A 54,417-nucleotide genomic window follows, 5' to 3' on the forward strand; every position below is an offset into this window, starting at 1 on the left:
GGTCGCGGCCCTCGCCGCGGGCACCTTCGGCACGGTCGCGGCCAACGCCGCCGACGCCCCGAAGTCCGCCGCGCCGGTCGCCGCCGCGCAGAGCAACACCACCGCCTCCACCCACCTGACGGTCGACGCCGCCACCGAGGCCGCGCAGGCCGCGCTGGACGCCGCAGAGAAGGAGGGCCAGCGCGTCTCGGTCGCCGTCGTCGACCGCAACGGCAACACGATCGTCACCCTGCGCGGCGACGGCGCCGGCCCGCAGTCCTACGAGTCCGCCGAGCGCAAGGCGTTCACCGCCGTCTCCTGGAACGCCCCCACCTCCGAGCTGGCCGAGCGCCTGGAGCAGGCGCCGAACCTGAAGGACATCCCCGGCACCCTGTTCCTCGGCGGCGGCGCGCCCGTCACCGCCAAGGGCGCCCCGGTCGCGGGCATCGGTGTCGCGGGCGCCCCGTCCGGCGACCTGGACGAGAAGTACGCCCAGGCCGGCGCCGCCTCGCTCGCCAGGTGACCCGTGGCCGGGCCCGCCTCCTCGGTGGGCCCGGCTCCGCGTGCGGAGGACGACGATGATCAGAGCCGTACTGCCGGGACGCGCCCGCAGGGCATCCAGGAGGAGCGCCGTGACCGCCTTCGACCATGAACTGCTCCAGGCCGCCGGGCTCGGCGACACCGCCGGAGTGCGGCTCGCCCTGGAGGCCGGGGCGGCCGTGGACGTCCGGGACGGGCACGGCCGCACCCCGCTGCTGCTCGCCGCCCTCGCCGACCATGTGGACACCGCCCGGCCGCTGCTCGACGCCGGCGCCGACCCGAACGCGCAGGACGACCGGCAGGACACCCCCTGGCTGGTCACCGGCGTCACCGGCAGCGTCGCCATGATGCGGCTGCTGCTGCCCCACGGCCCCGACCTGACCCTGCACAACCGCTACGGCGGCGTCTGCCTCATCCCCGCCGCCGAACGCGGCCATGTCGCCTACGTCCGGGCCGTGCTGGACGAGACCGGCATCGACGTCGACCACGTCAACCGGCTCGGCTGGACCGCCCTGCTGGAGGCGGTCGTCCTCGGCGACGGCGGCCGGGCCCATCAGCAGATCGTCGAGCTGCTGCTGGCCGCGGGAGCCACCCCGGGTCTGCCCGACGGCGACGGTGTCACGCCCCTGGAGCACGCCGAGCGGCGGGGCTTCACCGAGATCGCCGCCCTGCTGCGGCGCGCGTCGTGAAGCGCCGCGCGTTCCTCGCCGCCCTCGGCGTCGCCGCCGCCTCCGCCTGCACACCGGCGGGGAGCGAGCAGCGGGGCCGTACGCCGTCCCCGGCCCGGACGGAAAGCCGTACGCCCGCTCCGTCCACACCGTCCGCTCCGTCCACACCGTCCGCCGCGCCTTCCGGCGAACTGCTGCTCGTCACCGACTTCGGCGCGGACACCGTCACCTTCGTCGATCCGGCCCGGGGTCCCGTCGGCTCCGTCGAGGCCGGTACCGCGCCCTACGGGCTCGCGGTCGGCGCGGACGGCAGGGCCTGGGCCGCGGCCGCCGAGGGCGTGGCCGTGATCGACACCCGCACCCGCCGCCGGCTCGCCCTCGTCCCGTACCGCACCCCACCCTCCCGGCTGGGGCCGCCCGCGTACGGCGAGTACCGGGGCGGCGGCATGGGCCTCGCGCTGGCGCCCGACGGGCGGTACGCCTACGTCGGGGTGAACGTCCCCGGCGACAACGGCGTCCTGGAGGTCGTCGACACCGCCGCCCGCGAGGTCGTGCGGACCGTTCCGGTCGGACGGCGGCCCTTCGACGTGGACGTCTCCGCCGACGGCTCCGAGGTGTACGTCACCGGCCACGACTCCTTCGACGTCACCGTGGTCCCGGCCCGCGGCCGTCCGCGCCGTATCGAGGTCGCGCCGTACGGCACCGAGGGCGGGCTCGGCTCCTGGCTCAAGCCGCACTACGCCGCCGTACGGCCCTCGGACGGGCGGCTGCTGCTGCCGTTCGAGGGGGAGCGGCTGGCCGTGGTCGACCCGCGCACGGGACGCGTCCGGGTCGAGCCGATGACGGCGAACACCCATCAGCACGGAGTCGCCGTCACGTCCGGCGGGACGCTGCTCGTGGTGGGCACCGGGCCGATCGACCCGGCGGCCGACGGGGGGCCGTCCCTGACGGTGCGTACGCCCGACGGACGGGAGCGCGTGCACCCGCTCCAGGGCCCGCACGAGGAGGTCGCGGTGTCCCGGGACGGCCGGACCGCCTATGTCACCGGCGGGTTCACCCGGGACGGGTACTGGGACGGCATCACGGTCGTGGACCTGGCCTCGGGCCGGCCGCGGCGGCTTCCCGCGGGCAGCCGGCCGCTCGGGATCGCCGTCCTCTGACGGCACCTCGCGCCGCGCCTCCCCGTGCCGCCCCGCATCGCCCTACGGCACCAGCCGCTGCTCCTTCGCCACCGACACGGCCGCCGCGCGGGTGTCGACGCCGAGCTTGTCATAGATGCGGCGCAGGTGCGTCTTGACGGTGGCCTCGCTGATGAAGAGGGCCCGGGCGATCTCACGGTTGGGCAGGCCCTGGGCGAGGTGGGTCAGGATGTCGCGCTCGCGGGGCGTCAGGGTGGGGCGGGGGCTGCGCATCTGGGCCATGACCCGGCCGGCGACCGGTGCGGACAGCGCGGTGCGGCCCTCGGCGGCGGCGTGGATGGCGGCGAACAGTTCCTCGGGGCGTTCGGCCTTCAGCAGATAACCCGTCGCCCCCGCCTCGATGGCACGCGTGATGTCGGCGTCGGTGTCGTACGTGGTCAGGACGAGGACGTGCGGGCTGTCGCCGGTGCGGGCGGCGACGATCCGGCGGGTGGTCTCCACGCCGTCGATGCCGGGGCCCAGCTGAAGGTCCATCAGCACGACGTCCGGGGCGAGCTTGCGGGTCAGGGCGATCGCCTCCTCGCCGCTGCCCGCCTCGCCGACGACCTCGATGTCCGGGGCGCTGGCGAGCAGGGCGAGCAGCCCCGCGCGGACCACGACGTGGTCGTCACAGACGAGGATGCGGGTCATTTCGGCTCCAGGGGGATCGCGGCGGACAGGACGGTGCCCTCGCCGGGGGCGGACTCCACGGTGAGCGTGCCGCCGAGCTGGCGCAGCCGGGCGCGGATGGCGGGCAGGCCGTAGCCGCGGGCGGTGGACGGCTCGGCGGCGGCCGCGCCGGTGTCGAAGCCGCTGCCGTCGTCGGCGACGTCCAGCACGATCTGGTCGTCCAGGCAGGTCAGGGTGAGCGTGGCGGCGGTGGCGTGCGCGTGCTCGCGGACGTTGGCCAGGGCGCCCTGGGCGATCCGCAGCAGCGCCGACGCGACGGGCGCCGGGAGCGCGGGCTCCTGGCCCTCGGTGTGCACGCGTACGGTCAGCCCGGCCCCGCTCTCCCGCTCGGCGACCGCGCGCAGCGCCTCGGGCAGGCTGCCCGCGTCGGCGAGGTCGGCCGGGGTGAGGTCGTGCACGAAACGGCGGGCCTCGGCGAGGTTGCTCTCGGCGATCGAGGCGGCCGTGCGGACATGGCCACGCGCGGTGTCCGGGGCGCTGTCCCAGACCCGGTCGGCCGCCTGGAGCAGCATGCGCTGGCTGGACAGCCCCTGGGCGAGGGTGTCGTGGATCTCCCGGGCGAGCCGCTCGCGTTCGGCGAGGGTGCCCTCGCGGCGTTCGGTGGCGGCGAGTTCGCGGCGGGTGCGGACGAGGTCGTCGATGAGGTCGCGCTGCCGGGCGGTCTGCCGTTCCATCACGACGAAGACGGCGGTGGCGACGGCGGCCACGGCGGGCGGCGCGAGCAGGACGTTCGGGTCGGCCCAGCCCGCGAGTTTCAGCTGGGCGGCCACGGTCAGGGCCGTGAGCAGCGCGACCAGGGTCACCGCGGCGCGCGGCGGCAGGGTGCGCAGTCCGGTGTAGAACAGCGGGACCGCGCTCCAGGCGAAGCTGGGGGCGAGGACGACGAGGACCGCCCAGGCGGCCACGACCGCGCCGAGCCAGACCAGCCGGCGGGCGGTGAGCCGGGTGCCGAGCGCCGGGCCGAGCAGGTAGAGCGCCGCGAGCAGCACGGACAGGGCGATGACCCAGGGGGTGCGGGGTTCGTCGGCGTGCCGGGCGAGATAGCGGGCCAGGGACGCGGCCAGCAGCACGAAGAAGGCCGTGTGCATGACGACCGCGAGAACGCGGGTGTCGTCCCGTTCCTCCCCTGGAGTCATATCTGGCCTTCCCGGACTGCGCTGAACTGGGCAAACACCTCCATTGTTCCCCTGGTTCGGCCCGTCCGGGTCATCCGTTCGGCTGACCCCGTCAGGCTCCGATACGCACCTTCGTGCTCTCGGTCACCTGGTCCACCTCGGAGACCCGGACGGTGACCTTCATCGTCCAGGTGCCGGCGAGGGGCAGGGTGACGTCGTCGGTGGCCCAGTAGCCGCCGCGGTCGGTCAGCCGCGCGTCGATCGGGCCGAGGTCCTGGGCGGGCAGGGTGAAGGAGATCCGCAGTTCGGGAACGGTGGCGAATCCGCCGTCCGGCCCGAACACCACGGCCTGGACCGAGTTCGCGCCGGCCCGCGCCGGGTCCAGGGAGACCTGGACCCTGCCCCGCCCGCCGGGGGTGCCGACGTCGAAGGGGACGGTCGCGGTCGAGGTCACCTGCTCCTGCCGCGCGGGCGCCGCCGCCTCGGCGACGGCCCGGCCGGGCAGGGTGCTGGTGAGCACGGTGGTGACGACCAGGACCAGCACGGCGAGGGTGGCCTCGGCGAGGACGGAGCGGCGCAGGGCGGCGGGGTCGGGGGTGGGGGGTTCGGTGGTGCGGGGTTCGGTGGCCGGGGGCTTTGATGTCGACGATTCCGGGGCGGGTCCGTCCGGGGTGAGTCCGTCTCGGTCGGGTCCGTCCGGGACGGGCGTCGCGGGGCCGCCGACCGGCTGCGGGGTGCGGGCGCGGACGGCCGCCTCGCACTCCGCCGTCGCCGCCACCGTGGCCTTCGCCGCCTTCGTGGTCGCCGCGGTCGCTACGGGCGCCGCGGTCGCCGCGGCTGTCGTGGTCGTCGTGGTCGTCGTGGTCCGCTCCAGGCGGGTCGTCCAGCGCCGGGAGAACGCCGCCGCCGTGAGCAGTACGGCGACCACGCCCAGCTTGGTGAGCAGGACGCGGCCGTACGCGGTACCGGTGAAGGCGTCGAGGGAGCCGAGGCCGCGCCAGGACTGGTAGACCCCGGTGACCACCAGGACGCCGACACAGGTGAGGGCGAGCCGGGAGAAGCGGGTGGTCGTCTCGGCGGAGGGGGTGCCGCGGAGCAGGGCGGCGAGGCCGCCGAGCCAGACGGCCATGGCCAGCAGATGCAGCACCGAGGAGGTCATCGCCGCCGGGACCTGGATTCCGGCGGAGGCGTGCTCGGCCGCCGCCCAGGTCAGGGCGAGGCCCGTGGCCAGGACCACGCCGACGGCGTGCGTGGCCGGGGTGCGGCGGGCGGACAGCTTCCTCAGGTAGAGGGCCGCGGCCGCCAGCAGGACCAACCGGGCGAGCAGGGCCCGGCCCGGGCGGCCGGTGAGGGTGCGGTTCAGGGCGTCGGCGTCGAGGCCTGTCCAGGGGGCGGTGCCCGCCTCGTACGGGGCGCGCAGCATCAGCAGGGCGACCGTGGCCGCGAGGAGCGCCCACCAGCCGGTGCGGAGCAGGGGCCGCAGCCGGCCCGGGTCGGCCGGACGGCACACGGCGGTGAACACGGCGGTGCCGAGCAGCAGGGCGGCGGCGAGGTAGGCGAGGTAGCGGGCCGCGTTGTGCAGGGCCGCGGTGGCGGGGTGCTCGGGCTGGGCGAGGTCCGGCGCGGCCGTGGTGGGGGTGGGTTCGCCCACGGAGAAGGTGAACGCGCCGGACACGGGGTGGCTGTCGGCGGAGACCACGCGCCAGGCCACGGTGAAGGTGCCCCGGCCGAGACCCTCGGGCAGGGCGACCCGGACCGTCCTGTCGCCCTCCGGGCCGTGCGTCGGCTCCGGCAGCTCCACGCGGTGGTTGCCGGGGTCCAGCAGCCGGATCGAGCCGTCGAGCAGGGCGACCGGCTCGGTGAAGGTCAGGGTGAGGTCACGGGGGGCGGTGTCGAGGACCGTGCCGTCCGTGGGGGTGGTGCTGCGGAGCGCCGCGTGTGCCGCGGCCGGGGTGGCCGGGGCGAACAGCAGGGTCAGCAGGAGGGGGACCAGCAGGAGGACATGCCGTGTGCGCACGGGTACGTGTACGTACGGGGGCGGCGTTGTGTTCAACCGGGCCCGGGATCGTTGCCCCGGCAGGGGGACGCGGGGCTGCCCGTAGCGGCCGGGAGCCCGCGCACGCGGGAGCATCCGATGCCGACCGGTGCCGGAACGCTCGGACGGGCGGGTTCGTCGTGGCCGGTCGCGCAGTTCCCCGCGCCCCCGAAGCGGCCGGGAGCCTTCGGCGGAGGACCGCCTCACCAGCCCGGCCGGGCGGACACCCCGCCGTCCACCACCAGGTCCTGGCCGGTGATCCAGGAGGCCAGCGGGGAGGCGAGGAAGACGCAGGCGTCGGCGACGTCCTCGGGGCGGCCGAGGCGGCGCAGCGGGGCGGCGGCCTGCCAGCGGGCCGTTCCCTCGGGCCAGGCCTCGGCGAGGCCGTCGCGGTCGATCAGGCCCGGGGAGACGCTGTTGACCCGGATGCCCCACTCCCCGTACTCGACGGCGGCCGCGCGGGCGTGCGTCACCACCGCCGCCTTGGAGGCGCTGTAGTGGGCGTGGCCGATGGCCGGGCGGTGGGCCTCGACCGAGGCGATGTGGGTGACCGAACCGCTCCCGGACCGGGCCCGCATGACCTCCGCCGCGGCCTGGGTGCAGGCGAAGACGCCGGTGAGGTTGGTGTCCACGACGGCCCGCCACTCCTCCGCCGGCATACCGGGCAGGGCCCGTACCGGCTGCACCCCCGCGTTGTTGACCAGCGCGTCCAGACGGCCGTCGCCGAACCGCGCGGCCTCGTCCACCAGCCGTCGGCACGCGGACTCGTCGGTCAGCTCGGCGGTCAGCACGACGGCCCGCCCGCCCGAGGCGCGGATCAGCGCGGCGGTCTCGCCGGCCCGCTCCACGGACGTAAGGCAGTGCAGCGCCACCGCCGCGCCCTCCTCGGCGAACCGGAGCGCGATGCCGCGTCCGATGCCGCCGCCCGCGCCCGTGACCAGGGCCACCTGGTCCCGCAGGAGTCCTTCGCGCCGCTCGTTCATGGCCGGCACAGTGCCATGATCCGGTCCGCTTCGGCGGGGTAGCGCGCCGTCAGGTCCGCCGCCGTGCCGTGCTCGTAGTCCTCGTAGGTGAAGCCGGGTGTGGTCGTGCAGCCGAAGAACGTCCACGTGCCGCCCTCGGCGACCCGGCCGCCCATCCAGGTGCCCGCGGGGACGGTCAGCTGGGGCCGCTGGCCGCGGCGGAGGTCCGGCCCGAGCACCTGGGTGGCGGTGCCGCCGTCGGGCGCGAGGAGGAGCAGTTCGAGCGGGTCGCCGAGGTAGAAGTGCCAGACCTCGTCGGACTTCAGGCGGTGCAGGGCGGAGTAGTCCCCGTCGGCGAGGAGGGCGACGATGGCCGTGCCCTCCGGACGGCCGTCGGGGCGTTCGGGGCCGGTCCAGGTGCGGCGGAACAGTCCCCCCTCGAGCGGGATGGGCTCCAGACCGTACTGCGCGACCAGCTCCTGGGGCGTCATGCCGGGAAGGCTACCGCCCTTGTGAGGAAGGCGAGTCGGGCCTTCTTCTCGGGGAGGTACACGTCCGGGAGGTCGATCTCGGGCAGGACGACCTCGGGGCCCTTCTCGAAGCCGAGCCTGCCGAACAGGGCGACGGCCTTGGCGTTGCGGACGTCGGGGTCGACGACGACCCGCTGCCGGTCCAGGGTGAGCAGGACGTACGAGGTGATCACGGAGGTCAGCGCGCGGGTCCAGCCCGGCCGGGCGCCGCCGGATCCGGCGGGGGAGAGGAGCAGGTGGGCGCCGATGTCGCCGGGGAGGACGTCGTAGCACTCGCCGACCCGGTCGGCCTCGGGCTCGTAGGTCTGGAAGAGGGCGACGGCCTCGCCCTCCCGTTCCAGCAGGAAGGCGTGGTGGGTGTCGAGGGTGTCCATGTGGGCGTAGATCTCCTCGACCTGGGAGACCGTCAGGCCGACCATGCCCCAGAACTCGGCGCGTTCCTCGCTCACCCAGCCGTGCAGGACCGGGGCGTCGGCGGCGGGGTCGAGGCGCAGCACGCGGAAGAGGCCGAAGCCGTCGACGCGCTGTTCGTGGACGGCGGTGCGGGCGGCGTACTGGTCAGACATCGGTCTCCTTGGTGAGCTGGTCCCAGTCGGTGACGACCGGGGCGAGGTCGCCCGCGAGCCAGAGCGGCAGCTGGTCGCGGTGGTGGGGCGAGCCGGGGACGCCGCAGGCGCCGAAGGGCACGATCCAGCGGCTGTCCTCGCGCCGGGCGAGGTCCCACACGAAGCGGGCGGCGGGGGCGCGGGCGGCGAGGTCGGTGACCCCGGGGACGGCCGAGGTGCACAGCACGCAGTCGTGGTCGCCGGACAGGCCCGGTTCGTCGGGCGCGGGGTCGGGCAGGGCCCGCCAGGGGGCGAGGCGGTGGGTGTCGCCCCAGGCGGCGGCGGGCCGCGCGGCGGTCTCCTCCAGGGCCTCGCGGACGACCGCCTCGCGGTCGATGCCGTACAGGTCCTTCGCCCGGAGCATGTTCTCCAGCGCGAACCCGACGCGCGGGACGAGGGCGAGCCAGGGCAGCAGGACCTCGGAGTGCGCGGTCGGCCGGGCGAGCTCGGCGAAGGCGGGCTGTGCGGCGAGGGCCCGTACGACCCGGGTCCGCAGGGCGGCGTAGGCGGCGGCGTCCCGGCTGTCCGCGTCCATCCGGCGGTCCCAGCGCAGCAGACGCTCGCGCAGGGCGGCGGCCTCGGGACCGAGGGGTGCGCGGATGCCCTCGACCTGTTCGAGCAGGGCCGCGGCCGAGGCCAGGTGGGTGTCCATGTGGATCGCCGGCATGTCGGCGACCGCCCACTTCTCCTTCCCGGCGAGCAGTTCGGCGATCCGGTCGGCGCGGTGGCGCGGGGCGAACTCGACGCCGAGGGGGGCGGCGAGGCCGCGTTCGTTGGCCATCACGGCCGCGCCCCGGCGGGGTACGGCCGCGTGGGGCGTCTCGTGCCAGCCCCGCCAGGCGTGGCCGTCCTCCCAGGCGTCGACGACGCCGGTCCCGTGCGACGCGGGGCGCAGGGGCACCCGGCCGGCGACACGGTGGAGGGTGCCGCCGTCGGTGTCGGCGGCCTGGAGGACGTTGACGGGCTCGGCCCAGCGGTCGGCGGCCCGGTCGACGTCGGCGACGGTGCGCGAGCGCAGCAGCGGCAGCAGGGCGGAGAAGCCCAGGTCGGCGGTGACGCGGGCGGCGTAGCGCAGGCTGAGGGCGAGCGGGGTGCCGTCGTCGAGGCCCTCGGGGCCGCCCTCGACGACGGGACCCCGGTCGGTCTCGATGATCTCCACCCGCACCGGCTCCTCGCCCGCGACCTCGACGGTCTCGGTGTGCAGGGCGGCCCGCTGCCACAGTCCGTCGGGGCCGAGCGCCTCGACACCGGCGCCGGTGCGGCGCAGCCGCTCGCGGTAGAGGTCCTGGCTGTCGGCCATGGCGTGGGTGATGGACCAGGCGACGGCTCCGGCGTGGCCGAAGTGGGCGATGCCGGGGACGCCGGGCACGGCGAGGCCGACGACGTCGAACTCCTCGCAGGCGAGGCGTATCTGCTGGTAGACGCCGGGGTCCTCGATGAAGCGGTGGGGGTCGCCGGCGAGCAGGGGCCGCCCGGTGACGGTGCGGTCGCCGGTCAGCAGCCAGCCGTTGCTGCCCGCGGTGCCGGGGCCGTCGGTGGCGAACAGGGCGACGGCCCCGGGGCCGAGGTGGCGGCGGAGCCGGTCCCGCCAGATCTTGGAGGGGAACCCGGCGAACGGGATGTGCGCGCTGAGCCAGATCGCGTACGGCGTCCAGGGCTCCCAGCGGCCCGGCGCGAGCCCGGCCCGGGCGAACTCCGGTGCCCCGGCCGGGGGCTCACCGTCCGCCCTCTCCGCGAGGCCCTCGTTGACCCCCTCCACGTACGCCCGGACCCATGCCGCGCTCTCCGGGTCCGTCTCCTCCAGGTGCGCGGCGCACCGCCGGGCCGTGTCGGCGAGGCGCAGCCGGCGGGCGAAGACGTCCCAGGCGACGGCCTCGGGGCCGAGGAACGCCGCCGTGGTGCCCTGGGCCCGGTGCCGCTCGACCTCCAGCTGCCAGGCCCGGTCGCGTGCGGTGACCCGGCCCTGGGCGCGGGCGAGCGCGAGGACGCCGTCGGCGCGCAGATGGGGTATGCCCCAGGCGTCCCGGTAGATCTCGGTGGTCACCCTCGCCCCTTTGTGTTTTAGGTAAGCCTTGCCTAAGTGGAGTGTGCCGGAATCGTACGCGACCCGGCAGGGCACCAGGGGGCCGGGGTCGCCGCCCGGAGCCGGACCGGCGCCCGGGGCGTACATAGGGGCATCGCCCCTCGGATCTCACGGTCCGGAGTGTCCGCGTCACCGTCCGGGACCGGCGCCCGCCCCGGCCCGGCGTTCAGCAGCGCTCACGTGGAGAGCTGACGCGGGGAGAGAGATGATCGGGGTCATGGACGCCACGCTGCACCTCGCCCAGGACCCGACGGCCGACGCCCTGCTCGGCCGCAGCCCGTTCGCCGCGCTGGTGGGGATGCTGCTGGACCAGCAGGTGCCGATGGAGTGGGCGTTCAAGGGCCCGCGCACGATCGCCGACCGGCTCGGCGCGGACGACCTGGACGCCCACGACATCGCCGCCCAGGACCCGGAGGACTTCGCCGCGCTGCTGTCGGAGAAGCCCGCGGTCCACCGCTACCCGGGCTCCATGGCCCAGCGCGTCCAGAAGCTGAGCCGCTACCTCGTCGAGCACTACGACGGCAACGCCGAACTCGTCTGGAAGGGCGTCGGCGACGGGCCCGAACTGCTGCGCCGCCTGGAGGACCTGCCCGGCTTCGGCAAGCAGAAGGCGCAGATCTTCCTGGCCCTGCTCGGCAAACAGCTCGACATACGCCCCCGGGGCTGGCGCGAGGCCGCCGGGCCCTACGGCGAGGACGACGCGTTCCGCTCCGTGGCGGACATCACGGGGCCGGAGTCGCTCGCCAAGGTCCGTGCCCACAAGCAGGAGGTGAAGGCCGCGGCGAAGGCGGCCCGTGCCGTGAAGAAGGCCTGACCCCGGACGCCCCGGCGGCCCGGCGGCACGGCCACCCCCGTGGCCCCCTCCAGGTGGCACCCAACCACCCGACCACCGAAGCATGAACCATGACCGAGGCACCTACGGGCTCCCCCCGGGGCCCCGACCACGACGACCGCGGCGTCCACGGCGGCGGGCCCCCGCACCACGGCCGGCACGCCCCCGAACCGCCCCTCGAGGGCCCCCTGCACGTCCTGTCCCGGGCCGCCTGGCAGGTCGTCCTGCTCACGGGCGTCGCCTCGCTGGTCCTCGGCGTCCTCGTCCTGGTCTGGCCGGACGCGTCACTCTTCGTCGTCGGCCTCCTCTTCGGCGTCTATCTGGTGGTCAGCGGCGTCCTCCAGCTCGTCGCCGCGTTCGGCACCCACCGGACGACCTCGCTGCGCGTCCTGGCCTTCGTCAGCGGCGCCCTGTCGATCCTGCTGGGCCTGTTCTGCTTCCGCGGCCCGATGCAGTCGATCCTGCTGCTGGCCCTGTGGATCGGCATCGGCTGGCTGTTCCGCGGCATCACCCAGACGCTGGCCGCCGCCTCGGACAGCTCGATGCCGGCCCGCGGCTGGCAGATCGCCCTCGGCGTGCTCACGTTCGTCGCCGGCGTCGTGCTGATCGACTCCCCCTTCGAGTCGGTCGCCGTGCTCACGCTGGTCGGGGGCATCTGGCTGCTCGTGGTCGGCGTCACGGAGATCGTCACGGCGTTCTACATCCGCGGCCGCGCCGGACGGGCCCCGAGGACGGTGTGATCGGCGGACGGGGTGAGCCGGGGACGGTATGAGCCGCGGACGGTGTGAGCCGCGGGGGAGGGCTGCGGGGGAGAGGGCCGGGGTGGGCCTCGCGTGTGGTCCAAGCAGGCGGATCTTGGCTCCGGGTGCTGCACGTCGGGCCCTCGCCGGGCACAGCACTCGGCATGAGCACCACATCGCGCCCGACCCGCCGCCTCAGCTGGCCGCGGGTGCTCGTGCTGGTGCTCGCCCTGCTCCTGGGCACGCCACCGGGGGTGGGCGGTCTCACCGCGCCGGCCCTCACCGTCCCCGGCGAGAGCGTCGAGTACGACGTACTGGACTCCGCCCTGAGGCCACCGGCCCGCTCCGCACGCCGCACCGCCGCGTCCCCGCGCCCCGCCCCGGCCGGCCCGGCGGCGCCCCGCACCGGACCCGGCCCGCTCCACCCGGCGTCGCCGCGGCCGCCGTACGCCCTGCGCGGGCTGCGCACGGTGGTGCTGCGCTGCTGACAGGGCCGCTCCCCCAGGCAGCCCCGTCCCTCCCGACACAAGGAGCACCCGAGATGCCCTCGGACCCCTATGCGGTACTGCGCGCCCTGCTGCGCGCCGAGGCCGCACGCGGCGCGCCCAAGCCGGAGAGCAAGCGGCCCGAGCCGCGGCCTCCGGTGAAGCGGCGAGAGTCCCGCTGAAGCGGGCCGGGCGTCCCCACGGACGCCCGGCTCACCGCGGCACCGGACGGGACCGGCAAGTGCGGCTCGGAGACACGGGACAGGCCGGGGAAGCGCGGCTCGGCGACACGGGACGAGCCGGGAAACGCGGCTCGGCGCGCTGCGGACAGGCCGGGAGCGCGACTCGGCCCCCGGCGGCCCCGGTTCAGTGGCGTCCCCCGGCGACTACGGCTCAGCGGCGTCTACGGGCCGTGCCGAAGACCGAGCGGGTGATCTCCCGTCCGATCTGCGTACCGATCGACCGGGCCAGCGACCTGAACATGCTGCTGCCCATGACCTGCTCCACCATGGACCGCTCGCCCCCGGGAGCGGACCCGCCCTCCTCCCGCTCCCGCTTCCCGCGCGGCGCGTCCGCGGGCCTCTCCCCCGCCTGCTCCCCGGGATGCTCCGGCTTCCCCTCGGCCAGCTTCTCGTACGCCGACTCTCGGTCCACAGCCTGTGCATAACGTTCGTACAGCGGCGAGCCCGTCACCGCGCGGTCCAGCCCGGCCGCGTCGACCGGCCCCATCAACGACTCGGGGGCCCGCAGCCGGGTCGCGGCGACCGGTGTCGGCGCGCCCCTCTCGCCGAGGACGGTGACCACGGCCTCGCCGGTGCCGAGGCCGGTGAGCAGTTCCTCAAGGTCGTACGCCGAATCAGGGAAGGTCCGCACCGTGGCCCTCAGCGCCTTCTGGTCGTCCGGGGTGAAGGCGCGCAGCGCGTGCTGGATCCGGTTGCCCAACTGCCCGAGCACGTCGGAGGGGACGCCCTTCGGAGACTGCGTCACGAAGAACACCCCGACTCCCTTCGAGCGGATGAGCCGCACGGTCTGCGTGATCGCGTCGAGGAATGCCTTCGAGGCCCCGTCGAACAGCAGATGCGCCTCGTCGAAGAAGAACACCAGCTCCGGCCGGTCGGCGTCGCCGACCTCGGGCAGGTCGTGGAAGAGGTCCGCCAGCAGCCACATCAGGAACGTCGAGAACAGCTGCGGCCTGTCCCGCACGGCGGGCAGCTCCAGCACCGAGACGACGCCGCGCCCGTCCGCCGCCGTACGGAGGAACTCCGCCGTGTCGAACTCCGGCTCGCCGAAGAAGTCGCCCGTGCCCTGTGCCTCGAAGGCGGTCAGCGAGCGCAGGATCACCCCGGCCGTGGCGGTGGACAGCCCGCCGATGTCCCGCAGTTCCGGTCTGCCCTCGTCGGACACGAGGAAGGCGACCACCGCGCGCAGGTCCTTGAGGTCGACCAGCTCCAGGCCCTTGGTGTCGGCGTAGTGGAAGATCAGGCCGAGGGACTGTTCCTGGGTCCGGTTGAGCCCGAGCACCTTCGACAGCAGCAGAGGGCCGAAGCCGGTGACGGTGGCCCGTACGGGGATGCCGTGGCCGATGCCGCCGAGCGCGTAGAACTCGGCGGGGAAGCCGGTCGCCGTCCATCGCTGGTGGACCTCGGCGGCCCGCGAGCGGACCTTGTCGCCCTCGGCGCCGGGTGCGGACACGCCGGAGAGATCGCCCTTGACGTCGGCGAGGAACACCGGCACGCCCTGCGCCGAGAGCTGTTCGGCGATCAGCTGGAGCGTCTTGGTCTTCCCGGTGCCGGTGGCGCCCGCGACCAGGCCGTGCCGGTTGAGCACGGGCAACGGGATACGTACCCGCGCGTCGGGCATGCAGTGCCCGTCCCAGAGCAGGGCGCCCAGGTCCAGCACGGGGCCGGCGAAGGCGTACCCGGCGGCGATCCGCAACGCCTCCTCGGGCAGCGCCGGGGCACTGCCCGGAGCCTCGGGCGCGACGGCCCCGGGCATGGTCTCGCGGTCGCTCATGGCGGACCCCTGTTCCGATTCGACCCGGTTCACGGCATCTTTTCCAGGGTCGCACTGCGTCTCCATGGCTGCGCCCGGAAGGTCTTGACCGGTAGGCTTTCCGTGTGATCTTCAAGCGCATCGGAAACGGCCGGCCGTACCCCGACCACGGCCGGGAGAGCACCCGGCAGTGGGCGGACGTCGCGCCGCGCCCGGTCCGCCTCGATCAGCTCGTGACGACCAAGCAGCAGCTCGACCTGGAGACCCTCCTCGCCGAGGACTCCACCTTCTACGGCGATCTGTTCGCACACGTCGTGAAGTGGCAGGGCGACCTCTACCTGGAGGACGGCCTGCACCGCGCCGTCCGCGCCGCGCTCCAGCAGCGCCAGGTGCTGCACGCGCGCGTGCTGGAGCTGGACTAGGGCCCGCACCAGGGCTTTTCGAGGCATTCCAGGGCTTCACCAGGCCTCTCGGGGCCTCAACCCGCCGGCCGGCTGTTGGCCCTTTCGGGTTGGACCGCGCAGCGTCGAATGATCATCTAGTAGGCATCGTCGCCGCGTCGCACTACGCTGCGCCCATGAGCATGCTGACTCCCCCGGGCATGGGCGGCCAGTACCGGATCACGGGGGACAAATACCCGCGAATGCGCCGCCCCCGGCGGCGCGCCCGGCGCGTCCTCGCGGTCGTCGCCACCCTCACCGTCCTCGGGACGGCCGGGTGGGGCACCTTGCAGCTCATCGACGTCTTCTCCGGCGGCGACGGCGACAAGGCCAGCGCGGCCGGGCCCAAGGCGGACTGCGCCACCAAGGCCAGTCCCTCGCCCGGTGCGGCCAAGGTCCTGCCCGAGCCCCGCCGGATCACCGTCAACGTCTTCAACGCCACGACCCGCGCGGGCCTGGCCAAGCAGACCGCGGACGAGCTGAAGAAGCGCGGCTTCCGCATCGGCGACGTCGGCAACGCGGCCGCCGAGTTCGACAAGAAGGTCAAGGGCATCGGCCTCCTGCTCGGCCCCGCCTCCGCCCGCGACACCGCGCTCCCGGTCCTCGCGGCCCAGCTCACCGGCGCCGAACCCCGCACGGACGCGGCCCGCAAGGACACCACCCTGGACCTCGTCATCGGCGACAGATTCCGCACCCTCACCCCCACGACAACCGCCGCCCAAACCCTCACCAACCTGAAGACCCCACCCCCCACCGACAAGAGCACCTGCTGACCCCGACGGGGTCTTCAAGGGGCGCGGGCCTTCAGGGTCGCGGGTAACGGCGCAATCTTTGGGGGCCAAGGGGAACTGCGCAGTCTTTGGGGGCGCGGGGAACGGCGCGATCCTTAAGGGGCGCGGGAACGGCGCAAAGCCCTGAGCCGCGCCAGGCTCCCACAAGACTGTCAGGGCCACGAGGAACCACGCAGCCCCCAGGGGCGCGGGGAACGGCGCGATCCTTAAGGGGCGCGGGAACGGCGCAAGGCCCTGAGCCGCACGCAGCTCCCGCAGAACCCTCAGGGCCACGAGGAACCACGCAAAGCCAAGAGGGGCGCGGGGAACTGCGCGACCGGCCACAACGCACCGCCAGCCGCAGGCACCCCGCACCCCTCACCGCCCAGGAAAGCAGGGCACCGCCCTACTCGGCAGCCCCGTACATACGGTCCCCCGCATCCCCCAGCCCCGGCACGATGTACCCCTGCTCATTGAGCCGCTCGTCCACGGACGCCGTCACCACGGTCACCGGCGTCCCCGCCAGCTCCCGCTCCATCACCTCGACCCCCTCGGGCGCGGCGAGCAGCACGACGGCGGTCACGTCGTCGGCCCCCCGCTTGATCAGCTCGTGGATCGCCGCGACCAGCGTGCCGCCCGTCGCCAGCATCGGGTCCAGCACGTACACCTGCCGCCCGGAGAGGTCCTCCGGCATCCGCGTGGCGTACGTGGAGGCCTGGAGCGTCTCCTCGTCACGGATCATGCCCATGAAGCCCACCTCGGCGGTCGGCAGCAGCCGCACCATGCCCTCCAGCATGCCGAGACCGGCCCGCAGGATCGGCACCACCAGCGGGCGCGGGTGGGAGAGCTTGACACCGGTGGTCCGGGCGACCGGCGTGTCGAGGTCGACCTGCTCGGTGCGTACGTCCCGCGTGGCCTCGTAGGCGAGCAGGGTGACCAGTTCGTCGGCGAGACGCCGGAAGGTCGCGGAGTCGGTGCGCTGGTCGCGCAGGGTGGTGAGCTTGTGGGCGACCAGAGGGTGGTCGACGACGTGGAGACGCATGTCCATAACAGTAACCGCGCGGCCTGTCCCCGCGCGCTGGCGTCAAACCGCCCGGTCGGGGGAAGGTGGGAGGGACTGACTGGGCTGGGGTGGTGTGCCGATGCGGGATCTGCCTGACCACGAGGGCCGCGAGGGCGCCGGCGGTACGGCCGGGCCCGGCGCCGAGGAGGGCGCGCCGGAGAACGACGCCGAGCGCCGGAGGCGACGCGCCCGGTTCCTGCGCGAACTCGCCGAGGCCCGCGAGCTGCGTGACCGGGTCCAGCCGCGCAGGGCGAAGGCCGCCCGGCTGCGCCACGCGATGCGCATGCGCACGTTCCGCTGGTAGAGAATCCCAGGTCGGAAAGTCGGCGGCGGAAACGGGAAGATCCGCGCCTGTCACGGGTGTTGACCAGGTCGGGCGTGCGTGGACCCGGACTGGACCCGCGTACGATCCGCACGTGGCGGCAACGAGTGCGCTGGTGAGTCGATGGCACGGCCGCGATCGAAACTGCCGGACACAGGGAGCCGAAGACGTCCCCTGGACGCCTCGTTTCTGCCACGATTCCGAGTGGGTGGGGCTCGGAGCCCGAGCTTCCCCGCCCGCAACCTCCGCCGGGGGGACCCCCAACCGGCACGCCTCTGACCAGTGGGAGAGTCACGGTGTACTTCGCCGCACTGCTCGCGCGCACCGAAGACGGGTGGGAAGCGAGCGACACAGAGCTCGACGATGTGGAAAGCCTGTCCGATCTGGCCGAACTGGCCCGGGAGTCCTCCGGCGACGAGGACGACACGGTCCTCGTGTTCATCGAGCAGGAGGACTCGTGGTTCGGCATCGTCCGTGTGGACGGTGAGGACGACCCGCGCGTCTACGTCTCCGACGCCGCTGCCGCCGCCCGCAGCTCGTACGGCGAGATCCTGCTCACCGACGAACTGCTCGGCCGGGACCCGGGTGACGACGACCTGGACGCCCTGGACCTCGACGGCACCGAGGACGGCGAGGACGAGGACTCCGACGACGCCGCCGACTCCGACGGCGCCTCCGCCGAGGCCGTGCCGCACGGCCCGGTGGGCGAGTCGGGCATTCTCGACGACCTCGGTATCAGCGAGAAGGAGCTGAAGACGTTGTCCGACGACGCGCTCGGTGTGATCGCCGAGGCCCTCGGCGCGGCGGAGGTCCTGGAGACCGTCCGCTGACCGCACCGAGGGAGGAGGGCCGGACCCCCGAGGCCCCTGGGAACCCCGGAACCCCCGGGCGTCCCGAGGGCCCCGAGGGCTTCGACCCGGTACGCGACCGCTGGCGGGACCCGATGCGCCTCGCCCTGGAGGAGGCCGAACTGGCCGTCCGGGGCGGGGACGTCCCCGTCGGCGCCGTCGTGCTGGCCGCGGACGGCCGTACGGTGCTCGCCGTCGCCCACAACGAGCGCGAGGCCGGCGGCGACCCGACGGCCCACGCCGAGGTGCTCGCCATCCGGCGGGCGGCCGCACGGCTGCGGGAGACCGGGGCGCCGGACGCCACCGGTGAGGCCGTCGGCGGGCGGCGCGCGGGCGACTGGCGGCTGACCGGGTGCACGCTCGTGGTCACGCTGGAGCCGTGCACGATGTGCGCGGGCGCGATCGTCCTGTCCCGCGTCGACCGGGTCGTCTACGGCGCCCGCGACGAGAAGGCGGGCGCGGCCGGCTCGCTCTGGGACGTGGTCCGCGACCGGCGCCTCAACCACCGACCCGAGGTCGTCCAGGGCGTCCTGGCCGAGGAGTGCGCGCGGCAGCTCACGGAGTTCTTCCGGACCCGCTGACCGCGCGGGGAGTCCCACCGAATACCGATTTCTGCCCAGGCCGCCCCGTGCTGTAGGGTCTCCCTCGGTAGCGTGTCCGAGCGGCCGAAGGAGCTCGCCTCGAAAGCGAGTGTGGCGCAAGTCACCGAGGGTTCAAATCCCTCCGCTACCGCTTCGCAGAAGGGCCCCGTCGGAAGACGGGGCCCTTCTCGTGTGTACGGGGCCCTTCTCGTGTGTACGGGGTCGTGCCTCGCGTGTACGAGGTCGCGCAAAGGGTGCCGCGGTGCCGTCAGTGCGGCAGCGGCGGGTCCGGGTCCAGGTGGGCGCGGGCCACCGAGGCGGGGACGCACATGCGCCACGCGTCGGTGACCAGTTCAGCCAGCTCGCCCTCGCCGAGCGCGGCGACACGGACCTCGACCCAGTTGTAGCGCAGGTCCGAGGCCCGGGGCAGGAGGAACTTCTCCGGGTCCGAGGCGACCAGGGCCGCGTGCTCCTCCTTGGGGAAGGCGAAGCCGAGGACGGTCTCGTCGCGGGAGAAGGCCAGGTAGACGATCCGCCCGACGCGGAACTTCACCCGGTCGTGGATCAGATGCTCCTCGGTGCGCGGCAGAGCGAGCGCGAGGCGCCGTACGTCGTCGACGGTGACCATGGCGGCCACCGTACGCCGCGGGGCGGGCGGGCGACGGTGCGCGCGAGGCCCGGGAGACCCGCCACGAGGACGGGGGAGGCGGTCCCGGGGGAGACCGCCCCCTCCGGCGGAGGCCGGCCCTCGAGCGCACGCCGGTCGACGGGGGAATGTCCCGGCGCGCACCCCGCAGTGAGGGCCTTCCCGCACCCCGCCGGGCCGTTGCCGGTCCTCCGGGGCACAGCCCCATACTGTGCCCCGCGCCGGGCTCCGGGCGGGTGACGAAAGGCCCTGGGCCATGGGCCGTTGGTCCTTAAATAGGGCGTGAAGTTACACTCACCGCCGGCGAACAGGGGTTCGTGGGCCAGTGGCAGGCGACAGGGGAGGCCGCGGTGGCGGTGAATGCGAAGAAGATCGCCGTCTATGTACTCGTGGTCTTCGTCCTGTATCTGATCATCACGGACCCGGCCAAGGCGGCCGACTACGTGCAGATAGGGTTCGAGGGCATATCGGAGGCCGCCAAGGCCATCGGCGACTTCATGACCTGGGTCGCCAACGGAGGTGACTCATGATCCGCCACCTGGTGCTGTTCAAGCTGAACGAGGGCGTCGACCGCGACGACCCCCGCGTGGCCGAGGGCGAGAAGGCCTTCCGCGCGCTGGAGGGCGAGATCGCCGAGATCCGCCACTGGGAGCTCGGCTGGAACCTCAGCGACCGCCCGATCGCCCACGACTTCGCGATCAACTCCGCCTTCGAGGACGCCGAGGCGCTCGGCCGGTACGTCGAGCACCCCGCGCACCAGGCGGGCGTGGCCCTGTGGCGGGAGTTCGCCACGTGGGTGATCGCCGACTACGAGTTCTGACCTCAGCCACTCCGGCCCCGCACCGTGACGGTGTGGGGCCGTTGTGCTTCTTATGCCCAAACTCACCCCCAACACGGAGTTTTGCGGTGCTTGCACACAGTGGGCATGTCTTGTGATGCTATGACCGCTTTTGACGGATGGGTTGACCGAAGAAGAGGTGGCGTTGACCGTGTCGGCCAGTACTGCGCCACCCCAGGAAGAGGCTCCCGCTCCGGCCACTCCGCAGCGCAGCCGGGGCGCGGACACCAGGGCGCTGACGCAGGTGCTCTTCGCCCAGCTCAAGGACCTCCAGCCGGGCACGCCGGAGCACGACCGGGTGCGCGGGGCGCTCATCGAGGCCAACCTCCCGCTCGTGCGCTACGCCGCCGCCCGCTTCCGCTCCCGCAACGAGCCGATGGAGGACGTGGTCCAGGTCGGCACCATCGGCCTCATCAACGCCATCGACCGCTTCGACCCCGAGCGGGGCGTGCAGTTCCCGACCTTCGCGATGCCGACCGTCGTCGGCGAGATCAAGCGCTACTTCCGCGACAACGTCCGCACCGTCCACGTGCCGCGCCGGCTGCACGAGCTGTGGGTGCAGGTCAACAGCGCGACGGAGGACCTGACGACGGCCTTCGGGCGCACCCCGACCACCGCCGAGATCGCCGGGCGGCTGCGCATCACCGAGGACGAGGTGCTGTCCTGCATCGAGGCCGGCCGCTCCTACCACGCGACCTCCCTCGAAGCCGCCCAGGAGGGCGACGGCCTGCCGGGACTGCTGGACCGGCTCGGCTACGAGGACCCCGCCCTGGACGGTGTCGAGCACCGCGACATGGTGCGCCATCTGCTGGTGCAGCTCCCCGAGCGGGAGCAGCGCATCCTGCTGCTGCGCTACTACAGCAACCTCACGCAGTCCCAGATCAGCGCCGAGCTCGGCGTCTCCCAGATGCACGTCTCCCGGCTGCTGGCGCGCAGCTTCCAGCGTCTGCGGATGGCCAACCGCATCGAGGCGTAGGCCTTCCGGCCCTCGCACGGACCGCCCCATGCCGCGCCGGGCTGCCCGTGTCGTACGGGGCCGCCCGTCCCGCTCCGGTTCTCGCGGTCCTCTGGAGCGTACGGCTCGCGCGCCTAGAACGTCCGGACGATCTTTCACCTGAGCGAGCGAATCGCCCACCAGCGCGGTTGTTTCAAAAATCACGCTGAAGAACCGTCACACCGCCTGCACGCAGGGCTGATTCGCGTCTTGGATGTCGACATGTCTCTACAGCGTGTTGCCGACATGTGACATTCTTCCTGAAGCGCGTTTGCCGTGGCTCCGGCTCCGGTATTCAGGTGAAGGCTGAGCTCCTCGACGCGAGGAGCACGGCCGCGACCGTCCGCGACCCAAAGGGGGTGGCATGTCCGCAGATCAGGGCAGCTCGAAGGTGCTCACGCTCACGAAGAGCGAGTCCGCGCCCGACGCCGCGTTCGACGATGCCGCGGCCCTGGTGGCCGCGCCGGCCCAGGACCTCCAGGCCGCCGCGGTCCCCGCACCGCCGGCCTCGGGGGACATCGACACCCGCACCCTCTCCCGCTCCCTCTTCCTGCGGCTCGCCGCCCTCGACGAGGACAGCCCCGAACGCGCCTACGTCCGGGACACCTTGATCGAGCTGAACCTCCCGCTCGTGCGCTACGCCGCCGCGCGCTTCCGCTCGCGCAACGAGCCGATGGAGGACATCGTCCAGGTCGGCACCATCGGGCTGATCAAGGCGATCGACCGGTTCGACTGCGAACGGGGCGTGGAGTTCCCGACGTTCGCGATGCCGACGGTCGTGGGTGAGATCAAGCGCTTCTTCCGCGACACCTCCTGGTCGGTCCGCGTCCCGCGCCGCCTCCAGGAGCTGCGCCTGGCCCTCACCAAGGCCAGCGACGAGCTGTCCCAGAAGCTGGACCGCTCGCCCACGGTCGCCGAACTCGCCGCCGTACTGGGCGTGTCGGAGGAGGACGTCGTCGACGGCCTCGCGGTCGGCAACGCGTACACCGCCTCCTCCCTGGACTCCCCGGCCCCCGAGGACGACGGCGGCGAGGGCTCGCTGGCCGACCGTCTCGGCTACGAGGACACGGCCCTGGAGGGTGTGGAGTACCGCGAGTCGCTCAAGCCGCTGCTGGCCAAGCTGCCGCCCCGCGAGCGGCGGATCATCATGCTGCGCTTCTTCGCCAACATGACCCAGTCCCAGATCGGCGAGGAGGTCGGCATCTCCCAGATGCACGTCTCCCGGCTGCTGACGCGCACGCTGGCCCAGCTGCGCGAGGGGCTCATCTCGGACTGAGCCCGGCGGGAGTACCGCACGAGGCTTCCTGCCCGACGGAGCGTCAGCAATCATGGCGCGATGCTTCGAGCGACCTGCGCCCCTGCGACAACCGGCCGTCGACGCGCCCTGCCGGGCGCCTCGGCGGCCGTCGTCTGCGCGGGCGCGCCGGCGCTGGCCGGGTGCGGCGGGAGCGGCGGCGATGGCGGTGGCTTATACGGCCGTGGGGACGCCGGTCCCTCGGACGGCTACGGCGCCTGCCGGGGTCGGGGACGGTGATCGGCCGGCCGGCGCGGGGCCGGGTGCCGCCGTTCCTGGCGCCGGAGGTCGGGAGAACTCGGCCGTTCGTGAGGGGAGTTCAGGGGCGGCCGCCTCCGGGGCCGCCGCGTCCGTCGGTCCGGCTGTGCCGTCGCGTGGGGGTTCGCCGGGTGGTGAGGCGGGGTCCGGGACTTCCCGGTCGTCCGGGGCGCCGGACCCTACCGGGCCGTCCAGCGCATCCGGGCCGGTCACGCCCGAGCCCTCCGCGCCCGGCACTCCGGCCGGGCCCGCCGTTCTGAGCGTGGGCGAGCCCGAGCGGGAGGCGGCGGCCGAACGCTGGTGCGAGAAGGTGACGCTGGAGTTGCGCAACGCCGTGGGCAGCACGGTGTGTTCGGGCGCGGTGACCTTCGGTGCGCACATCATCGGCGCGCTCGGCGTCGACTGGGGCACGGTCGAGTCGGCCGAGGCTCTGCCGGTGCCGATCGCGCCCGGGGCGCGCGAGGCGCGCCCCTGGATGGTGTGCGTCGACGCGTGGCGGGTGCCGCTGGGCATGCATGTCGAGACGCGGGACGTCTCGGTGGAGTGGAGCTGACCGCTGCCGTAGGCGGTGGCGGTGGGTGGAGGGCGCCGGGCGGTTACTTCAGCGCGAGCCAGGCGACCGCGGCGACGACCGCGATGGCGACCACGACGCCGAGGATGAGGCCGACGCGCGGGCCGGAGGATGCCTGCTGCCGGGCTCCGCCCTGGGGGGCCTCGTCGACGAACGCGCGGAACATCTGGGTGCTGCCTGCGGGGTCGTGGTTGCCCTGCGGGTTCTGGGTGTTGGCCATGGGGCGGGAGCCTAGCGGAGCGCTGCGCTGGGCCCAAGCGGGGGGTTGGGGGGCTTGGGTTTGGTTTTGGGTGCGGGGTTGTGGGGGGCTGGTCGCGCAGTTCCCCGCGCCCCTACAGGGCGGTTCGCCGACGGGCGGTATGAGGGCGGGCGGGGTGGGCTCCGGTTCGGTTCCGGGTGCGGGCTTGTGGGGCTGGGCGCGCCCGCGCGGCGGAGCCTCATGTCGACACAGCCCCGCGCCCCTTGAGGGCGGCTTGCCGACGGGCGGGGGAAGAAGTGGGGTTTTGCGGGTGGGTTACCTCGCTTTGCTTTGATTTTGCGGTCTCGTGGGGGATTCGCTTGCCTGTGGCAACCATCTTTCCTTTATGGTTGCTCTAAGCAACAAAACGGAGGGGTCGTGGCCGAGCAGGGGCTGTACGAGGAACTGGCCCGCCAGCTCAGTGCCATCGGGGCCGTGAAGCGGGGGCTCGCGCGGATCATGCCCGCGGAGTGTCCGTCCGGCTCGGCCGCGGTGCTGACGCTGCTGGACCGGCACGGGGACATGCGGATGAGCCGGCTCGCGGAGCTGCTGTCCGTGGACATGTCCGTGACCAGCAGGCATGTGGCCCATGTGGCCGCGCGCGGCTGGATCGAGCGCTCCCCCGACCCGGCGGACAAGCGCTCACGCATCCTGCGGCTGAGCGCGGCGGGCCGCGAGCAGCTCGACGAGCTGTCCCGGCGGGCCTCGCGACTGCTGGCCACCCGGCTCGACGACTGGACCGACGACGAGGTCGGCCAGCTCATCCGGCTGATGACCCGGCTGCGCGACAGCTTCGGCGACTGCCGGGTCCGTGTGTCCGAGGGCGCCGAGTCCGTCCGCCCCGGCCCTTTCCAGACCACCCGTACACCCGCGGAAGCAAGCTAAGAGAAGGAAGCCCATGGCAACGACCACACCAGCCGGTGTGCGGGCCCACGCCAAGCACGGGGGAGGCACCTCCGACGGCGCCGCGATGTCCCACCGCCAGATCATGGAGGCGCTCTCCGGGCTGCTGCTCGGCATGTTCGCCGCCATCCTGTCCTCGACCATCGTCTCCAACGCCCTGCCGGAGATCATCAAGGACCTCGGCGGCGGCCAGAGCGCCTACACCTGGGTCGTCACCGCGGCCCTGCTGTCGATGACCGCCTCGACCCCGCTGTGGGGCAAGCTGGCCGATCTGGTCAGCAAGAAGGCGCTGGTCCAGATAGCGCTGGTCATCTACATCCTCGGCTCGGTCGTCGCGGGCCTCGCGCAGAACCCCGGCATGCTGATCGGCGCCCGGGTGATCCAGGGCCTGGGCGCGGGCGGTCTGACCGCGCTGGCGCAGATCATCATGGCCGCGATGATCTCGCCGCGGGAGCGCGGACGTTACTCCGGCTACCTCGGCGCGACCTTCGCCGTCGCCACGGTCGGCGGCCCGCTCGTCGGCGGTGTCATCACCGACACCGAGTGGCTCGGCTGGCGCTGGTGCCTCTACGTGGGGGTGCCGTTCGCGCTGATCGCGCTGGTCGTGCTCCAGAAGACCCTGCACCTGCCGGAGACCCGGCGGAAGGTCAAGGTCGACTGGGCCGGCGCCTTCTTCATCACCGCCGCCGTCAGCCTGCTGCTCATCTGGGTCACCTTCGCGGACGACAAGTACGCCTGGCTGTCCTGGCAGACGTACGCGATGGTCGGCGGCGCGGTCGCGCTCGCCCTGGTGTTCCTGCTGATCGAGACCCGGGCCGCCGAGCCGATCATCCCGCTGCACCTGTTCCGCAACCGCACCATCACGCTGGCCTCGATCGCCTCGCTGTTCGTCGGCATCGCGATGTTCGCGGGCACGGTGTTCTTCAGCCAGTACTTCCAGCTGGCCCGGGACAAGTCCCCGACCATGTCGGGCGTCATGACGATCCCGATGATCGCGGGCCTGTTCGTCTCCTCCACGGTCTCCGGGCAGATCATCACCAGGACCGGCCGCTGGAAGGCGTGGCTGGTCAGCGGCGGAGTGCTGCTGACGGCGGGCCTCGGCCTGCTCGGCACCATGCGCTACGACACCGACTACTGGAAGATCGCCGCGTTCATGGCGGTCCTGGGCCTCGGCGTCGGCATGATGATGCAGAACCTGGTCCTCTCCACGCAGAACCAGGTCGCCCCGCACGAACTCGGCGCCGCCAGCTCGGTCGTCACCTTCTTCCGCTCCCTGGGCGGCGCGGTCGGCGTCTCCGCGCTCGGCTCGGTGATGACCACCCGGATCACGCACTACGCCCAGGACAGCATCGGGCAGCTGAGCCCCGAGCAGCAGGCGGCCGCCGCCGAGGCGGCGGGCTCCGGGCAGATCCCCGACATGGACCTGCTTCCCACGCCCGTCCGCGACTGGCTGGAGAGCGCCTACGGCCACGGCATCGCCGACGTCTTCCTCTACGTCACCCCGGTCGCCCTCCTCGCCTTCCTGGTGACCCTGTTCATCAGGGAGGTGCCGCTGCGCACCAGCGGGGCCCTGGCCCAGGCGGCCGCGGAGTCCGCCCCGGCGCCGGGTCGTACGTCCTGACGCCGCCGCCGACGGCTTCCGGCCCCGGGCCGGTCCCGCTTCCGCGGTTCCGGTCCGGGGCCGTACGTACGACTTCCTGGCGGGTCCCCGGCTCACGGCCGTGCGGGCCGTCGTGCCGCCCCTAGAGCCCTAGGCTGACGGCATGGCACCGAACATCGCGACCAACACCCGTGTCTCCCTGGACGAGTTGCTGGACTTCGTCCGGCCCCGGCACCGCGCGATCCTGCTCACCCGGCGCGCCGACGGCAGCCCCCAGGGCTCTCCCCTGACCTGCGGTGTCGACGACTCGGGCCGGATCGTGGTCTCCACGTACCCGGAGCGCGCCAAGACCCGCAACGCCCAGCGCGACGAGCGGGTCAGCGTCATCGTGCTGAGCGACGAGTGGAACGGGCCCTGGGTCCAGGTGGACGGCACCGCCGAGGTGATCGACACCCCGGACTCCGTCGAGCCGCTCGTGGAGTACTACCGCAACATCGCCGGGGAGCACCCGGACTGGGACGAGTACCGCGCGGCCATGGTGAAGCAGGGCAAGTCGATCATCCGGATCACGCCCGAGCGCTGGGGCCCGGTGGCCACCGGCGGCTTCCCGGCACGCCTGGTGGCGGAGTAGGCGTACGGCGGCGGCCGACGCGCGGGGGAACCGGGGCGTACGGCGGTCCGGGGCGGGGCGGTCGCGAGGACGGGCGGCCCTTCTCGGCCGCGGTCGCCGGACATGGCGGCACCCCGTGAAGACCCGCTCCACGGGGTGCGACCCGGCCGCGCGTCAGCTGTCACCCGCCTCCTGCGTGAGGTCGTAGAAGGTGGCCGAACCGGCCGTGACCTCCTTGAAGTTGGCCCGCACCCATGCGCTGATCCGGGAGGACGCGCTGGACTCGCCGTCACCGCCGGGGCCGGCGACGCCACCCGCTCCGCCGCCCGAGACGAAGTAGTGGATCTTCCCTTCCGCCACGTACTCCTTGAACTCGGCCAGGGTCGGGGACGGGTCGGTGCCGTTGAAGCCGCCGATCGCCATCACGGGTTCGCCGGTGGCGAGCTGGTAGCCGGCGGCGTTCTGGGCGCCGATGGCCGCGGCGGGCCAGGTGTACCGGTCGGCGTCGGTCTCCAGCAGCTTCCTGGCCTCGTCGTCGACCTCGGCGCCGTTGAGGAGGCCGCCCATGGGGCCGCCCTCGCCGCCCGTGCCGCCGGGGGTGGTGGGCAGGGCCTGACCGTTCTGACCGTTCCCGTTCTGGCCCTGGCCGTTCTGGCCGCCCGGGAAGCCGCCGCCGAAGCCGCCTGTCGGGGGCATACCCATCGGGCCGCCCTGCGGGCCTCCCTGACCACCCTGCTGGTTCCGGCCTCCCTGGCCGGGGAAGGCTCCGCCGCCGGGCGTCCCGCCGCCGAAACCGCCCCGGCCGCCCGAGACGGCCGGACCGGCCGTGACGATCGAGCCCGAGTGGCCCTCGCCCAGCGTGGTCAGCGTGTACGCCGTCGGCCCGGCGAGCGCGGCGACCAGCCCGAGGCCCAGCACGGCCCGGGTGAGCCCTGCACCGAGGCGGGTGACGAAGAGCAGGCCCAGCGCGGCCGTCAGACCGCCGACCAGGACCACCCACTTCACCCACGGGTGGTAGTCGGCGGACCGGTTGAGCAGGACGTACCCCCAGGCCGCGGTCGCCGTCATCGCGCCCGCCAGGGTCAGCGAGGCCCAGGCCCGGCCGCGTTCCTCCCAGAGCACGACCGCGCCCATGCCGATCAGCGGCGCGACGTAGGGGGCGAGGGCGACCGTGTAGTACTCGTGGAAGATGCCCTGCATATAGCTGAAGACCACCATGGTGATCAGCAGGGAGCCGCCCCACAGGACGAACGCGGCGCGGGCGGTGTCGGTGCGCGGGGCCTTCCTGGTCAGCCAGAGCGCGGCGACGAGCAGGATCAGCGCGGCCGGGATCAGCCAGGAGATCTGGCCGCCGATGCTCGCGCCGAACATCCGGTCCCAGCCGGTCTCGCCCCAGCCGCCTCCGCCCCGGCCGCCGACGCTGCCGGTCTCCTCGCCGTTGATCCGGCCGAGGCCGTTGTAGCCGAAGGTCAGCTCCAGGAAGCTGTTGTTCTGCGAGCCGCCGATGTACGGCCGGGACGAGGCCGGCCACAGTTCGACGATCGCCACCCACCAGCCGCCCGCCACGACCGTCGCGAGGCCGGCCAGCAGCACCTGGCCGATCCGCCTCCTCAGCGGCGCCGGGGCGAGCACCGCGTACGCGGCGGCCAGCACCGGCAGGATCAGGAACGCCTGGAGCGTCTTCACCAGGAAGGCCAGGCCGATCGCCACGCCCGCCCACAGCAGCCACCCGGTCCGCGCCTTCTCCAGCGCGCGCAGCGTGCAGTACACGGCGACGGCCATCAGCAGAGCCAGGGCCGCGTCGGGGTTGTTGAAGCGGAACATCAGCGCGGCGACCGGCGTCAGCGCGAACACCGCGACGGTGATCAGTCCGGCCGCGGCGGTGAAGCGGCGGCGGACGGCGGCGTAGAGCACGCCGGCGGTCGCCACGGCCATCAGGACCTGCGGGAACAGGATCGCGAAGGAGTTCAGGCCGAAGATCCGCACCGACAGCGCCATCGGCCACAGCGAGGCCGGGGGCTTGTCGACGGTGATGGCGTCGGCGGCGTCCAGCGACCCGAAGAAGAACGCCTTCCAGGACTGGCTGCCGGCCTGTACGGCGGCGGAGTAGAAGGAGTTGGCGTAGCCGGAGGCCGTCAGGTTCCAGGTGTAGAGCGCCCCGACGACGAGGAGCGCGCCGAGGAAGGCCGGGCGGACCCAGTTCGGGTCCTCGGGGCGGCCGCGCCACAGTCGTCGCGGAAGAGGCGGCTTCGCCGCCGACGCGTCGGGCGGGGCCCACGCGGGGACATGGTCCGGCTGGGCAGTCATCGGGTTTCCCCCTGGTGGTCGTCGGTGGAGTACGGGCGGTCGGGGAACACCCACGCCCGGAAGAGCAGGAAGCGCAGCACGGTGGCCGCGAGGTTGGCGGCGATGAGGACCGCGAGTTCGGTGGAGTGCGCGGGGTCGCCGCCGGCCGCGTTCAGGGCCGCGAGGGACCCGCTGGTCAGGGCGAGCCCGATGCCGAACACCACCAGGCCCTGCGCCTGGTGCCGGACGGCCCCGCCGCGGCCGCGCACGCCGAAGGTGAGGCGCCGGTTGGCGGCCGTGTTGGCGACGGCGGACAGCAGCAGCGCGAGGGCGTTGGCGAGCTGGGAGCCGGTGAAGGCACGGAAGCCGGTGTAGAGGAGGAGATACAGGAGCGTGGACAGGCCGCCGACCACGCAGAAGCCGAGCAGTTGCCGGGCCAGGCCGCGCGGGACGCCGGGCAGTTCGCGGTCGCGGGGGTCGTCGCCGAAGGGACGGGTGAGCCGGTCCAGGGGCAGGGACCCGGTGGCGAGGGCCTTGCCGACGCGCAGGACGCCCTTGAGGTCGTCGGTGGCGGTCCTCACGATGTGGACCGTGGAGTCGGGGTCGTCGACCCAGTCGACCGGGACCTCGTGGATGCGCAGGCCCGCCCGCTCGGCGAGCACCAGCAGCTCGGTGTCGAAGAACCAGCCGGTGTCCTCCACCAGCGGCAGCAGCACCCGGGCGACGTCCCGGCGGATCGCCTTGAACCCGCACTGGGCGTCGGAGAAGCGGGCCTGGAGCGAGCCGCGCAGGATGAGGTTGTAGGAGCGGCTGATGAACTCCCGCTTGGCCCCGCGCACCACACGCGAGCTGCGGCTGAGCCGGGAGCCGATGGCCAGGTCGGAGTGGCCGGAGATGAGCGGCGCGACCAGCGGCAGCAGCGCGTTGAGGTCGGTGGACAGGTCCACGTCCATATAGGCGAGGACCGGTGCCTCGGACGCAGACCAGACGGCCCGCAGCGCCCGGCCGCGGCCCTTCTGCTCCAGACGCACCGAGCGCACCTCGGGAATCCGGTCCGCCAGCAGGCCCGCGACCTGCGGGGTGCTGTCGGTGGAGGCGTTGTCCGCGACGGTGATCCGGAAGGGGTAGGGGAAGGTGCGCCCGAGATGCTCGTACAGCCGCAGCACGCAGGGCCGGAGGTCCTTCTCCTCGTTGTGGACGGGTATCACTACGTCCAGGACCGGCGTGCCGGCGGTCACGGCCGGGAGGTGCTCCCGCGCCGGCAGGGTGCCGGGAGAAGAGTCGGTTCGCATGACGACGACATTCGTCGGACGCCCTGTTCCACCCATGTGCTGACGCTGTGCCCGGCCTGTGAGTCTCCTTGAGAATCCATTTCGGCGCGCATTCCGGCCTGTGGTGTCGCGGGCAGACGGACCGTGAACACGGTCCGTCCGGGCACGCTGTCCACGGTCACCTCGCCGCCGTGCGCACTCACCACCGCCCGCACGATGGCGAGGCCGAGGCCGGTCGACCCGGAGGCGCGCGAGCGGGAGGAGTCGCCGCGCGCGAACCGTTCGAAGACGTGCGGCAGCAGCGCGGGCGGGATGCCCGGCCCGTCGTCCCGCACGTCCACGCACAGCCACGCACCGGCGCGCCGGACGGCCGCGGTGACGGTCGTGCCGGACGGGGTGTGGGTGCGGGCGTTGGCCAGCAGGTTGACCAGCACCTGCTGCAGGCGGGCGGCGTCGGCGGACACCAGGGCGGGCTCGTCGGGCAGTTCGAGGCGCCAGCGGTGGTCGGGGCCGGCGGCCCGGGCGTCGCTGACGGTGTCCACCACGAGCGGGACGAGGTCGGTCCGCTCGAAGGACAGCGGCCGGCCCGCGTCCAGCCGGGCGAGCAGCAGCAGGTCCTCGACCAGCAGGGTCATCCGGCCCGCCTCGGACTCGATGCGGCCGAGGGCGTGCCGGGTGTCGGGGCCGACCTGCTCACGGCCGCGCCGGGTGAGTTCGGCGTAGCCGCGGATGGAGGCGAGGGGGGTTCTCAGCTCATGGCTGGCGTCGGCGACGAACCGGCGTACCCGGGTCTCGCTCTCCTGGCGGGAGTGCAGGGCGCCGTGGACGTGGTCGAGCATGCGGTTGAGGGCGGCGCCCACCCGGCCGACCTCGGTGTGCGGGTCGCACTCCGACTCGGGCACGCGCTCGTCGAGGTTCACCTCGCCCGTGTGCAGGGGGAGTTCGGAGACGCGGGTGGCGGTGGCGGCGACCCTGCGCAGGGGGCGGGTGGCCACGCCCACGATGACCGTGCCGGCGATGCCCGCGGCGACGAGCGCGGCCGCCGTGACACTGGCCTCGATGAGGATCAGTGTGCCGAGGGTGCCGCTGACCTCCTCGGTCGGCAGGGCGACGTAGTAGCCGAGGCTGCCGTCCGCGCTGTCCGCGCTGGCGCGGTACTCGACCCGGTACTGGCCGAGGCCGGGCAGGTCGACGGTGTGCTGGTCGCCGTCCTGGGCGACGGAGTCGAGCGCGGACTGCTGGGCCTCGTCGAGGTCGCCGGCCTCCATGCCGCTGATGTCGGTGCTGTCGTCCGACTTCTCGCCGATCCGGGCGTCGGTGACGAGGCCGCCCCGGACCATGGCTATGACGGTGCCGGTGGGCTGCTGGGGGCCGCGCGTGACGAAGGCGTCGAGGTCGAGGGTGGTGTCCTTGAGGTCGGAGATGCCCTGGCCGGGCTCGTGGCCCGGATCGACGCCGGGCGGTTTGCCGAAGCCGCCGGCGCGTGCCGCGGCCTCGCGGAGCTGTCCGTCGAGCTGTTCGTACAGATGGGAGCGCAGGGCGAGCGTGGTGACCGTGCCGATCACCGCGCAGACGACAGCGATCAGGGTCACGGAGGCGACGACGAGCCGCGTCCGCAGGGTGCGCGGCTGTCCTGCCCGGCGCCGCCGCGGACGCGTCCGCCGTCGTCCGGTCATGACGCGGCGGGCTTGATCAGATAGCCGGCCCCGCGCCGGGTGTGGATCATAGGCTCCCGCCCGGCGTCGATCTTGCGGCGCAGGTAGGAGATGTACAGCTCGACGACGTTGGCCTGCCCGCCGAAGTCGTACGACCAGACGCGGTCGAGTATCTGCGCCTTGCTGAGCACCCGGCGCGGGTTGCGCATCAGGAAGCGGAGCAGTTCGAACTCGGTGGCGGTGAGGTGGATGCCGTGTCCGCCCCGGGTCACCTCGTGGCTGTCCTCGTCGAGGGTGAGGTCGCCGACGACGAGCACGGAGTCGGAGCGGCGGTCGGCCGCGCCGGAGCGCCGGATGAGCCCGCGCAGCCGGGCGACGACCTCCTCCAGGGAGAACGGCTTGGTGACGTAGTCGTCCCCGCCCGCGGTGAGCCCGGCGATCCGGTCCTCGACGGCGTCCTTGGCGGTCAGGAAGAGCACCGGGACGTCCGGCAGCTCTCGCCGCAGCCGGCCGAGGACGGCCAGACCGTCCATGTCGGGCAGCATCATGTCGAGCACGACCGCGTCGGGCCGGAACGCCCGCGCCGTGCGGACGGCTCCCTGGCCGTCCCCCGCGCTTCTGATCTGCCACCCCTCGTAGCGCAGGGCCATGGACAGCAGCTCGGTGATCGACTGCTCGTCGTCCACCACCAGCACGCGGACGGGGCTCCCGTCCGGCCTCAGCAGTTCGGTGCGCCCCTGGGGCGAGGTCGTGGTCATGCTGGACACCATGTCGGTGTCCTCTGAGAGCACCCTTTCCGCCGGCTGTGAATTCCCTTAGAAACCCACAGGCGGTTCTCAGGAGTTGGACGGGAGACGCACAGGCGCCGGGGCGTCGGGGGCGTGGGGGACGGGCGCTTGGGTGGCGGACCCTTGGGTGGCGGGCGCGCTGCCCGGTGTCCGCTCGAAGGCGCGGCTGTGCTCCACCCGGGCGATGTGCAGGGTGTACCGCTCGTACCAGTTCGCCCTCCCCCGCTCCTTGGCGGCCCGGTGCTCGGCGTCCGCCCGCCAGCGCTCGATGCCGGCCAGGTCCCTGAAGTACGCGACGGTGATCCCGAGCCCGCCCTCGGTACGCGCCGCGTCCTCCCCGAGGAACCCGGGTATCTCCCGCACGAGTTGCCCCATCCGCTCGGCGGTCTCGGTGTATCCGTCGTCCCCGGGGGTCCGTACGGACGTGAAGATGACGGCGTAGTAAGGGGGTTCGTACGCGGCGACAGGGACGACGGCAGGGGTGACGACAGGAGTGACGGTGTCTTCGCTCATGAACCTCACGATGCCTGGAGGCGGCCCGGTGATCCAGGGATCTTGCCGAAAGGGATCCGTGCGGGATCCAACTCTTTACCTCGGCCGCCCGGTTGGCCGCCCACCGCTCAGAACAGCTCGTCCTGCTGATGCGGGGAGGACTTGAAATCCTTGACCGGGAGGGACAGTTCGACAGGACCCGTGACGACGCCGAGGTCCCAGCCCGTCATCAGTCTCGTGTCCAGGACTACGACGCCCCGGCCGGTCGACAGATGCAGATCGGGGCCGGCGGCGGCGGTCAGGGTGCCGCTGAGCGCGCCGCCGGGGACCAGCCGGGCGATCTCGCCGAGGGCGGGCGGGGCGTCCCGCAGGCCGAAGACCTCCAGGTGGTCGACGGGGTCGAAGGGCGCGCGGGCCAGCGACTCCGGCCACTCGGGCAGTGCCAGCGCGCGGGCGTGCAGCCGGCCGATCTCGGCGGACCGCTCGGCCCGGGTCGCCGGGAGCAGGGCGCGAACGGCACGCTTCTCGGCGTAGGGGACACGGTCCGGCACGCGCAGGGCCGCCCTCAGCAGCTCCTCCGTGCGCCGGGCGGCCATCAGCGGGCCCGAGCCGAGCCAGCTGAAGGAGACGGCCCCCTGTTCCAGCAGCCGCGCGGAGCCGCGCTCCAGGGCCGTGATCCCGACCTTCGTCATGCCGGGCCCGAACCACGCCAGATACACGTGGTACGGCCGGGGATCGTCCGCGAGCGTGTCCGCGGCGACGGAGTGCGCCCGGTCCAGCCGCGCGCACTCCTCGCACCGCGCGCCGGTACTGCGCCCCGAGACCACCGCCCCCACCGGACACACGTGCCCCCTGGCCCCGACGCACCCCCGCTCACCCCCCTCGACGACGAACGCGACCCGCTTCCCCCACTCCAGCGCACTGCGCCGCCCGCCGCCCCACACGAGCACCGGTCCGTCCGCCGACCACCGCAGCCCCGAGCACTTCCACGCCTGTCCCATCACTCGTGAGGGTAGACACCACCACTGACAACACCCCGCGCACGTACTCGGCCGCATCTGAGTACCCGCACCCTGTTCCGCCCCTCCCCCCGGGCGGCACGCTGGAGGCATGGAGAGACGACGAGCGGAACGTGCGCGGGAACTGACGGTGGGTCTCGTGCTGGCGGGGGTGGCCGTGGGGGCCTGGGCGGGGTGGCTGGGGTGGGACCAGCAGCGCGATGTGCACCCCGACGGCTCGACGACCGGCCCCTACGAGGCATGGCAGGTGATCGGCCTGGTGCTGACGCTGGTGGGCCCGCTGTGCCGGGCGGCCTGGCGGCGGCACACCGACGCGGCGGTCGCGGGCGTCCCGCTGGGCCTGGCCTTCGCCGCCTACGTCGACTGGTCGGACGACGCAAGCGGCCTCTACCTGGTCGGCGTGGTGACACTCCTGCTGGGCGGCCTGGCCGTTACGGCGGCGGTCACCGCGGTGACCGCCGGGATCGGACGGGCGACAGCACTTCGCGGGAACAGGGCCTAGGCCCTTGGGGCGTGTTTCGAGGCACGCCCTGGAACTAGTTCGTCCCGATGCGGGCCAGCAGGTCGACGATCCGCTCCTGGACCTCGTCGCTCGTGGAGCGCTCGGCGAGGAAGAGAACCGCCTCGCCGGACGCCAGCCGCGGCAGGTCCGCCGGGTCGACCGCGGCCGTGTAGACGACCAGCGGAGTCCGGTTGAGCTGTCCGTTCGCGCGCAGCCAGTCCACGATCCCGGCCTGGTGCCGGAGCACCTGCGTCAGGTCCATCACCACGAGGTTCGGGCGGAGCTGCCCGGCCAGCGCGACCGCGTCCGCGTCGCTCGCTGCCCGCGCCACCTGCATCCCGCGCCGCTCCAGCGTCGCCGTCAGCGCCAGCGCGATCTCCGCGTGCTCCTCGATCAGCAGCACCCGGGGCGGGTGCTGCTCGCTGTCGCGCGGTGCCAGCGCCTTGAACAGGACGGCGGGGTCGGCGCCGTACGCTTCCTCGCGCGTGGCCTGTCCCAGCCCGGCCGTCACCATGACCGGAACCTCCGCGGCGACGGCGGCCTGCCGCAGCGACTGGAGTGCCGTACGGGTGATCGGCCCGGTCAGCGGGTCGACGAACAGCGCGGCCGGGAACGCTGCGATCTGCGCGTCCACCTCCTCGCGCGAGTGCACGACGACCGGCCGGTAGCCACGGTCGCTCAGCGCCTGCTGGGTCGCCACGTCCGGTGCCGGCCACACCAGCAGCCGACGCGGGTTGTCCAGCGGCTCGGGCGGCAGCTCGTCGTCCATCGGCTGCGGGCGCGGGGTGTCGGCGACCTCGACGGCACCGCCCGGACCGTCCAGCGGCTCGGGTCCCTCGGCGGCGTTCTCGTCGGGCGCGCCTATGGCGTACGACCGTCCGGCGCCCTCGGACGCCTGCGGGGCCGGCAGCGGCTGGCCCGCGGCCGGAACGGGCTGGGCGGCCACGGCCGGCTGCTCGGCGGACGGGTGGGGGCGCGCCGCCTGCTCGGGGCGTGCGGCGGTCTGCTCGGGGCGCCCGGCCGGGTCCGGGGGCGTGCCGAGCTTGCGGCGGCGTCCGGAACCGTTCGGGCTGCCCGGAAGGGGCGTGGCGGTCGGGAGCGGCTGCTGCACCTGCTCCGCCTGGCGGGTGAACGGCACGCCCTGTCCCAGGGTGCGCACGCTTATGGCACGGCCCTGGGTGGAGTTCGGGTCCAGCGGCGCGGCGGCCTCGGCGGGCAGCGGCAGCGCGCCCGTCTGGTGCGGGACGGGCGTCCTGGCCGCGGGCGCGGCCTGGGCCGGGGTGCCCGCCGCCGGAGTGCCCGTCGCAGGGGTGGCCTGCGTGGCCGGGGCCTCGGCGGGGAGCGGGGCGGCGGCCGGGAGCGGCTGGGCCGGGGTCTGCCCGAGGGCGGGGTTCTGCGCGGGCACCTGCTGGGCGACGGCGGTCTGCGCCGGGACGGGCTGGGCCTGCGCGAGCTGGACGCCCTGGCTCTGGGTGCCCGGGGCGGGCAGCGGCTGGGCGGGGGGCAGCGGGGTGCCCTGACCGGGAGTGCCGTGCGCGGCGGACGCGGGGACGCCCTGCGCCGGGGCCGTCCGGGCGGCGGCCGCCGGGACGGGCTCGCCGTGCGTGCCCTGGGCCGGGACCGTGACCTGGCCCGTGGTGGTGTCGGTCCGGCCGCGGACGGCCTGCGCGGGCGCGCCCTCGGCGGACGGCTGCTGGGCCACGGCCCGGCGGCGGCGTCCGGTGGGCGCGGTGGTGGGGTGAGGCTGCGGCGGGGTGTGGTCGTCGGCCTGGCCGTGCGCGGGCGTCTCCTGCCGGCCGGAGTGGTCGCCGGTCTGCCCGGCGACGGGCAGACCCTGGGCCGGGACGGGCATCGCCGCGGGTACCTGGGCGGGGACCGGCGCGGCGGCCGGGAGCGCCATGGCGGCGGGTGCCGCCGCGCCCTGGGCGGCGGCCTCCTCCACGTCGGCGGGCCGGTCGGCCTCGGCCGGCGGCAGCGCGAACACGGTCCGGGGCGCGGCCTCCTGCGCGTCGGCCCGTTCCTGCGCGGCGGCGAGGGCACGGCGACGGCGGCCGGTGGGCTGCTGGGCCCCGGCGGGCTCCAGCGCGGCAGCCCCCGACGGCTGCGACGGCTGTGCCGGCTCGGAGGCGACCGCGGGCAGGGCGGGCGGCAGCGCGTGCGGCTCGGCGGCACGGCGGGCCCGCCGCCCGGCGGGCTGCGCCTCCCCTGCGGGCACACCCTGCGGCGGCACGGTCCCGCCCAGGCCGTTCCCGGCCGCCGCGGTGCCCGCGGCGTGCTCGGCGGCGGTCACGACGGCGCCCTCGGAGACTCCACCGGGCAGGGCGGGAGGCAGCCCGCCCTCGCCCGCGCCGTCAGCGGGACGCCCGCGACGGCGGCCGGTGCCACCGGAGGCCTCGGCGGTCTCGACGGGGGCCGGCTGCTGCGGTTCGTCCTCCCCGGCGGCCGCGCGGCGGCGGCGCCGCCCGGTCGGCGTGCCGGACTCGGCCTCGGCGCCCGCCGCGTCGGCGGCGCCCGGGACCTCGCTCTCCAGGAAGGCGTCGACGGAGGACCGCCGGGCCCGCCGCCGCCCGCCGCCGGACGTCTGCTGCGCCTCGGCGGGAGCGGCCTGCGGCGCCTGCGCGGCGACCGCGCCGGCGCCGCTGCCGATCGGCACCTCCAGGACGTACGCGCTGCCGCTCATGCCAGGCACCTCGTGCGTCTGGAGGACACCGCCGTGGGCCCGCACGATGCCGCGCACGACCGGCTCGTGCACCGGGTCTCCCCCGGCGTACGGCCCGCGCACCTCGATGCGGACGACCTCGCCGCGCTGGGCGGCGGCCACGACCACGGTGTTGTCCATGTAGCCGCCCGCGGACACGGGCGCGTTGCCGGTGGCGTCGACGCCCGCGACGTCGGCGACCAGGTGCGCCAGCGCGGTGGCCAGCAGGGCCGCGTCGACCTCGGCCTCGATCGGCGGCGCGTGCACGGCGAACTGCACCCGCCCGGGACCGATCAGCTCGACGGCCCCGTCGACCCCGGCGGCCACGACGGAGTCGAGCATCGCCTTCGTACGGGACACCTCCGCGGCGCCCGCGTCCAGGCGCTGGTAGCCGAGGACGTTGTCGATGAGGGTGGTGATGCGGGAGTAGCCCGCGGAGAGGTGGTGCAGGACCTGGTTGGCCTCGGGCCACAGCTGTCCCGCGTCGTCGGCGGCGAGCGCGGCCAGCTCGCGGCGCAGCTGGTCCAGCGGGCCGCGCAGGGACTGCCCGAGCAGCGTCTGCAACTGCTCGTGCCGGGCGGCGAGGGCCTCGTAGCGGTCCTTCTCGCGCTCGGCGAGGGCGGCGTACCGGTCCTCGCCAGCCGCCAGCTCCTCCTGGTGGGCCTCGGTCAGCTCCTCCAGCTCGGCCACGTGCTTCTGGCGCAGTGCGGTGAGGTCGGAGGCGTGCTCCTCGGACAGCCGCTCCAGCTCGTCGGCGTGCGCCTGGTCGGCGGCGGCCTTCTCCTCGGCGAGGACGTCGTACGGGCGGCGGTCGGCGAAGGTCATCACGGCGCCGACGAGCTGGTCGCCGTCGCGCACGGGGGCGGTGGTGAGGTCGACCGAGACCTTGTCCCCCGGCTTGGACCACAGCACCTGCCCGCGCACCCGGTGCTTGCGCCCCGAGCGCAGGGTGTCGGCGAGCGGCGACTCGTCGTACGGGAAGGGCGAGCCGTCGGCGCGCGAGTGCAGGACGAGGGTGTGCAGCTCCTTGCCGCCCAGGTCGCTGGCGCGGTAGCCGAGGATCTGCGCGGCGGCCGGGTTGACCAGGACGATCCGGCCGTCGGTGTCGGTGCCGACGACGCCCTCGGACGCGGCCCGCAGGATCATCTCGGTCTGCCGCTGCGAGCGGGCGAGCTCGGCCTCGGTGTCGATGGTGCCGGTCAGGTCGCGGACGACCAGCATCAGCAGTTCGTCGGCGGCGTAGCCGTGGCTGTCGTAGGCCTGCTGGCCGTTCTCCAGGTTGGCGCTGGTGACCTCGACCGGGAACTCGGAGCCGTCGGTGCGGCGGGCCGCCATCCGGGTGGGCCGGGTGCGGGCGCGCGGGTCGACGTGGTCCGGGCGGCGCATGGAGCCCGGGATCAGCTTGGAATCGAACTCCGGGAGGAGATCCAGCAGCCCGCGCCCGACGAGTGCCGTACCCGGCGCCTCGAACGCCTCCAGCGCGATGGTGTTCGCGTTGACGACGGTCCCGTTGGCGTTGACCAGGAGCAACGCGTCGGGAAGGGCGTCGAGTATGGCTGCGAGGCGAGCAGCGCCTCGGGATGGCCTGCTGCTCACGAGACGCTTCCTCCCTGTTACCGCACCTTGCCAACCGCTCGGGCCATCTTGCCAACGGGCCCGCGGGGTGTCACGCGAGGGAGTCTAAGGGCTGCGGTTGCGCTCGCGACGCCCGATGCGAGACACATCGCACTCCCCGGGGAGGCCGGGCGCGGGGCCGCTACGGCACCGGCACCGCGCCTCCACCCGGCCTCTACAGGGCCGCCGCACGGCCACGGCGTCCGCGGCCGTGCGGCCGGAGCCCGGCCGCGGACGGTCAGTCGCCAGCCGCGGGCAGCAGGGGGACGAACCGGTCCCAGCGTTCGATCTCACAGCCGTTGCTGCGGTCGAACCGCGCGTCGACGGGCCGCCCCGCCCAGGTGCCCGTGACATGGGCGGTGGCGGGACCGCCGTACAGCATCGTGCAGAAGCTGTCGCCGGGCACGGGCGCGAAGGGGTCCTCGCCCCAGTGCGTGTTGCGGTCCAGCGCCGCGCAGGCGGCGGCCGGGTCGGGGTGGCTGCCGCGGCCGGGGTGGCAGTCGAGCTCGTACGTCCGGGCCGCCCGCTCCGGCCCCTCCTGGACGGTGACGGTGAGGTGGTCGGGCCGGTCCTCGTGACGCACCGGGGGCGGCACCCTCGGTGACGGTGCGGCGGGGGCTGCCGAGGACGTGGGGGACAGCGTGCCGAAGGCGGCCAGCGAGAGGCCGGCGGCGACGGCGAACCGCCGCAGGGCGCGGGAGGAGACGTAGGACATGCCCTGCCCAACGCGCCGGGGCGGCGTACGTTGCGCGGCGGGCGGTGAGGGCGGGGCGGTGAGGGCGCGCGACCTGCGGACACCCGGGGTGTTCCGCCGGGAAGCCCTTTGCCCTGCGGGCCGCCCGCCTAGTACCGTGGGAGCCGATTGGTGACACGACGCTCGACTGTGTCATCATCTGCACGCAGCGTTCGCGCTCGCGCGAGTGGTTGTGCTGGAGGCGTCGCCTAGTCCGGTCTATGGCGCCGCACTGCTAATGCGGTTTGGGTCTTAAAGCCCATCGAGGGTTCAAATCCCTCCGCCTCCGCTCTGTGCTCAGGGAGTTCAGCCCATGTCGGCTGAACTCCCTGAGTCGTTTCCGGGCCGGTCGGCCCCTTGCCGGGGCCCGGATCACATGTGGGGGCGGGCCGGGCCGATCGCGTTCTTGAAGGTGGCGGAGGCGTTGCCGACGCAGTCGGCCGGGAGATAGCCGACGATGCCCGTGCAGCCGGCGCCGGTGTGCACGGTCCACTCGCGTGAGCAGTGATCACCCAAGAGCCCGGGCCGGGATCTGCCCATGGCGCGAGGGGACAGCCGGCCGGCCGCGGACCGGGAGTCGGATTGCCCGATCCGGCGCGTTCACCCACCCTCGCGAAACTCCGTGACCCCAGTCACGGCCGCACCGAACCACTCCGCCGAAGCCCTCCGCCACGCCCCCGGCCCACACTCGCCCGAGTCGGCGTTTTCGCAGGTCAGAAGGGGTTTACTTAACGGATTTCACATGTCGGCGGCAGTCATGTAATGTTCTTCCTGTCGCCGCGAACGGGCCGAAAGGGCCGGAAGCGAAGACAGGAAAACAGAACAAGCACTCGTAGCTTAACGGATAGAGCATCTGACTACGGATCAGAAGGTTGCAGGTTCGAATCCTGCCGAGTGCACAGCAGACCAGAGGCCCTGTGGAGTAATCCACAGGGCCTCTGGCTTTTGGTGTTGACGGCAGTGTTTGACGGTTTGTCGGCAGCCGCCCTCGGGAGCCGGGCAGACGGGCCACTTTCCTGGCAGCGAGCTGCTGCACCCGCTGGGCCCGGAGGGCCGTCGCGCACTCGGGAGGGAGCACCACGCGCCGCGCCGACCGCTGAGCCTTCGGCGCGGCGATCAACAGGTCTCCGCCCACGCGCTGAAGCGCCTGCCGGACGGTGACGACCCCTCGTACAGATCCACGTCCGACCAGCGCAGGCCCAGCAGCTCGCCGCGCCGCAGGCAGGCTCGTACCGCCGGCTCGTACGCCGCCCAGAGCCGGGTGTCCCGAGCCGCAGCCAGGAGCTGACGCCCCGATCTGTTTGCCTCAGCCGAGTGTGCGAGCGCCTCCTCGGGCGACGAGGCGAAGGACGAGGTCCACGGGGGGCACGACGGGAGTTCGGCATGGCCGCGGTGTCGCACGGAGCCGTCATCCGCTTCGCGTCCGCTCCCCGCCGGCGCACCGATCCGGCTCGTGACGGCCGTGACGGGAACGGAGGCCTCGGCTCTGGCCCGTGGCCGGCCGCGATGGGGAGCTCGCGTCCGGCCGTCCGTGGGTCAGGAGCGCTCGCGGGCGGCTTGGGGGTTCAGGCAGAGCGCGATGTTCCGGACCGCGGCGGTGAGTTCCTCGATCACCCGGGCTGCCTGCTCCGCGTTGTGGAAACCCGGGTGTCCGGCCAGAGACAGGCCCAGTTCCTCCGCCGTCTGGAGGGCCAGCCCGGCGCCCTCGGCGGCGGGGGGTGCGGCGGCGGGCGCGGACGCCTCGGCGACGGGAGGGGACATGGGTACGGCGGACCGGACCGGCACGACGGGGTCCGCCGTGGGTGCGCCGGAAGCCGAGGGGGTCATCTGGCGCGCCGGCTCGGAGAGGACCGATGCCGGCAGGCCGACCGGTCCCTTGCCGGTCTCAGGTTCCCGTCGGTACTCGTTGAACGGAGGGCGGAAGGCGCCGGAGTCGTCGGCCGAGTGGGCGTGTTCCTCCTCGGCCGGTCGCATCGGCGCGAGCTGGGGGGCGTGCGGGGTCAGGTCCGGCGCGTGACGCGTCCGGGGCACGAAGTGCTCGAAGTCCGGGAAGGCCAGGGGCGTGAAGTGCGTGGAGTGCGGGGAGGAGCGCGGGTTGTACTCGGTCTGCCACTGCATGCGGTAGCAGTCGACCTGGTCGGCGCAGGCGGCGCGAGCGTGGAAGACCGCGGTGTCCTCCCCCAGGTCCGGGTACCAGAGGTTCGGGCCAGGGAAGCGCACGGTCCGCATCCGGGGCCTGATCGGCTCCGCGCAGCCCATGCAGCAGTCCTCCGGCACGATGAGCGAGATGCCGCCGCTCTGCTCGGGCCAGCGGGGACCGCCCTCCCAGCGGTACTGCCCGTGGTGGCAGGGCGGCAGCTCGCCGCAGGCGCGGCAGACGGCGTAGTGTTCCGGGAGGACCTGCCAGTCATGGCTGGCGGGGGCGCACCAGTGCTTGGGCGTGGAGCGGGGCAGGTTCTCGTTGCGCAGTACCAGGACCACCGGGCGCTTGTAGAACTCGGAGCGCTCCGGTGCCGGCTTGACCACCTGGTTGTTGGCTCGCCGCAGTTCGTTGGCGTGCCACCACAACTCCACGTGGTCGCGCCAAGCCTTCTCGTAGGACTTCGGCCACCGGTCGCCCGTATAGCCTTTGATCTCCAGGATCCGCCAGGCCTGCCGGTCGAGTACCACGATGGAGTCGGCCCGCAGTCGCAGATGCGTTCCGTTGTCACCCTCGTCTGGCCAGTCGTGCCGGCCGATACGGGTGGGCTGGTCTGGGAGCCACCTGCGAACCTGCATGTCACGCTCCTCGACAACGAAACTTCATAGTTTCAAACGGGGCAGTGGGCAACATTCTGAACATCCAGTCGTTCGCTTCGGTGTAGACACGCTCACGCTGTTGACCTATGACGACCGGAACGCTATTCGTGCTTCCTTTCGGAAACGCCGTTGGCACCAGGCGTTTTCGTCACCATGGCCGTCACCGGATTCCGCCCTTCGGCGGACCTCGGTGCAGCGGACCCATACCCGAGCGTCCGGCCTCGACGCTCACCCGCACGGGTGATGACGCTTCGGTCGCCGTCATCTGTACGTGTGCATTGCCCCCACGCCCGTCACCGACCACCGAACACCGTTCACCCGCACGTCCGGGACCCGGTGGTCTGTACCCGCTCCACCCCTGGGGGCGGGGACGAGGAGGGCCTCGACGCCCTCTGCCGGCACGCCGCCGCTGGCCGTCCCACCCCGCTGCCGGGCAGGGAAATACGGCAGTGCGGGCCGGACCCGGACTGTTCACCTTCATCTCCGTGGAGTGCGGAACAGAGGGCGCTGACAGCGGATGCGGGATCGGCCGAAGGGTTGCAGCAGTACAGCAGCGAAGTACCGCAACCGCAGCAACCGGCCCGGCCCCTGTCCGACAGAGCCTCGCAGGGGCGCAAAGCAGCCGGTACGGCCGTCACGGACCGATTCACGAAGAGCTACGGATCAGAAGGTTGCGGGTTCGAATCCCGCCGAGTGCGCGGGCGGAAGCCCGGCTCGACCCCGGCGCACTCGCCGAGCGCCGCGCACAAAGCCGGTACGAAGGCGGCGAGTTCGGCGTCGGAGGCCTGGCCGGCGTCCAGTACGGCGCCGACGACCGCCAGCAGCGCCGCCGCGGAGTGCTGGGCCTGGGCGTCGGCGAGGGCGTCGAGGCAGCCGCCGGGGCGGGTGACCGCGTAGGCCTCCTTGCCGGTGGCCGGACGGATGCGCGGATTGCCATGGTCACCCACGCTGGACTGATGGACCTCGACCGCACACGCCCCCTGTGGCGACAGATCGCCGCGGAGATCATCCGGCGCATCGAGAGCGGAACCTACCCGCCGGGCAGCCGTGTGCCGTCCACCTTGGAGATCGCGCAGGAGTTCGGCGTGGTGAACGCGACCGCGGCCAAGGCCATGCGGCACGTACGGGAAGCGGGATGGACGCGGGGCGAAGTAGGGCTGGGAACGTTCGTCAGCGCCCCCTCCCGTCCTCCCCCTCATGACGAAGCAGCCCCTGACGCAAGGCACCAGGGGCTGCTTCGTCGTACGGCCGGTCAGGCGAGGTTCGTGACGTCCAGGGCGCCGTCGGCGTACTGGCGGCGCAGGACCTTCTTGTCGAACTTGCCCACGGAGGTCTTGGGCACGGACTCGATCAGGGTCCAGCGCTCGGGGAGCTGCCACTTGGCGATGCCGCGCTGGTCGGCGAGGAAGGTGCGCAGGGACTCGAAGTCCGCGGTGGAGCCCTCCTTCAGCACGACCGTGGCCAGCGGGCGCTCGCCCCACTTGTCGTCCGGGACGGCGACGACCGCGGCCTCGGCGACCTCCGGGTGGGCCATCAGGGCATTCTCCAGCTCCACCGAGGAGATCCACTCGCCGCCGGACTTGATGACGTCCTTGGCGCGGTCGGTGAGGATGAGGAAGCCCTCGGGGGAGATGGTGCCGACGTCACCCGTCTTCAGCCAGCCGTCCTCGCTGAACTTGTCGGCGGGGCGCAGGGGTTCGGAGTCGGAGCCGTTGTAGTAGGCGCCGGCGATCCACGGGCCGCGGACCTCCAGCTCGCCCGCGGACTCGCCGTCCCAGGGCAGGCGCTCGCCGCCGGGGCCGGTCAGGCGGGCCTCGACGCTGGTGGGGAAGCGGCCCTGGGTGAGGCGGTAGCCGAACTCGTCCTCGGTGCCGACCGCGTGGGCCGGAGGACGGGCGACCGTGCCGAGCGGGGAGGTCTCCGTCATGCCCCAGGCGTGGCAGACGCGCATGCCGAGCCGGTCGAAGGCCTCCATGAGCGCGGGCGGACAGGCCGAACCGCCGATGGTGACCTGGCCGAGATGGCTGACCTCGCGCGGGCGGGCGGTGAGCTCCGCCAGCAGGCCCTGCCAGATCGTGGGGACGGCCGCCGCGTGGGTCGGCTTCTCCTTCTCGATCATCTCGGCGAGCGGTGCGGGCTGCAGGAAGCGGTCGGGCATCAGCATGTTGACGCCGGTCATGAAGGTGGCGTGCGGCAGACCCCAGGCGTTGACGTGGAACTGCGGGACCACGACCAGGGAGGTGTCGTGGTCGGTCAGGCCCATCGACTCGGTCATGTTGACCTGCATGGAGTGCAGGTAGATCGACCGGTGGGAGTAGACGACACCCTTGGGGTCGCCGGTGGTGCCGGAGGTGTAACACATGGCGGCGGCCTGGCGCTCGTCCAGCTCCGGCCAGTCGTAGGAGGTCGGCTTGCCCGCGATCAGGTCCTCGTACTCGTGGACCTGCACGGCGGCGCCGTCCAGCAGGGAGCGGTCCCCGGGGCCCGACACGACCACGTGCTCCAGCGGCTCGAGGTGCGGCAGCACCGGGGCAAGCAGCGGGAGCAGGGAGCCGTTGACCAGGACGACCCGGTCGGCCGCGTGCTGGACGATCCAGATCAGCTGCTCGGCGGGCAGCCGCAGGTTCAGGGTGTGCAGGACCGCGCCCATGGAGGGGATCGCGAAGTACGCCTCGACGTGCTCGGCGTTGTTCCACATCAGCGTCGCGACCCGGTCGTCGCCGCTCACGCCGAGGTCGTCGCGCAGCGCGTGCGCGAGCTGCGCCGCGCGGGCGCCGATCTCCGCATAACTGCGGCGCTGCGGTTCCGCCTCGCCGGTCCAGGTCGTCACCTGGGACGTCCCGTGGATCGTCGATCCATGGGCCAGGATCCTGGAGATCAACAGCGGTACGTCCTGCATGGTGCTCAGCACGGCGTCCTCCCGGGGCGACATTGCCTACGCGGCGGTAAGGGGTGCGCTGATTCTGCTCACATACCGCGCGGTATGTCACTAGGGAGTAATGATCGATCAGGTGACGTTCGGCACCCGGACGTCCCGAAGCCGGTCCCCGGAAGGCTCCGTCAGCCGCCCGTCAGCGGACGAATCCCAGCTCGGAGTCCTCGCGCAGCTTGCCCAGCGCCCGGGACACCGCCGATTTCACCGTGCCCACCGACACGCCGAGCACCTGGGCCGTCTGGGCCTCGCTGAGGTCCTCGTAGTACCGCAGGACGACCATCGCCCGCTGGCGGTCGGGCAGCTTCATGACCGCCCGCCACATCGCGTCCCGCAGCGCCTGCCGCTCGGCGGTGTCGGTCTCGGCGGGCAGCGGCTCCGGCTCGGGCAGCTCCTCGCAGGAGAACTCGTCGACCTTGCGCTTGCGCCACTGCGAGGTGCGGGTGTTCACCAGGGCGCGCCGGACGTAGCCGTCCAGCGCGCGGTGGTCCTCGATCCGCTCCCAGGCGACGTACGTCTTCGTGAGGGCGGTCTGGAGCAGGTCCTCGGCGTCGTTCGGGTTGGACGTCAGCGACCGCGCGGTGCGCAGCAGCACCGGCCGGCGGGCCCTGACGTAGGAGGAGAACGACGGGTACGTCGCGTACGGCAGCGCCCGCCTCGCCGGTCCGGCGGACTCCGGGGCGCTGGTGCAGACGAGTGTGGTCATGTGCTCAACGCTAGGGACGCAGCGGCACCCGCGGATCGCCCGCAGGGACCGAAGCGCGGTCCCCCTCAGGTTGTAGTGGTGGGGCTGACTGCACCTCCTGTAGGTGGACCGGGGGTGGAGAGGCAGTACGGGATGGCTCAGGGTCCACCCCGACCCCAGGAGGCTGTGCGCGGCGCCGGGTTCAGTCGTCCGCCGCCAGGACCAGGCCCGAGGTCGGTACACCCGTCCCCGCCGTGACCAGCACCCGTTCCGCGCCCGGCACCTGGTTCACCGCGGTTCCGCGCAGCTGGCGGACCGCCTCGGCGACACCGTTCATGCCGTGCAGATACGCCTCGCCGAGCTGGCCCCCGTGGGTGTTCAGCGGCAGCCGCCCCTCGGCGACGAGGGCGGCGGCCTCGCCCGGCCCGCAGAACCCGTACGCCTCCAGTTGCATCAGCACGAACGGGGTGAAGTGGTCGTAGAGGATGCCCACGTCGATGTCGTCCGGACCGAGCCCGGCCCCCCGCCACAGCCGCCGGGCGGCGACCCGGGCCTCCTGAAGTACGGCCGGGTCGCCGCGGTGGAAGCCGGTCATCTGCTCCTGTCCCCGGCCCGCGCCCTGGGCCGCCGCGGCGATCACGGCGGGCGGGCGGGGCAGGTCGCGGGCGCGCTCCACGGAGGTGACGACCAGGGCCTGGCCGCCGTCGGTCTCCTGGCAGCAGTCGAGCAGCCGCAGCGGCTCGGCGATCCAGCGCGAGGCGGCGTGGTCGGCGAGGGTGATGGGCCGCCCGTGGAAGTGCGCGGCCGGGTTGGCCGCCGCGTACCGGCGTGCCGCGACGGCCACGTGCCCGAAGACCTCGGGGGTCAGCCCGTGCGCATGGAGATAGCGGCGCGCGGCCATCGCCACCCAGGAGGCCGGGGTGAGCAGCCCGGCCGGCATCACCCAGCCCAGCGCGACGCCCTCCGCGGTCGGCTCGCGGTGGCGCACCCCCGCGCCGAAACGGCGGCCGGAGCGCTCGTTGAAGGCGCGGTAGCAGACCACGACCTCGGCCGCGCCCGTGGCCACGGCCATCGCCGCCTGCTGCACGGTCGCGCAGGCCGCGCCGCCGCCGTAGTGCACCCGGGAGAAGAAGGACAGCTCGCCGATGCCGCAGGCCTGGGCCACGGTGATCTCGGGGCTGGTGTCCATGGTGAAGGTGACCATGCCGTCCACGTCGGCGGGGGTGAGCCCGGCGTCCGCGAGCGCGGCCCGCACCGCCTCGGCGGCCAGCCGCAGCTCGCTGCGCCCGGAGTCCTTGGAGAACCCGGTCGCGCCGATCCCGGCGATCGCGGCCCTCGCCGGGGCGCTCACCAGGTCACCTCCGCGGTGGCCGTGACATGGCGCCCGACGGCGTTGTCCCCGGTCACCCGGACGACGGCACGGTGGCCGTCGCACTCCTCGACCGTGCCGGCCAGCAGCAGGGTGTCGCCGGGATGGCTGGGCGCGCCGAGCCGCAGGGCGAGCCGCCGCAGCACGCAGGAGGGTCCGAAAGCGTCGGTGACATAGCGGCCGACCAGGCCGTTCGTGGTGAGGATGTTCATGAAGACGTCGGGGGCGCCGCCGCGCCGGGCGGCCTCGGGGTCGTGGTGGACGTCCTGGTAGTCGCGCGAGGCGATGGCCCCGGCCACGATCAGCGTCCGGGTCACCTCGATCTCCAGCGGCGGCAGCCGGTCCCCGGCCCTCATCCGCCCGACTCCTCGGCCCGGAACACCGGCACGGTCAACTCCTCGTCGCAGCGCAGGAACTCCAGCCGCACCGGCATGCCGACGCGCACCTTGTCGTAGGACACCCCGACCACGTTCGCGACGATCCGCACGCCCTCGGCGAGCTCGATCAGGCCGACGGCGTAGGGCCCCGGCGGGCCGGGCGCGGTGAAGGCCGGGAAGGGCGGGTGGTGCATCACCACGTACGAGAAGACGGTCCCGTTCCCGGCCGCCCGGACGGTGTCCCAGCCCGCCGAGCCGCAGTCCGGGCAGCCCGGCAGCCAGGGGAAACGCGGCCGCCGGCAGTCCGTGCACCGCTGGACGAGCAGTTCGCGGCGCTCGACGCCCTCCCAGTACCCGGCGTTGTCGCGGCCCACGACCGGACGCGGGCGGCGCTCGCGGGGGCGGTCGGGGTCGCGGGGGTCGCGGACCGGGCGGCTCGGGGCGTACTTGAGGACGCGGAAGCGGTGGACGCCCGCGAGCAGGCCCGCCACGCGGAGTTCGGTGCGGGTGGTGACGAACCAACCGGTGCCCAGCCGGGTCGACTTGGGGCCGGTCACCGATTCGACGACCGTGTCGAAGGTGACGGTGTCGCCGACCCGCAGCGGGCGGACGTACTCCTGCTCGCAGTCGGTCGCGACGACCGAGGTGCAGCCGGCCTCGTCGAGCAGGGCGAGGAGTTCCTGGTAGGCGTCGGTGCGCCGGTCGTGGCCGCTGAGTCCGCCCATCGTCCACACCTGGAGCATCGCGGGCGGGGCGACGGCGTCGGGGCCGGTGTAGGCGGGGTGGGTGTCGCCGAGCACCTCGCACCAGTGGCGGATCATCGCGGCGTCGACGGGGTCCTTGCCGGTGGCCTCGGAGACGGCGGGCAGCCCCTCGAAGGCCTTCAGCCGCGCGGCCAGGTCGCCGTCGGACACGGCACACCTCCTTCGGGCGTCGGGCCTTACGTACGACGGTTTCTGACTGTCCGTCAGATCGGGGGGCGTGTCAAGGACGAGGCCGTGGGGCGACGGCGGTCGCGCGGCACGGTCCGCCTGCCGCCGGGGCGGGCCCCTCTTCCCTTCCTCGAACATTCGTACGAACATGGGGACATGGCCACCACCGACCGGCAGGCCACCACGCTGGCCCTCGCACACGGGCTGTCGGCCGCGGAACGCGGACTGGCAGTCATCCCTTTGTCCCGCGCCAAGCTCCCGGCCCTGCGCTCCCCCCACCGCAACGACCCTCCCGGCCTCCCGCCCTGCCGCGGCGAGTGCGGCCGCCTCGGCCACGGCGTGTACGACGCGTCCACCGAACCGGCGCGCATCCGCGAGATGTTCGCCGCCGCGCCCTGGGCCACCGGCTACGGCATCGCCTGCGGGCTGCCCCCGCACCACCTCATCGGCGTCGACCTGGACACCAAGTCCGGCACGGACTCCTCGGCGGCCCTGCGCGAACTGGCCCTGCGGCATCTGTTCACGATCCCGCCGACGGTCGTCGTGCAGACCCCCTCCGGCGGCCGTCATCTCTGGCTCGGCGGCCCGCCGGACGTGGTCGTCCCCAACTCGGCCGGCCGCCTCGCCCCCGGCATCGACATCCGGGGCGCCGGCGGCTATCTCGTCGGCCCCGGCTCCCGCACCGACCACGGCGTCTACGCCACCGCCCCCGGCAGCGGCCATCTGCCCCCGGCGCCCTGTCCCGTGGCCCTCCTGCGTCTGCTGCTGCCGCCCCCGCGCAGGCAGGTTCCGTCGACCGCGGGCGGCAGCCACGGCCAGGGCCTGATCCAGTTCGTCCTGGCCGCGCATCCGGGGCAGCGCAACACCCGGCTGTTCTGGGCGGCCTGCCGGGCCCACGAGAACGGCATAGCGGGGGAGTTGGCCGACGCGCTGGTGGAGGCGGCGTGCGCGACCGGGCTGACCGAACGGGAGGCACGGGCGACGATCGCGTCGGCGGAGCGGATGACGGGGAGGGGCGGGACGTGAGGGGGTGAGCGGCGGGCCTGTGGGGCGCGGCGGGCCGGGTCCCGCCGCGCCCCACAGGCCCGCGGACTCCCCGGCTGCTCCGTTACGGCGTGAAGACCTCGTCCAGGCGGTGGACGGTGCCGTCGTCGCCGGTCTCGTACTTGAAGACGAGGCCGGAGTCCGGGTGGGCGTCGAGCCAGTCGAGCAGCTCCTGGACGCCGATCCGCTGGTTCTCGGTGCTCTCCACGATCGGGTTGGTCGCGGTGATGTACGCGCCCTGGTCCATGGCCCAGCGGGACTCCTCGCCGGAGCCCACGAAGGGGGCGCCGTCGGTGTCGGGCTCGCCGCAGCCCCAGGCGCCGTGCTGGACGATCAGGTTCACCTTGTCGGTGACGCCGTCGATCTCCTCCCAGCCGTACAGGGCGAACTCGTCGGGGTCGTAGTCGTCGGGGTTCGGCGGCGCGGTGACGCAGTCGGCGGCGGGCTCGGCGCCCGGCTCCCCGGAGGGCGGGGCGGACGCGCCTCCCTTTCCGCCCTCCTCGGGCGCGGAGGCGGTGGGCTCGGCGCCGTCGGCCGGCGCGCTCGGCTTCCCCGCGGGGGCCGAGGTCGCGGGGGTCGCGCTCGCGTCGCCCCCGACGGCCTTGGCCTCGTCGCCCTTGCATCCCGTCAGCGCGGCGCCCAGCGCCACGGCCGCGAGCGCGACGGCGACGGATCTGCGACGGCGTCGGGTGTTCATCATCTCGTCCCCCAGTTCCGCACGGCCCGAACCGGCCGTGACCGATGGTCGGGGCGACCGTAGCAACGGTGTTGACCAGGTGCGATACAGCAACCCCTTACGTCACCGTTCCGGGACATGTCCGTCACCCGCCGCGGAAGGAGCGACGGGGCGGTGACGGGGCGCGGCCCGGACGCGCGGGACGTCAGGCCCCGGTCCGCTGCTGCGCGTGAGCGCCTTTACGGACGCGGCACGGCACCGGCCGGGGCGGGAGCGTGAAGTGCCGCTGTAGCGTGGCCACATGAGCGAACCGCGGATCAAGGTGTACGGCTCGGCCACGGAGATCACCGTGGCGGCCAACGCCGCAGGCCTGAGGACCCTGGCCGAACGGCTCATCGGTCTCGCCGATCCCGGACTCCACGACGGCTACCACGAGCACCTCGACGACGGGCTCGGCCTCGAGGACGGCTCGATCAGCCTGATCCTGGCCCGCGACGACAAGTTGTAGGGCCGACGTCCGCCGGGCGTCGTGCCGGGCCGCTCCCGCGTGCAGGTGTCGCCCCGAACCGGACCACGCCAGACGTGCCCGTCCCGGCATGGGAAAGGCCCCTGGCCAGTCTCCTGGTCAGGGGCCTTTCTCACTGCTCGTCAGGCGGAGGCGGTGGGATTTGAACCCACGGTGACATCGCTGCCACGACGGTTTTCAAGACCGTTCCCTTCGGCCGCTCGGGCACGCCTCCCCGCGTCGCCCACGGTGGGGCGGGCGGCGCGGGGACAAGAGTAACGGGTCGGCCGGGCGGGGCGGGGGTCAGTTGTCGCCGGTGCGGGAGCCGAGGGTGAGTTCGGTGGTGTTCGTCCGGCCGTCGCGCTCGTAGGTGATGGTGACCTTGTCGCCGGGCTGGTGGGTCCAGATCTCGCCGATCAGGGTCGGGCCGGAGTCGATGACGTGGTCGTCGAGCTTGGTGATCACGTCGCCGGGCTTGAGGCCGGCCTGGGCCGCGGGGCCGCCCGACTCGACCGCGGCGGAGCCGCCCGCGCCGGTGTCGGTGATCTTCGCGCCGCCGGTGGAGTCCTCCAGGGAGACGGAGGCGCCGATCTTGGCGTAGACGGGCTTGCCGGTCTTGATCAGCTGCTGGGCGACGTACTTGGCCTGGTTGATCGGGATCGCGAAGCCCAGGCCGATGGAACCGGACTGACCGGAGCCGCCGAAGCCGCCGTTGCTGGTCGACTGGATCGCGGAGTTGATGCCGATGACGTTGCCCTTGGCGTCCAGCAGCGGGCCGCCGGAGTTGCCCGGGTTGATGGAGGCGTCGGTCTGGAGGGCGCTCATGTACGAGGCCTGGCTGCCCGAGCCGTCGCTGGAGGCGACCGGACGGTTCTTGGCGCTGATGATGCCGGTCGTCACGGTGTTGGACAGACCGAACGGCGCGCCGATGGCGATCGTGGAGTCGCCGACCGCCACGTCGTCGGAGTTGCCGAGGGTGAGCGGCTTCAGGTCCGAGGGCGCGCTCTTGAGCTTGATCACCGCCACGTCGTAGCCCTGGGCGTGGCCGACCACCTCGGCGTCGTACTTCTTGCCGTCGGGGAAGACCGCGGAGACCTTGCCGCCGTCGACCGCGTCCGCCACGACGTGGTTGTTGGTGACGATGTGGCCCTCGGTGTCGAACACGAAGCCCGTGCCGGTGCCGCCCTCGCCCTCGCTGGACTCCGCCTGGATCGTGACCGTGCTGGGCAGCGCGGTGGCGGCGACGCCCGCGACCGTGCCCGGGTCGCGCTTGAGGTCGCCGCCGGTGTCCGCCGCGCTGACGGTGGTGGAGCTGGTGTCGTCGTTGTTCTCCGCCAGGACGTAGCCGAGGCCGCCGCCCAGGCCGCCCGCGACCAGCGCGGCCGCCAGCACCGCGGCGAGCAGGCCGCCGCGGCCGCGCCGCTCGGGCTTGGGAGCGCCCGGCTGGTAGGAGGCGCCCCAGACCGTGCCGGAGTCGCCGGAGCCGCCGCCGGGGAGCGGGGTGGTGTGCGCGGGGTCGTGCGCCCCCGGGGCGGGCGGGGGCGGCCAGCCGCCCTGCGCGCCGTGCGCGCCGTAGGGGGTGGTGTGGTGCACGGCCGTGTCCGCCGGGGCGGCCGGTGTCCCGTACGCCGGGGAGTGCGGGGCCTCGGGGGCGCCGTACGCGGGGGGCTGCTGTGCGGCCGGGGCCGGGTCGCCGTGGACCGGAGGCAGCTGGGCGGTCGGGGCGGAGTCGCCGTACGCCGGGGGCTGCGGGGCCGGGGCGGCGGGCGGCTGGGGCATGGGCGTCGTCGGGGAGGCGCTCTCCGGCGCCTGCGGGGAGGACGCGGGAGTGTCCACCGGCACAGGAGGTGCGGACGGGGCCGGGGGGACCGCGGTGCCCTCGTTCTCGGTGCTCACAGCTTCTCTCCTCGTTCCACTGCTGTCGTCGCTGCGCGGCGCAATTTTGTATGCGGTCAGCTTTTCCCACGGGCCGTCAGAGCACCATAAGCCGTGCCTGTGCGTCCGGGGCCATCCTTTATATAGGACCTTTTTCACTTAACGGCCACCGTGCCGAGGCCGCCAGGACGCCACTCGGACGTCACACCTACCCCCGGACGGTGGCACCATGACGCGGTGACCCACGCACCACAGCACCATCCCCAGATCGTCGCCCACCGCGGCGCCTCCGAGGACGCCCCGGAACACACCCTGGCCGCCTACAAGAAGGCGATCGAGGACGGGGCCGACGCCCTGGAGTGTGATGTGCGGCTGACCTCGGACGGACACCTCGTGTGTGTGCACGACCGTCGCGTCAACCGTACGTCCAACGGCCGCGGCGCGGTGTCCGCCCTGGAGCTGTCCGAGCTCGCCGCCCTCGACTTCGGCTCCTGGAAGCGCGGCGGCCCGGAGGAACCCGACTGGGAGTTCCGCCCGGAGGACCCGGCCGACACCTCCGTCCTCACTCTGGAACGGCTGCTGGAACTGGTCGCCGACGCCGGGCGCCGGGTGGAACTGGCCATCGAGACCAAGCACCCCACGCGCTGGGCGGGCCAGGTCGAGGAACGGCTGCTGCATCTGCTGAAACGGTTCGGGCTGGACGCCCCGGCCTCGCCGGAGGAGTCCCGGGTGCGCGTGATGAGCTTCTCCGCGCGCTCGCTGCACCGGGTACGGGCCGCGGCGCCGACCCTGCCGACGGTCTACCTCGTGCAGTTCCTCTCACCCAGGCTGCGCGACGGCCGACTGCCCGCCGGGGTGCACATCGCGGGCCCCTCGATCCGGATCGTGCGCAACCACCCCGCCTATGTGGAGCGGCTCCAGCGGGCCGGTCACCAGGTGCACGTGTGGACCGTGAACGACCCCGAGGACGTCCGCCTCTGCCTCGACCTCGGCATCGACGCCATCATCACCAACCGCCCCCGCGCGGTGGCGGAGATCCTCGGCCGCTGAGCCCGGCACCCGCGCGAACACCCCTCCGAGTGACCGTTCCCGACCGCCTCCGACCGGCGGCGCACCCCGGATGATCACACGGTGTGCACCGGCGCGTTCGGTCCGTGATCGTTCGTGGCGAGTGCATCACCGGAACGTGATTGGCCGGTTTCCGGTACAGGCCAATGGGGCATTCACACCGTGGCGTGGGGCGAAGGAGGTCTCGGGGGTGGCGTTGGTGGTGGCACAGGAGGTGCCCACGTCGTCGAGCATGGCCGTACCCCATGGCCCTGCGGGCGTGGGGGAAGCGAGGCACCGCATGCGCGATCAGTTGCGCACGGGCGGTGTAGCGGAATCGGTCGTCGACGACGCCGTACTGATCCTTTCCGAGCTGTTGAGCAACGCGTGCAAACACGGTCGACCACTGGGCGACGCCCTGGCCGGGGACGGCGACGTCCGGGCCGCGTGGCGCGTGGACCCCGACGGCCGGCTCGTGGTGGAGGTCACGGACGGGGGCGGTCCCACCCGCCCCGCTCCAGCCACCCCGTCGGTCACCGCACACGGTGGCCGCGGGCTGAACATCATCACCGCGCTGGCGGACGACTGGGGAGTCCGGGACGACGCCCGCGGCGAGGTGACCGTGTGGGTCGTGGTCCACGACGACGTTCACGATCCGGACGCCGGGCGGCGCCGCGACGACTTCGCTACGCGCGTCATCGCCCCGTC

Annotated in this window: 54 protein-coding genes, 4 tRNA genes and 1 pseudogene (2 of these 59 running past the window's edge); 29 read left to right on the forward strand and 30 right to left on the reverse strand. The window is 73.6% G+C overall.

Features of this window, described 5'->3' with window-relative positions; translation table 11 throughout:
* From ACFYR0_RS09500 to ACFYR0_RS09510, 3 genes are all read left to right on the forward strand, one after another.
* Positions 1-502: the 3' portion of a heme-binding protein gene (locus ACFYR0_RS09500; protein WP_389323903.1), read on the forward strand. 62 nt of this gene lie to the left of the window's left edge; only the last 502 of its 564 coding nucleotides appear in the window; its start codon lies beyond the left edge, outside the window; it ends in the stop codon at positions 500-502.
* 109 nt (positions 503-611) lie between these two features.
* Entirely contained in the window at positions 612-1,208 is a 597-nt protein-coding gene (locus tag ACFYR0_RS09505) for an ankyrin repeat domain-containing protein (RefSeq protein WP_389323906.1), read from the forward strand.
* Complete coding sequence (locus ACFYR0_RS09510) at positions 1,205-2,347, forward strand: YncE family protein (protein WP_389323909.1); 1,143 nt, start codon at positions 1,205-1,207, stop codon at positions 2,345-2,347. The genes ACFYR0_RS09505 and ACFYR0_RS09510 overlap by 4 nt, the downstream gene beginning before the upstream one ends.
* Positions 2,348-2,389: 42 nt before the next feature.
* Here the strand turns inward: ACFYR0_RS09510 and ACFYR0_RS09515 are convergent, their stop codons facing one another.
* The 7 genes from ACFYR0_RS09515 to ACFYR0_RS09545 all read right to left on the reverse strand — a co-directional run bounded on the left by ACFYR0_RS09515 (position 2,390) and on the right by ACFYR0_RS09545 (position 10,346).
* A complete protein-coding gene (locus ACFYR0_RS09515; protein ID WP_386385087.1) occupies positions 2,390-3,016 on the reverse strand; it encodes a response regulator in 627 nt (208 codons plus the stop codon).
* Positions 3,013-4,191, reverse strand: coding sequence for a sensor histidine kinase (locus ACFYR0_RS09520; protein ID WP_389323913.1), 1,179 nt, complete (start codon positions 4,189-4,191; stop codon positions 3,013-3,015). The genes ACFYR0_RS09515 and ACFYR0_RS09520 overlap by 4 nt, the downstream gene beginning before the upstream one ends.
* A gap of 91 nt (positions 4,192-4,282) precedes the next feature.
* A complete protein-coding gene (locus ACFYR0_RS09525; RefSeq protein WP_389323916.1) occupies positions 4,283-6,187 on the reverse strand; it encodes a copper resistance protein CopC in 1,905 nt (634 codons plus the stop codon).
* 221 nt (positions 6,188-6,408) lie between these two features.
* The gene (locus tag ACFYR0_RS09530) at positions 6,409-7,188 is read right to left on the reverse strand and encodes an SDR family NAD(P)-dependent oxidoreductase (RefSeq protein WP_389323919.1); all 780 of its coding nucleotides are present in this window, start codon (positions 7,186-7,188) and stop codon (positions 6,409-6,411) included.
* Complete coding sequence (locus ACFYR0_RS09535; RefSeq protein WP_389323922.1) at positions 7,185-7,658, reverse strand: cupin domain-containing protein; 474 nt, start codon at positions 7,656-7,658, stop codon at positions 7,185-7,187. Before ACFYR0_RS09535 ends, ACFYR0_RS09530 begins: the two co-directional genes overlap by 4 nt.
* Entirely contained in the window at positions 7,655-8,263 is a 609-nt protein-coding gene (locus ACFYR0_RS09540; protein ID WP_389323925.1) for a GNAT family N-acetyltransferase, read from the reverse strand. The genes ACFYR0_RS09535 and ACFYR0_RS09540 overlap by 4 nt, the downstream gene beginning before the upstream one ends.
* Complete coding sequence (locus ACFYR0_RS09545) at positions 8,256-10,346, reverse strand: penicillin acylase family protein (protein WP_389323928.1); 2,091 nt, start codon at positions 10,344-10,346, stop codon at positions 8,256-8,258. Before ACFYR0_RS09545 ends, ACFYR0_RS09540 begins: the two co-directional genes overlap by 8 nt.
* A gap of 256 nt (positions 10,347-10,602) precedes the next feature.
* On the opposite strand from ACFYR0_RS09545, the gene ACFYR0_RS09550 reads away from it, so the two are divergent.
* The 4 genes from ACFYR0_RS09550 to ACFYR0_RS09565 all read left to right on the forward strand — a co-directional run bounded on the left by ACFYR0_RS09550 (position 10,603) and on the right by ACFYR0_RS09565 (position 12,624).
* A complete protein-coding gene (locus tag ACFYR0_RS09550; RefSeq protein WP_389323931.1) occupies positions 10,603-11,199 on the forward strand; it encodes an HhH-GPD-type base excision DNA repair protein in 597 nt (198 codons plus the stop codon).
* Between the two features lie 89 nt (positions 11,200-11,288).
* On the forward strand, positions 11,289-11,957 hold the full coding sequence (locus tag ACFYR0_RS09555; protein ID WP_389323934.1) for an HdeD family acid-resistance protein: 669 nt from the start codon (positions 11,289-11,291) through the stop codon (positions 11,955-11,957).
* Positions 11,958-12,121: 164 nt separating this feature from the next.
* Positions 12,122-12,445 carry a hypothetical protein gene (locus ACFYR0_RS09560; RefSeq protein ID WP_389323937.1) on the forward strand — a complete coding sequence of 108 codons (324 nt, stop codon included), beginning with the start codon at positions 12,122-12,124 and terminating at the stop codon, positions 12,443-12,445.
* 53 nt (positions 12,446-12,498) lie between these two features.
* A complete protein-coding gene (locus tag ACFYR0_RS09565; RefSeq protein ID WP_386385109.1) occupies positions 12,499-12,624 on the forward strand; it encodes a hypothetical protein in 126 nt (41 codons plus the stop codon).
* Between the two features lie 211 nt (positions 12,625-12,835).
* Here the strand turns inward: ACFYR0_RS09565 and ACFYR0_RS09570 are convergent, their stop codons facing one another.
* Positions 12,836-14,455 carry a helicase HerA-like domain-containing protein gene (locus ACFYR0_RS09570; RefSeq protein WP_389323940.1) on the reverse strand — a complete coding sequence of 540 codons (1,620 nt, stop codon included), beginning with the start codon at positions 14,453-14,455 and terminating at the stop codon, positions 12,836-12,838.
* 104 nt (positions 14,456-14,559) lie between these two features.
* Here ACFYR0_RS09570 and ACFYR0_RS09575 point away from each other — a divergent pair, with 104 nt between their 5' ends.
* The gene (locus ACFYR0_RS09575) at positions 14,560-14,856 is read left to right on the forward strand and encodes a type II toxin-antitoxin system VapB family antitoxin (RefSeq protein WP_004943146.1); all 297 of its coding nucleotides are present in this window, start codon (positions 14,560-14,562) and stop codon (positions 14,854-14,856) included.
* Between the two features lie 155 nt (positions 14,857-15,011).
* Positions 15,012-15,647: a LytR C-terminal domain-containing protein gene (locus tag ACFYR0_RS09580; protein ID WP_389323943.1), complete on the forward strand. Its 636-nt coding sequence runs from the start codon at positions 15,012-15,014 to the stop codon at positions 15,645-15,647.
* Between the two features lie 403 nt (positions 15,648-16,050).
* On the opposite strand, the gene upp is transcribed toward ACFYR0_RS09580, so the two are convergent.
* Positions 16,051-16,686 carry a uracil phosphoribosyltransferase gene (gene upp, locus ACFYR0_RS09585; protein WP_389323946.1) on the reverse strand — a complete coding sequence of 212 codons (636 nt, stop codon included), beginning with the start codon at positions 16,684-16,686 and terminating at the stop codon, positions 16,051-16,053.
* Between the two features lie 100 nt (positions 16,687-16,786).
* Here upp and ACFYR0_RS09590 point away from each other — a divergent pair, with 100 nt between their 5' ends.
* From ACFYR0_RS09590 to ACFYR0_RS09605, 4 genes are all read left to right on the forward strand, one after another.
* Complete coding sequence (locus ACFYR0_RS09590; RefSeq protein ID WP_389323949.1) at positions 16,787-17,011, forward strand: hypothetical protein; 225 nt, start codon at positions 16,787-16,789, stop codon at positions 17,009-17,011.
* A gap of 314 nt (positions 17,012-17,325) precedes the next feature.
* Positions 17,326-17,859: a hypothetical protein gene (locus tag ACFYR0_RS09595; RefSeq protein ID WP_389323952.1), complete on the forward strand. Its 534-nt coding sequence runs from the start codon at positions 17,326-17,328 to the stop codon at positions 17,857-17,859.
* A 113-nt stretch (positions 17,860-17,972) separates the two neighbouring features.
* On the forward strand, positions 17,973-18,458 hold the full coding sequence (locus ACFYR0_RS09600; protein ID WP_389323955.1) for a nucleoside deaminase: 486 nt from the start codon (positions 17,973-17,975) through the stop codon (positions 18,456-18,458).
* Positions 18,459-18,524: 66 nt separating this feature from the next.
* Positions 18,525-18,609: transfer RNA gene (locus ACFYR0_RS09605), tRNA-Ser, on the forward strand.
* Between the two features lie 117 nt (positions 18,610-18,726).
* Here ACFYR0_RS09605 and ACFYR0_RS09610 read toward each other — a convergent pair.
* Positions 18,727-19,086, reverse strand: a complete 360-nt coding sequence (locus ACFYR0_RS09610; RefSeq protein WP_389323958.1) for an MmcQ/YjbR family DNA-binding protein — start codon at positions 19,084-19,086, stop codon at positions 18,727-18,729.
* Positions 19,087-19,454: 368 nt separating this feature from the next.
* On the opposite strand from ACFYR0_RS09610, the gene ACFYR0_RS09615 reads away from it, so the two are divergent.
* The 5 genes from ACFYR0_RS09615 (at position 19,455) to ACFYR0_RS09635 (ending at position 23,041) form a co-directional block, all read left to right on the forward strand.
* Positions 19,455-19,634, forward strand: coding sequence for a hypothetical protein (locus ACFYR0_RS09615; RefSeq protein ID WP_386385128.1), 180 nt, complete (start codon positions 19,455-19,457; stop codon positions 19,632-19,634).
* A complete protein-coding gene (locus tag ACFYR0_RS09620) occupies positions 19,631-19,924 on the forward strand; it encodes a Dabb family protein (protein WP_389323961.1) in 294 nt (97 codons plus the stop codon). Before ACFYR0_RS09615 ends, ACFYR0_RS09620 begins: the two co-directional genes overlap by 4 nt.
* A gap of 130 nt (positions 19,925-20,054) precedes the next feature.
* Positions 20,055-20,918, forward strand: a complete 864-nt coding sequence (locus tag ACFYR0_RS09625) for an RNA polymerase sigma factor SigF (protein WP_389323964.1) — start codon at positions 20,055-20,057, stop codon at positions 20,916-20,918.
* 382 nt (positions 20,919-21,300) lie between these two features.
* Positions 21,301-22,212: an RNA polymerase sigma factor SigF gene (locus tag ACFYR0_RS09630; protein ID WP_386385134.1), complete on the forward strand. Its 912-nt coding sequence runs from the start codon at positions 21,301-21,303 to the stop codon at positions 22,210-22,212.
* Positions 22,213-22,750: 538 nt separating this feature from the next.
* On the forward strand, positions 22,751-23,041 hold the full coding sequence (locus tag ACFYR0_RS09635) for a hypothetical protein (RefSeq protein ID WP_389323968.1): 291 nt from the start codon (positions 22,751-22,753) through the stop codon (positions 23,039-23,041).
* Positions 23,042-23,084: 43 nt separating this feature from the next.
* On the opposite strand, the gene ACFYR0_RS09640 is transcribed toward ACFYR0_RS09635, so the two are convergent.
* A complete protein-coding gene (locus ACFYR0_RS09640) occupies positions 23,085-23,279 on the reverse strand; it encodes a hypothetical protein (RefSeq protein WP_386385138.1) in 195 nt (64 codons plus the stop codon).
* Between the two features lie 396 nt (positions 23,280-23,675).
* On the opposite strand from ACFYR0_RS09640, the gene ACFYR0_RS09645 reads away from it, so the two are divergent.
* The 3 genes from ACFYR0_RS09645 (at position 23,676) to ACFYR0_RS09655 (ending at position 26,431) form a co-directional block, all read left to right on the forward strand.
* Positions 23,676-24,182: a MarR family winged helix-turn-helix transcriptional regulator gene (locus ACFYR0_RS09645; protein WP_389323972.1), complete on the forward strand. Its 507-nt coding sequence runs from the start codon at positions 23,676-23,678 to the stop codon at positions 24,180-24,182.
* 13 nt (positions 24,183-24,195) lie between these two features.
* On the forward strand, positions 24,196-25,821 hold the full coding sequence (locus ACFYR0_RS09650; RefSeq protein ID WP_389323975.1) for an MDR family MFS transporter: 1,626 nt from the start codon (positions 24,196-24,198) through the stop codon (positions 25,819-25,821).
* Positions 25,822-25,963: 142 nt separating this feature from the next.
* Positions 25,964-26,431: a PPOX class F420-dependent oxidoreductase gene (locus ACFYR0_RS09655; RefSeq protein ID WP_389323978.1), complete on the forward strand. Its 468-nt coding sequence runs from the start codon at positions 25,964-25,966 to the stop codon at positions 26,429-26,431.
* Positions 26,432-26,584: 153 nt separating this feature from the next.
* On the opposite strand, the gene ACFYR0_RS09660 is transcribed toward ACFYR0_RS09655, so the two are convergent.
* The 6 genes from ACFYR0_RS09660 to ACFYR0_RS09685 all read right to left on the reverse strand — a co-directional run bounded on the left by ACFYR0_RS09660 (position 26,585) and on the right by ACFYR0_RS09685 (position 33,903).
* The gene (locus ACFYR0_RS09660) at positions 26,585-28,717 is read right to left on the reverse strand and encodes an ArnT family glycosyltransferase (protein WP_389323981.1); all 2,133 of its coding nucleotides are present in this window, start codon (positions 28,715-28,717) and stop codon (positions 26,585-26,587) included.
* On the reverse strand, positions 28,714-29,988 hold the full coding sequence (locus ACFYR0_RS09665; RefSeq protein ID WP_389323984.1) for a glycosyltransferase: 1,275 nt from the start codon (positions 29,986-29,988) through the stop codon (positions 28,714-28,716). Before ACFYR0_RS09665 ends, ACFYR0_RS09660 begins: the two co-directional genes overlap by 4 nt.
* Entirely contained in the window at positions 29,931-31,643 is a 1,713-nt protein-coding gene (locus ACFYR0_RS09670; protein ID WP_389323987.1) for an ATP-binding protein, read from the reverse strand. Before ACFYR0_RS09670 ends, ACFYR0_RS09665 begins: the two co-directional genes overlap by 58 nt.
* The gene (locus ACFYR0_RS09675) at positions 31,640-32,380 is read right to left on the reverse strand and encodes a response regulator transcription factor (RefSeq protein WP_389323990.1); all 741 of its coding nucleotides are present in this window, start codon (positions 32,378-32,380) and stop codon (positions 31,640-31,642) included. The genes ACFYR0_RS09670 and ACFYR0_RS09675 overlap by 4 nt, the downstream gene beginning before the upstream one ends.
* A gap of 78 nt (positions 32,381-32,458) precedes the next feature.
* Positions 32,459-32,923 (reverse strand): antibiotic biosynthesis monooxygenase family protein, encoded by a 465-nt coding sequence (locus tag ACFYR0_RS09680; protein ID WP_389323993.1) that lies wholly within the window; start codon positions 32,921-32,923, stop codon positions 32,459-32,461.
* Between the two features lie 107 nt (positions 32,924-33,030).
* Complete coding sequence (locus ACFYR0_RS09685) at positions 33,031-33,903, reverse strand: DUF2797 domain-containing protein (protein ID WP_389323996.1); 873 nt, start codon at positions 33,901-33,903, stop codon at positions 33,031-33,033.
* Positions 33,904-34,012: 109 nt separating this feature from the next.
* Between ACFYR0_RS09685 and ACFYR0_RS09690 the strand changes: the two genes are divergently transcribed.
* Positions 34,013-34,423 (forward strand): hypothetical protein, encoded by a 411-nt coding sequence (locus ACFYR0_RS09690; RefSeq protein WP_389323999.1) that lies wholly within the window; start codon positions 34,013-34,015, stop codon positions 34,421-34,423.
* Positions 34,424-34,457: 34 nt separating this feature from the next.
* On the opposite strand, the gene ACFYR0_RS09695 is transcribed toward ACFYR0_RS09690, so the two are convergent.
* Both ACFYR0_RS09695 and ACFYR0_RS09700 read right to left on the reverse strand, forming a co-directional pair.
* Positions 34,458-38,717 (reverse strand): PAS domain-containing protein, encoded by a 4,260-nt coding sequence (locus ACFYR0_RS09695; RefSeq protein WP_389324002.1) that lies wholly within the window; start codon positions 38,715-38,717, stop codon positions 34,458-34,460.
* A 256-nt stretch (positions 38,718-38,973) separates the two neighbouring features.
* Positions 38,974-39,450: an SSI family serine proteinase inhibitor gene (locus ACFYR0_RS09700; RefSeq protein WP_389324005.1), complete on the reverse strand. Its 477-nt coding sequence runs from the start codon at positions 39,448-39,450 to the stop codon at positions 38,974-38,976.
* 216 nt (positions 39,451-39,666) lie between these two features.
* Between ACFYR0_RS09700 and ACFYR0_RS09705 the strand changes: the two genes are divergently transcribed.
* A tRNA-Ser gene (locus ACFYR0_RS09705) sits at positions 39,667-39,757 on the forward strand.
* Positions 39,758-39,840: 83 nt separating this feature from the next.
* Here ACFYR0_RS09705 and ACFYR0_RS09710 read toward each other — a convergent pair.
* Positions 39,841-40,008: a hypothetical protein gene (locus ACFYR0_RS09710; RefSeq protein ID WP_389324008.1), complete on the reverse strand. Its 168-nt coding sequence runs from the start codon at positions 40,006-40,008 to the stop codon at positions 39,841-39,843.
* A 286-nt stretch (positions 40,009-40,294) separates the two neighbouring features.
* On the opposite strand from ACFYR0_RS09710, the gene ACFYR0_RS09715 reads away from it, so the two are divergent.
* Positions 40,295-40,367 (forward strand) — tRNA-Arg (locus tag ACFYR0_RS09715).
* Positions 40,368-41,004: 637 nt separating this feature from the next.
* Here ACFYR0_RS09715 and ACFYR0_RS09720 read toward each other — a convergent pair.
* Together ACFYR0_RS09720 and ACFYR0_RS09725 are read right to left on the reverse strand one after the other, a co-directional pair.
* A complete protein-coding gene (locus ACFYR0_RS09720) occupies positions 41,005-42,246 on the reverse strand; it encodes a hypothetical protein (protein WP_389324011.1) in 1,242 nt (413 codons plus the stop codon).
* Positions 42,247-42,923: 677 nt separating this feature from the next.
* Positions 42,924-43,214 carry a hypothetical protein gene (locus ACFYR0_RS09725; protein ID WP_389324014.1) on the reverse strand — a complete coding sequence of 97 codons (291 nt, stop codon included), beginning with the start codon at positions 43,212-43,214 and terminating at the stop codon, positions 42,924-42,926.
* Between ACFYR0_RS09725 and ACFYR0_RS09730 the strand changes: the two are divergent.
* Positions 43,203-43,466, forward strand: a pseudogene (locus ACFYR0_RS09730) (GntR family transcriptional regulator); the annotation flags it as partial. The gene ACFYR0_RS09725 and the pseudogene ACFYR0_RS09730 sit on opposite strands and share 12 nt — an antisense overlap.
* Positions 43,467-43,519: 53 nt before the next feature.
* Here ACFYR0_RS09730 and ACFYR0_RS09735 read toward each other — a convergent pair.
* From ACFYR0_RS09735 to ACFYR0_RS09755, 5 genes are all read right to left on the reverse strand, one after another.
* The gene (locus ACFYR0_RS09735) at positions 43,520-45,199 is read right to left on the reverse strand and encodes a long-chain fatty acid--CoA ligase (RefSeq protein WP_389324017.1); all 1,680 of its coding nucleotides are present in this window, start codon (positions 45,197-45,199) and stop codon (positions 43,520-43,522) included.
* A gap of 139 nt (positions 45,200-45,338) precedes the next feature.
* Positions 45,339-45,905, reverse strand: coding sequence for a SigE family RNA polymerase sigma factor (locus ACFYR0_RS09740; RefSeq protein WP_386385173.1), 567 nt, complete (start codon positions 45,903-45,905; stop codon positions 45,339-45,341).
* A 181-nt stretch (positions 45,906-46,086) separates the two neighbouring features.
* A complete protein-coding gene (locus ACFYR0_RS09745; protein WP_389324020.1) occupies positions 46,087-47,235 on the reverse strand; it encodes a lipid-transfer protein in 1,149 nt (382 codons plus the stop codon).
* Positions 47,232-47,609, reverse strand: a complete 378-nt coding sequence (locus ACFYR0_RS09750; protein ID WP_389324023.1) for a MaoC/PaaZ C-terminal domain-containing protein — start codon at positions 47,607-47,609, stop codon at positions 47,232-47,234. Before ACFYR0_RS09750 ends, ACFYR0_RS09745 begins: the two co-directional genes overlap by 4 nt.
* Positions 47,606-48,544: a bifunctional MaoC family dehydratase N-terminal/OB-fold nucleic acid binding domain-containing protein gene (locus ACFYR0_RS09755; RefSeq protein WP_389324026.1), complete on the reverse strand. Its 939-nt coding sequence runs from the start codon at positions 48,542-48,544 to the stop codon at positions 47,606-47,608. Before ACFYR0_RS09755 ends, ACFYR0_RS09750 begins: the two co-directional genes overlap by 4 nt.
* Before the next feature lie 174 nt (positions 48,545-48,718).
* On the opposite strand from ACFYR0_RS09755, the gene ACFYR0_RS09760 reads away from it, so the two are divergent.
* Positions 48,719-49,588 carry a bifunctional DNA primase/polymerase gene (locus ACFYR0_RS09760; RefSeq protein WP_389324029.1) on the forward strand — a complete coding sequence of 290 codons (870 nt, stop codon included), beginning with the start codon at positions 48,719-48,721 and terminating at the stop codon, positions 49,586-49,588.
* Positions 49,589-49,670: 82 nt separating this feature from the next.
* On the opposite strand, the gene ACFYR0_RS09765 is transcribed toward ACFYR0_RS09760, so the two are convergent.
* The gene (locus ACFYR0_RS09765) at positions 49,671-50,303 is read right to left on the reverse strand and encodes a hypothetical protein (protein ID WP_389324032.1); all 633 of its coding nucleotides are present in this window, start codon (positions 50,301-50,303) and stop codon (positions 49,671-49,673) included.
* A 280-nt stretch (positions 50,304-50,583) separates the two neighbouring features.
* On the opposite strand from ACFYR0_RS09765, the gene ACFYR0_RS09770 reads away from it, so the two are divergent.
* Positions 50,584-50,790 (forward strand): hypothetical protein, encoded by a 207-nt coding sequence (locus ACFYR0_RS09770; protein WP_389324035.1) that lies wholly within the window; start codon positions 50,584-50,586, stop codon positions 50,788-50,790.
* A 145-nt stretch (positions 50,791-50,935) separates the two neighbouring features.
* Here ACFYR0_RS09770 and ACFYR0_RS09775 read toward each other — a convergent pair.
* Together ACFYR0_RS09775 and ACFYR0_RS09780 are read right to left on the reverse strand one after the other, a co-directional pair.
* Positions 50,936-51,022: transfer RNA gene (locus ACFYR0_RS09775), tRNA-Ser, on the reverse strand.
* 68 nt (positions 51,023-51,090) lie between these two features.
* Positions 51,091-52,683, reverse strand: a complete 1,593-nt coding sequence (locus tag ACFYR0_RS09780; RefSeq protein WP_389324038.1) for a S1C family serine protease — start codon at positions 52,681-52,683, stop codon at positions 51,091-51,093.
* Between the two features lie 216 nt (positions 52,684-52,899).
* Between ACFYR0_RS09780 and ACFYR0_RS09785 the strand changes: the two genes are divergently transcribed.
* Both ACFYR0_RS09785 and ACFYR0_RS09790 read left to right on the forward strand, forming a co-directional pair.
* Positions 52,900-53,712 carry a glycerophosphodiester phosphodiesterase gene (locus ACFYR0_RS09785; RefSeq protein WP_389324042.1) on the forward strand — a complete coding sequence of 271 codons (813 nt, stop codon included), beginning with the start codon at positions 52,900-52,902 and terminating at the stop codon, positions 53,710-53,712.
* 208 nt (positions 53,713-53,920) lie between these two features.
* Positions 53,921-54,417, forward strand: the 5' portion of a protein-coding gene (locus ACFYR0_RS09790) for an ATP-binding protein (RefSeq protein WP_389324045.1). It continues 55 nt past the right edge of the window; the window shows 497 of its 552 coding nt (coding positions 1-497); it begins with the start codon at positions 53,921-53,923; the stop codon falls past the right edge of the window.

It is taken from the genome of Streptomyces sp. NPDC005017 (assembly GCF_042873115.1).
In the GTDB taxonomy this organism is placed as follows: Bacteria; Actinomycetota; Actinomycetes; order Streptomycetales; family Streptomycetaceae; genus Streptomyces.

Bases quoted from the DNA above. Each gene is read 5' to 3' on its own strand.
- ACFYR0_RS09515 (WP_386385087.1), bottom strand. From the start codon at position 3,016: ATGACCCGCATCCTCGTCTGTGACGACCACGTCGTGGTCCGCGCGGGG.
- ACFYR0_RS09520 (WP_389323913.1), bottom strand. From the start codon at position 4,191: ATGACTCCAGGGGAGGAACGGGACGACACCCGCGTTCTCGCGGTCGTC.
- ACFYR0_RS09530 (WP_389323919.1), bottom strand. From the start codon at position 7,188: ATGAACGAGCGGCGCGAAGGACTCCTGCGGGACCAGGTGGCCCTGGTC.
- ACFYR0_RS09535 (WP_389323922.1), bottom strand. From the start codon at position 7,658: ATGACGCCCCAGGAGCTGGTCGCGCAGTACGGTCTGGAGCCCATCCCG.
- ACFYR0_RS09540 (WP_389323925.1), bottom strand. From the start codon at position 8,263: ATGTCTGACCAGTACGCCGCCCGCACCGCCGTCCACGAACAGCGCGTC.
- ACFYR0_RS09550 (WP_389323931.1), top strand. From the start codon at position 10,603: ATGGACGCCACGCTGCACCTCGCCCAGGACCCGACGGCCGACGCCCTG.
- ACFYR0_RS09555 (WP_389323934.1), top strand. From the start codon at position 11,289: ATGACCGAGGCACCTACGGGCTCCCCCCGGGGCCCCGACCACGACGAC.
- ACFYR0_RS09560 (WP_389323937.1), top strand. From the start codon at position 12,122: ATGAGCACCACATCGCGCCCGACCCGCCGCCTCAGCTGGCCGCGGGTG.
- ACFYR0_RS09565 (WP_386385109.1), top strand. From the start codon at position 12,499: ATGCCCTCGGACCCCTATGCGGTACTGCGCGCCCTGCTGCGCGCCGAG.
- ACFYR0_RS09570 (WP_389323940.1), bottom strand. From the start codon at position 14,455: ATGAGCGACCGCGAGACCATGCCCGGGGCCGTCGCGCCCGAGGCTCCG.
- ACFYR0_RS09580 (WP_389323943.1), top strand. From the start codon at position 15,012: ATGAGCATGCTGACTCCCCCGGGCATGGGCGGCCAGTACCGGATCACG.
- upp (WP_389323946.1), bottom strand. From the start codon at position 16,686: ATGCGTCTCCACGTCGTCGACCACCCTCTGGTCGCCCACAAGCTCACC.
- ACFYR0_RS09590 (WP_389323949.1), top strand. From the start codon at position 16,787: ATGCGGGATCTGCCTGACCACGAGGGCCGCGAGGGCGCCGGCGGTACG.
- ACFYR0_RS09600 (WP_389323955.1), top strand. From the start codon at position 17,973: ATGCGCCTCGCCCTGGAGGAGGCCGAACTGGCCGTCCGGGGCGGGGAC.
- ACFYR0_RS09610 (WP_389323958.1), bottom strand. From the start codon at position 19,086: ATGGTCACCGTCGACGACGTACGGCGCCTCGCGCTCGCTCTGCCGCGC.
- ACFYR0_RS09620 (WP_389323961.1), top strand. From the start codon at position 19,631: ATGATCCGCCACCTGGTGCTGTTCAAGCTGAACGAGGGCGTCGACCGC.
- ACFYR0_RS09630 (WP_386385134.1), top strand. From the start codon at position 21,301: ATGTCCGCAGATCAGGGCAGCTCGAAGGTGCTCACGCTCACGAAGAGC.
- ACFYR0_RS09640 (WP_386385138.1), bottom strand. From the start codon at position 23,279: ATGGCCAACACCCAGAACCCGCAGGGCAACCACGACCCCGCAGGCAGC.
- ACFYR0_RS09650 (WP_389323975.1), top strand. From the start codon at position 24,196: ATGGCAACGACCACACCAGCCGGTGTGCGGGCCCACGCCAAGCACGGG.
- ACFYR0_RS09655 (WP_389323978.1), top strand. From the start codon at position 25,964: ATGGCACCGAACATCGCGACCAACACCCGTGTCTCCCTGGACGAGTTG.
- ACFYR0_RS09660 (WP_389323981.1), bottom strand. From the start codon at position 28,717: ATGACTGCCCAGCCGGACCATGTCCCCGCGTGGGCCCCGCCCGACGCG.
- ACFYR0_RS09665 (WP_389323984.1), bottom strand. From the start codon at position 29,988: ATGCGAACCGACTCTTCTCCCGGCACCCTGCCGGCGCGGGAGCACCTC.
- ACFYR0_RS09670 (WP_389323987.1), bottom strand. From the start codon at position 31,643: ATGACCGGACGACGGCGGACGCGTCCGCGGCGGCGCCGGGCAGGACAG.
- ACFYR0_RS09675 (WP_389323990.1), bottom strand. From the start codon at position 32,380: ATGACCACGACCTCGCCCCAGGGGCGCACCGAACTGCTGAGGCCGGAC.
- ACFYR0_RS09680 (WP_389323993.1), bottom strand. From the start codon at position 32,923: ATGAGCGAAGACACCGTCACTCCTGTCGTCACCCCTGCCGTCGTCCCT.
- ACFYR0_RS09685 (WP_389323996.1), bottom strand. From the start codon at position 33,903: ATGGGACAGGCGTGGAAGTGCTCGGGGCTGCGGTGGTCGGCGGACGGA.
- ACFYR0_RS09690 (WP_389323999.1), top strand. From the start codon at position 34,013: ATGGAGAGACGACGAGCGGAACGTGCGCGGGAACTGACGGTGGGTCTC.
- ACFYR0_RS09700 (WP_389324005.1), bottom strand. From the start codon at position 39,450: ATGTCCTACGTCTCCTCCCGCGCCCTGCGGCGGTTCGCCGTCGCCGCC.
- ACFYR0_RS09710 (WP_389324008.1), bottom strand. From the start codon at position 40,008: ATGGGCAGATCCCGGCCCGGGCTCTTGGGTGATCACTGCTCACGCGAG.
- ACFYR0_RS09720 (WP_389324011.1), bottom strand. From the start codon at position 42,246: ATGCAGGTTCGCAGGTGGCTCCCAGACCAGCCCACCCGTATCGGCCGG.
- ACFYR0_RS09735 (WP_389324017.1), bottom strand. From the start codon at position 45,199: ATGTCGCCCCGGGAGGACGCCGTGCTGAGCACCATGCAGGACGTACCG.
- ACFYR0_RS09740 (WP_386385173.1), bottom strand. From the start codon at position 45,905: ATGACCACACTCGTCTGCACCAGCGCCCCGGAGTCCGCCGGACCGGCG.
- ACFYR0_RS09750 (WP_389324023.1), bottom strand. From the start codon at position 47,609: ATGAGGGCCGGGGACCGGCTGCCGCCGCTGGAGATCGAGGTGACCCGG.
- ACFYR0_RS09760 (WP_389324029.1), top strand. From the start codon at position 48,719: ATGGCCACCACCGACCGGCAGGCCACCACGCTGGCCCTCGCACACGGG.
- ACFYR0_RS09765 (WP_389324032.1), bottom strand. From the start codon at position 50,303: ATGAACACCCGACGCCGTCGCAGATCCGTCGCCGTCGCGCTCGCGGCC.
- ACFYR0_RS09770 (WP_389324035.1), top strand. From the start codon at position 50,584: ATGAGCGAACCGCGGATCAAGGTGTACGGCTCGGCCACGGAGATCACC.